We start from the raw sequence: 56,514 nt of genomic DNA on the forward strand, positions 1-56,514 counted from the left end.
GTCCGCCGCATAGATACCAGCAGGACCAGCGCCGACGATAGCGACGCGCAAAGGACGGGAGCTGCTCACAGGAAAGAACGCCTTCCGATCGAGGAGGGAGAGGGGCGGACCGCGCCGGGGTCGGCAGCCGCACTGTTCGACGGTACGTCCTCAACCAGGGTTGAGGTCAAGGTGCACGGTGGAGGCGGCGGGGAGGACCTGGGCCCTCAGGACTCGTAGCCCTCGACGAAGCCCCGGATCTCTCGGCGCAGGGCGTCCTCGCTCAGCGGCTCGCGCGTCGAGGTCCCGATCGAGAACCCGTAGCCCTCGATCGGCCCGTTCTCCCAGTGGAAGTCGTAGCTCCCGGGCTCGTGGGGTCGGTCCTTGACCGTGAACACCTGCCCGTCGACCACCGTGTGCCAGGTCTGTGGTGCCATGTGGGGGATCTGGAGCACCCGGCTCTGCAGCCGCTCGATCCGCGGTCTCAGGAGCGCGTCCATCGCCGCCGGGTCCTCCCAGGTGCCGACGCTCACGAGCAGCCGGTGCGGGCCGAGGTCCCGGTGCCACGCACCGCCCACGGGAACGAGCTCGACGTCGTAGACCACCGGGACGTCCGGGTCGCCGATCGGGTCCGGGACGTAGCCAGGGGGAAGATCGGCCTCCGAGAGGAAGAAGCTCGGTCGCACCATGTCCTCCTCCCACGCCCGTGCCTCGTCCACGACGGCGTCGACCACCATGGCCAGCCGCCCCGAGGCCGGACGGACGACACGGCCCGTGGGCGCTTCGGCCAGCTTCTCCCACCACCCGTGCCACTCGTCCGCGAGCGCCGCGGCCTCGTCGCGCGGCAAGGCCTCGACCGTGACGCGGGGAACGAGGTCCGGGACGTCGTCCGCGACAGGGAGCGCGAGACGGTCACGGACGAACAGCGCGACCGTGAAGCCGATACCGCGCGTCACGCTGATGTTCCGCAGGTCCTGTGTTTCGTGGGTCATCGCTCACCTCGTCGTCGGGCCGGGTTGTCTGCCCGTCCCGGTCCTGCTGCTCCCGCTGTTCCTGCCGGTCTTGCTGGTCCTGCTGTTCTTGCCAGCCCTGCGGGTCCTGCCAGTCCCGCTGTTCCTGCCGGCCCTGCCGGCCCTGCCGGCCCTGCGGCCCTGCGGGTCCTGCCAGTCCCGTCGGACCGCCCATGCTAGGTGGCCACAGCGCGCTCGGCGCGCTCTCCCACCGAGGCGCGGTGGCGTGCGGCATGTCGACGCCGTGCCGGTGGGGAGCAGGTCGGCTGCGGGAACAGGTACAGCTGCGGAGCAGGCTCGGCTGAGCGGGATCCACGTTCGCTGAGCGGGACCGGTTCCTGCTCAGCGAACACTCTCCGACAAGAGTTCCCCGTCCGGCCGCGACTCCCCGTCCGGACGCGCGGGGAGCGTCCTCGCGCAGCGCACGAGCCACGAGCCACGAGACCCGTCCTCGAACGGCTCGCAGATGGCCGCACGGCATCCTCGATGACCTCGCGTCGAGGCGTCGATGAACGCCTCGGGAACGTTCGGGGAACGGAACCGCTGAGGCCACTTTTCGGTCACTTCCCCCTCCTAGGGTGACGGGCGTTCACCCGCTCGTGACTGGAGCCCCACCCCATGACCTCCGTGTCAGCCCCTGCGCGCCTCGCGCCACCGGACCGCCGTCCGTCGGTCCCCGGACGGCGCCGACCTTCCCGCCCGACCCCGCGGGCCGTCCGCACCTGGCTCGCGTTCCTGCTGCTCGCGGGGCCCAACGTGGCCCTGCTGCTCGTGTTCGTCTACCGCCCGCTCCTGCAGAGCTTCTACTACTCGACCCTGCAGTGGAACATGGGCTCCCCGACGGCTCGCTCGGTCGGCCTCGGCAACTACGTCGAGTGGTTCCAGGACCCGACCACGGCCGACGTCATGGTCACGACGGGCGTGTTCACGGTCGCGACCGTGGGCGGCTCGCTCGTCCTGGGCCTGGGCCTCGCCCTCCTGCTGAACCGGCGCCTCAAGGGTCGCGGGTTCGCCCGGACCGTGGCGTTCGCTCCCTACGTCCTGTCGGGCGTCGCGGTCGGCATGCTGTGGCTGTTCATCTTCGACCCGCGCTACGGCCTGCTGTCGGCCGGGCTGCGAGCGATCGGCCTCGAGTCCCCCGACTGGTACACGACCTCGCCGTGGGCGCTGGTCATGATCATCGTCGTCTACCTGTGGAAGAACGTCGGGTACGTCGCTCTCATCTACCTGGCCGGTCTCCAGGCCGTCCCGCTCGAGCTCAAGCAGGCCGCGGCCCTCGACGGCGCGTCCTCTGCCAGGACGTTCCGCTCGATCGTGCTGCCCCTCCTGGCTCCCACGACCTTCTTCCTCACGGTCACGACGCTGCTCAGCTCGCTGCAGTCGTTCGACATCATCCAGGCCATGACGAAGGGCGGGCCGCTCGGCTCGACCACGACCCTCATGTACCAGATCTACGAGGAGGGCTTCGTGACCGGCCGGGCCGGCTACGCGTCGGCCGTCGCGACGATCCTCTTCCTCCTGCTGCTGGTCGTCACGGTCGTCCAGCTGCGCTTCGTCGAGAAGAAGGTGCACTACGCATGAGCGTCCAGAACCCCGTGCGAGAGTCCCCGGCCCCCGCGCCCGCCCAGCACCCGCCCGCAGCCTCGGGCGCGTCCAGCGCGCAGCCCCCCGGGTCCCCCGTCGACGCACCACCGGCCCCCGTCGGTGCCGGCCACCGCCCGGGCGGCGGCCGACCGCCGCAGCGCACGCGCCGTCGTCGGCCCCTGCACCTGGGCGCGTACGCGACCCTTCTGGTCGCGACCGTCGTCATGGCCCTGCCGCTCGTGTGGATGGTGCTCGCGAGCTTCAAGCGCCCCGACGAGCTGTACTCGATCCCGCTCCAGTGGCTCCCGCAGAACCTCGACCTCGCCAACTACGTCCAGACGACGCAGAGCATCCCCGTCGGGCAGCTCTTCCTCAACAGCGTGGGCCTGACGGTCGTGGGCTCGACCCTCAAGCTGCTGCTGGGCCTGTGCTGCGCGTACGCGCTCGTGTTCCTGGACTTCCCGTTCAAGCGCGCGGTGTTCGTCCTGGTCCTGTTCACGCTGCTCATCCCGCAGCAGATCACGATCATCCCCAACTACACGCTCGTCGCCCAGCTCGGGTGGCTCAACACCTACCAGGGCATCCTCGTGCCGGGCCTGGCGAGCGCGTTCGGGACCTTCCTGTTCCGTCAGCACTTCCTGTCGCTGCCCGTCTCGATCCTCGAGGCCGCCGAGCTGGACGGCGCGGGCCACTGGCGCAAGCTGTGGCGCTTCGTCGTGCCGCTGTCCTACCCCACGATCGCGGCCGTCGCGCTCGTGTCCGTGGTCGCGGAGTGGAACGACTACCTGTGGCCGTTCCTCGTGACCGACGACGCCGAGAAGATGACCCTCCCCGTGGGCCTCACGCTCCTGCAGAGCGTCGACGGCATGAACAACTGGGGCGTCCTCATGGCCGCGACCGTGCTCGTGACGCTCCCCGTCCTGGTCGTCTTCCTCTTCCTCCAGCGCCGGCTCGTCGCCGGGCTCACCGCCGGAGCCGTGACCGGCTGATGCGCCGGTCCCCTGTCCCCCCGGCACCTGCCGGGTCGCTGTTCCCCACCCCAAGGAGCATCACCGTGAACCAGCCCCTGCCCGCCCTGTGGACCCCGTCGCGTCGCGACGTGCTGCGCCTCGGCGGCCTCGGAGCCCTCGCCCTCTCCCTCGCCGCGTGCGCGGGACCGACCGTCGGTAGCGGCTCGTCCGCACCGTCCGCCTCGGCGGGCACCGACTGGTCCAAGATCAAGCCCGCCTCGCAGATCACGTGGTGGAGCAACCACCCCGGCGCCTCCAAGGCGATCGAGGAGGAGCTCATCCGCCGCTTCAACGCCAAGCACCCCGACATCGCGGTCAAGCTCGTGACCGCGGGCGCCGGGTACGACGAGGTCGCGCAGCGCTTCCAGGCCGCGTCGTCGTCGAACAACCTGCCCGACCTCGTCATCGCGAGCGACGTCTGGTGGTTCCGCTACTACCTCAACGGCCAGGTCATGCCGCTCGACGACGTGTTCGCGCACCTTGACGTCGACGTCGCCGACTACAACCCGACGCTGTACGGCGACTACGAGTACGAGTCGTCGCACTGGGCCGTGCCCTACGCGCGCTCGACCCCGCTCTTCTACTACAACAAGGCCATGTGGGCCCAGGCCGGCCTGCCCGACCGCGGCCCCGAGACGTGGGCCGAGCTCGCCGAGTGGGCCCCCGCCCTGCGCGGCCAGGTCCCGGCCGACGGCGCCCCGCTGGGCCTCGCGACCGGCACGTCGTGGGCCGCGTGGTGGTTCGAGAACATGCTGTGGGGCCAGGGCGGCCAGTACAGCGACAAGTTCACCGTCGCGCTCGACACCCCGCAGGCACTGGCCGCAGGCGACTTCCTGCACGACCTGTTCCACGGCTCGAAGGTCGCGGGCGTCGGGACCGACGCCGGGGCCGACTTCGCCGCGGGCATCTTCGCGTCGACCATCGGGTCCACGGGCAGCCTCACGGGCCTGCTCGAGGCCGCGCCGTTCGAGCTCGGCACGGCCTACCTGCCCGACGGCCCGAACGGCTCCGGGACGCCCACGGGCGGCACGGGCCTGGCCATCCCGGCCTCCCGCTCACCCGAGCAGCAGCTGGCCGCGGCGATGTTCCTGGCCTTCCTCACCGACCCCGAGAACACCGCATACTTCTCCCAGAACACCGGGTACATGCCGGTGCGCACGTCCGCGGTCGAGGGAGAGACCATGAGCAGCATCTACGCGGCCACGCCGCAGTTCCGCACGGCGGTCGACCAGCTCGCCGAGAAGTCGCGCTCGCAGGACTGGGTCCGGGTGTTCGTGCCCTCGGGCGACCAGATCCTCACGGACGGGATCGAGCAGATCGTGCTCAAGGGCACGCCCGCGGCCGAGGCGTTCGCGTCGATCACGCCGCGCCTCGAGAAGGCGTACCAGGAGAACGTGGAGCCCTACCTGTGACGGGCGCGTTCCAGGTCGTCGCGCACCGGGGGAACTCGTCGGTCGCCCCGCAGAACACGCTCGCGGCGTTCGAGGCCGCGTGGCGTGCGGGAGCCGACAGCATCGAGCTCGACGTGCAGCTCACCGCGGACGGCGAGGTCGTCGTGATCCACGACGACACGCTCGACGCCACGACCGACGGGAGCGGGCGCGTCGACGGGCTCCCTCTCGCGGACGTCCGGGCGGTCGACGCGGGGTCGTGGTTCGCCCCGGCGTACGCGGGGCAGCGGGTCCCGACCTTCGCGGAGGTCGTGGACCTCCTCGTGACGCACCCGGGCATCGACCTCCTCCTGGAGGTCAAGGGCGACTGGGGGCCCGACGACGTCCGCAAGGTCACCGAGCCCCTCCTGCGCGCCGGGCTCGCCGACCGCGTGATCGGGCAGAGCTTCTGGCCCTCGACCGTCGCCTCTCTGCAGAAGGTCGCCCCGGACCTGCGCCGGGGACTGCTGGTCGAGCGGTCCTCCGACGACCTGCTCGCGACGTGCGCCGAGCTGGGCGTCATGACCTGCAACCCCGCAGGCACGGTGCTGCTCGCGCAGCCCGGGCTCGTCGCCGCGCTGCACGACGCCGGGCTCGAGGTCATGGTCTGGACCCTGAACGAGCCCGAGCAGTGGGCGCTGGCCCTCGAGATCGGCGTCGACGCGGTCATCACCGACCGCCCCGACCGGCTGCGCGGGTGGCTCGCGGGGCGCTGACGAGCTCCCGCTCCGACGCGCTGCGCCGGGGCCCCGCCGAGAAGTGAGCAGATGCCCCTGGATCAGCTGATCTGGGGGCATCTGCTCACTTCTCGGCGGACTCGTTCTGGCTCGGGGTCAAACCGTCAGCTCCGAGCGTCGACCATCCGAGCCCCCGACACGACTCCCGAGAGCCCTCGCCGGTCGCGGGTGAACAGGACCGAGACGACCGCCACGAAGGCGACGAGACCTCCCAGGGGCGCTGCGACGTCGGGCACGAGGCCCCCACCCGGGACCTCCGCCAGGATCAGGCACGCTCCCCACAGCCCGCCCGACGTGAAGCCGCGCACCGCACGGCGGAGCGTCGTCCCGCGGCCCAGCCCGTCGGGCCCGACGGACCCCGCCGCGGCGTCGGCCGTCCAGCGCGGCTCGAGCCACAGGGCGCGCTGCCCCCACGACGCCCCGCTACCGAGGAACGGCGGCACGAACAGGACCAGCACCACGGGCACCACGGTGCCGAGCGCGACGTCGACGCCGTCCGAGCCGAGCGGGATGTCCTGGCCCGTGGCGACCAGGACCACCCGGTAGGACAGCACCAGCACCGTCCCGACGACCGAGACCAGCAACGCGTCGAGCACCATGCCCAACCACCGCCGCCACACCGTGACCGGGCGCGGGACACCGCGCTGCGCCGCGAGGTCCGTCGCGCGCGGCATCCACCGCAGGACCACCGGTGCGATCAGCGCACCGATCAACCCGCCGAGCGTGTTGGTCAGCAGGTCGTCGACGTCGGCCAGGCGGTACGAGCACGGGATGAGGCCATAGATCCCCGTGCCCTGCGTCGTCTCGATGAACAGCGAGGCCGCGAACGCCGACAGCACCGTGAGCGGCAGCCGCCACCCGAAGAACCGGCGCACCAGCACACCCCACGGGATGAACAGCACCACGTTGAACACCGTCTGCAGCACGGCCGGGCTGCGCAACCGCGCTGCCGTGCTCATGCCAGCGGTGTCCCGGCGGATGTCCTCGACGAACTGGAACGGGTTCAGCTGAGGACCCGAGAACCCGTGCTGCGCGCACCACTGCGCCAGGTCGCCCGAGGGCAGCGGCAGGAGCGTGTACGCGACGAGCGCGACACCGTAGACAGCGACCGCGGCCGACCCCAGCAGGCGCAGCCCGCTGAGCCGCCCGTACCGTCGGTACTGCCACACCACGACGGGCAGCAGGATCGTCAGGAAGACGACGAGGCCGCCGATCACGCCCACGTACGCGGGCCAGGTCCACATGCTCACGTCGAGACCCTAGCCAGGCGCGCACGGCGCGGCGCGGTGGACCGGGGTCGTGTGCATCACGCCCGTGGCCGCTCAGGCGTCGCCGTCGTGCCCGCCGTCGCCGTGCGACTCGCCACGGCCCAGGTCGCGACCGTGGTCGCGGGTCCGGTCGCGGTCAGCGTCGCGATCAGGGGCACCGCGGTCGCGATCGACCGCCGCATCGCCCGCATCGCCCGCGCCTCCCTCGTCCCCCTCTCGCCCGCGCCCCTCGTGCGCGTGGTCCTCCTGCGCGCGCTCCTCGTGCTCGTCCCGCTCGTCCTCGACCCTGTTCCGCTCGGCCGTCTCCTCACGCTCGTCGATCACGTCCTGGCCGGGGCCGGCGAACGCCTTGGAGCGCTCGACCCCCTCGGCCGTCCCGCTGAAGAACGCCGACTCGGACGCGCCCCCGGGCTGGTCCTCGGGGCCCACGTCCGCCGTCCCGTCCGGCACCGCCGCGAGCGCCGCCTCGACGGGCGACATGACGCGCGTCTCGACGACGTCCTGCGGCGCGCTGACCCGCCCGACGACCCGGGCCTGGTCGCGCACCGAGACGCGTCGGGTCGCGGGCCGGGTCGAGAGCGGGGGCTGCCCGGGGATGCCAGGACCCACGGGGATCGCGGGAGGAAGACTCCCCTCGTGCTTCGGCTTCTCGCGGGCCGGGATCGTGGGCTCCGCCGCGACAGCCGCGCCGCCGGGCGCGACGTCCGGGTCCTCGCTGATCCGCCCCTCCTCGACCCCCTCGAAGCGCGTGCGGGGCAGCGAGTCGGCGCTCGACCGCTGGAGCCACTCGACGAGCCCCTCGCGCACGAAGCACCGCAGGTCGAACAGGGTCGGGGCGTCGCGCGCGCTCACGAGCGCGCGCACCCGGACGACGCCGTTGATCGCGTCGGTCACCTGAAGGATGCCCACGCGCTGGTCCCACAGGTCGGTGTGCGCGAGGAGCCGCTTGAGCTCGGCGCGCATGGCGCCGAACGGCACCCGGAAGTCGAGGTCGAGCTCGACCGTGCCGAGCAGGTCCGCGGCCCGGCGCGTCCAGTTCTGGAACGGCGTCGTCGTGAAGTAGGTGCACGGCATGATGAGGCGCCGGTCGTCCCACAGGTGCACCACGACGTACGTCATGGTGATCTCCTCGATCCGGCCCCACTCGCCCTCGAGGACCACGACGTCGTCGACCCGGATCCCGTCAGTGAACGCGATCTGCATGCCCGCGAACACGTTCGCGAGCGACGTCTGCGCCGCGAGGCCCGCGACGATCGAGATGACGCCCGCCGACGCCAGGATGCTCGCCCCGGCGGCCCGCGCCGCGGGGAAGGTCAGGAGGACCGCGGCGATCGCGCAGATGACGATGATCGCGACCGTGAGCCGCCGGACCACGATGATCTGGGTGCGGATGCGGCGCGCGTGCCGGTTGTCGACCACGTCGACCCGGAACCGCTTGAGCGCGCTGTCCTCGAGCACGAACGCGAGCGCGCCCACCCACCAGGCTCCCGCCGCGATGAGCAGGACCAGCAGCAGGTGCTCGACCGCCGCCCGCCACTCGACGGTCGGGGGCGTCGTGACCCGCACCGCGATCCACACGGCCACGACCATCAGGACGGCCCGGTCCGGTCGGCGCAGCCTGCGCGAGATGTCACGGGCGAGCTCGCTGCGCCGCCCGATCCGGTTCACGATCGCCGAGATGATGGTGCCCAGCACGAACGCGGCCACGAGCGCTCCCGCGACGGCGGCCAGGGTCAGAGCGACGTCGGTCGCGTTCTCGATCTCCTCGTCCATCCGTCCACGCTAGGCGCGCGGGCTGCGAGGCGCCTGGACAGGCGCTGTGCGCGTACGTGTCCAGGGCGCGCGGACGCGCCTCAGCGCGCCAGCCACGGCGCCAGACGCCGGGTCACCCACGGCAGCACCGCGTACGTCATGATCGGGGTCAGCACGAGCGTCGTGACGAGCACCCTGGGGAGCACGGGCAGCTCGCCGAACTGCGGGACCACCCAGGACATGAGGAGCGTGAAGGCGAGGTTCACGGGGAAGAACCCGAGCCAGATGCTCACCGACTGCTTCCACCGTGCCGGTGCGCGCTCGGTGCTGATCTGCGGCTCCTCGACGCGGGCCGGCGCGTCGAACCACCCCTCGATACCCGTGCGGCGTTCGACGCGCTGCTCCTCGACGAGGCCCTGCCCCTCCTGGAGCCAGGCGACGCGCTCGGGCGAGGAGTCCCAGGCGTCGAGCGTCGACTCGTCGGCGAAGCGGTAGAGCATGTGCCAGTCGTGCGAGTCCTTCGCGGCGCGCACCCAGCCGGACCCGAGGAAGCCCGGGTACGTGTTGGCCATGTTGACGCCGGCCTGGACCCAGCGCGTCGCGTCCGGGACCAGGTCGGGGTGGATGCGGCGGTGGATGGAGACGGTGACGGGTCGGTCCGGGGATCGCCCGGCCGTGCCCGCGGAAGGAGCGGTCATGAGGGCGAGTACACGACGCCCGAGCTTTCCGAGGTGTGAGCTCGGGTCGTCCTGGGACGGCAGGTCCCGACAGGTGGACGCTCGCACCGGACGGGCGCCCCGCAGGAGCGGCGCTCCCCGATCCCCGCTCCTCGGCTACGCCGAGGCGCCGTGCTGGTCGAGCAGGTGCCGCGAGACCGTCTCGATCACGCCGTACGGCACGGGCTCCTTGAGCATGAACTTGAGCGTCCCCTTGGACGCCCGGTACGGGGCGACGAGACGCTCGAAGTCCTCGTCGCCGTCGGGCACCGGGTACAGGCTCACGTGGTGCTTCCAGCCTGCGAAGTACACGATGACGCGCCCCTTCGCCGTCACGGCGGGGATCTGGTAGCTGATCTTCTCGCCCGCGTCGGGCACGACCCGGTGGATCGTGCGACGCATCTCCTGCAGGATCTCCTGGGTCTCGGGCGGGAACGAGCCGATGTAGTCGTCGACGGTCGCGAACGTCGCGGTCATGCCTGCCTCCCCAGGGTGCGCCCCGCCCGGACGCGGGGGCTCACCTCCTACTGTCCCGCGCGAGCGCGCGACCGGCCTGCGGGAGGTCACCACCGACGGGCTGGGGAACGCCCTCGGCGGGTCGTCCGATCCGCTCGGCGAGCACGTGCGACACCGTCAGCGCGCCGGTGCCCGCCGCCGCGACCATACTGGCCAGATGATCTCCTGGGACCTGGCGCTGGCCCTCCGCGAGGCGGGGGTCCGCTGGCACCCTGCCTCGGGGGACCGCTTCCGGCTCCTCGGCGCCGGGCCCGAGGGCGACGTCTTCACCGTGAGCGACATGACGATCGAGCCCCACGAGTTCGACACCGGGGTCGTCCTCGGGTTCAACGGCACCACCGAGTGGGCGCTCGACTCCGTGGCCCTCGAGGACGCCCTGTGGCACCCCCTCGAGTCCCAGCTCCGCGCGCTGCTCGGCGGGACCTTCCGCTGGCTCCAACGCTTCGTCGAGGACGACGACCACCCGGCCTACCTCGTCGAGATCGAGCTCGCGGGGCGCAAGGTCGCCTTCCGCGGGCACGACCCGGCCGACGCCTACGGCGAGGCACTCCTGCACCTCGTGATGGCGTCGTCGGGCCCTGAGAGCGGGCGCGAGGTGGCGACCTGACCGCCGGGACGTCGCGACCCGCGGAGACGGCCGACGACGCGTCGTCGGCCGAAGCCCCGCCGCCCGCAGAAGAGACGGCCACGGCCGCCCCCGCGCCTGCCGCTACCCCTCCCGCCGAGCCGGACCACGCGACGCCCGTGCCACCCCACCGGAGACCGCCCCGGTTCGCCGGCCTGCGTCGGGCCCCCGCGACGTTTCGCCGGGTGCTCCAGGCCCTCGGCAACCAGAGCCCGCCCGAGGAGCAGCCGGACGTCCCCGAGATCTCTCCCGACCTCATCCCGCTGCTGCGCGAGCTCGGACGGGCCATGCTGGACTCGGGCCAGTCGGTCAACGACGCCCAGGACGTCCTGGAGCAGGTCGCCGACCTGCACGGCGCACGCACGGTGCAGACCCTGGTGCTGCCGACGTGCGTCTTCATCCGCGCGCAGACCGCGACGGGCGTCGTCACCGACTTCACCGACGCCGCCGGGAGCGGCCTGAACCTCGACCAGATCGGCGCTCTCTACGGCGTGATCCGCGGGCTGCGGACCCAGACGATGGAGCTCGCCGACGCTCGCGCCGAGCTGCGCGCGATCCGGCGACGGCCTCCCCGTTTCGGCGCCGTGCTCACGATCGTCGGGCACGCGATCCTGACGCTCGGGTTCGGGCTGATCCTCAACCCGACCCTCGACCTGCTGCCCGTCTTCCTGGTGCTGGGGCTCGGCGTCGGGGTCCTGCGGTGGCTCGCCGCGCGCTGGCCCACGCTCAGCACGGCTCTGCCCGTCGTCGCGGCGTTCCTCGTGACGGTCGTCGCGATCCAGGTGGTTCATCCGTGGCTCGGCGACAGCCCCCTGCAGGTCCTCGTGCCGCCGCTCATCAGCTTCCTGCCCGGCTCGGTGCTCACGGTCGCCGCGATCGAGCTGACCAGCAACCAGATCGTCTCGGGAGCGAGCAGGCTCCTGTACGGGATCGCCCAGCTCCTCCTGCTGGTCTTCGGCGTCGTCGCCGGAGCAGCGGTCGCGGGCGACCTGATCGCCGGGCACAGCGGCGACCGCCTGGGCTGGTGGGCCCCGTGGGTGGGGATCGTCATGGTGGGCCTGGGACAGATGCTCTTCTCCTCGACCCCGCGTCGGAGCCTGCCCTGGGTGCTCGTGGTGCTGTTCGCCGCCTATGCAGCCCAGCTCGGTGGGTCCTTCGTCGCCCCGGAGATCTCCGGGTTCTTCGGCGCGCTCGTGATCGTGCCGCTCGCGACGCTCGTCGAGCGGACCAGCACGGGCCCGCCCGCGATCATCACGACCCTCCCCGCGTTCTGGCTCCTCGTCCCCGGTGCGCTGAGCTTCCTGGGGCTGTCCGAGCTCGTGGCGGGCAACACCGGGTCGGTGTCGGACATCGCCAACGCGGTCGTCGCCGTCTTCGCGATCGCGCTGGGCATGCTCGTGGGAACTGCCCTGACTCGCGACGCGAGACGCGTCGGTCGTACCTTCTTCACCGAATAGGCCCAGACCAGGCACGCCATCACCCGCGGATCCTTGCTCATCGACGCCAGGCCGCTCACAAACGTAGTTGAAGATGGAACGAGTTGGCAGGCACCGAGGACCGTCCTCGCATCCCGTCTGCCGACGCACTGCGGCTCCCACGTCATCCGGACGCGCCGCGACCCAGGCCGCTGAGGCCCCAGCACGATCCCCGTCCCCGCGACGGCACGGTACGGCGTCGAGCCCACGCTCGACAGCCGCAGTGCACACGCGGTCCGGCCTCGGCCCGACGAACGGAACACCGGAACATCGTGACAACTGCATCGCTCAGCTCTGCCGCGCCCGTCGGGCGCCTCTCGACCCGTAGCACCGACCACCGCACCACGAACCTCCTCGGCGTCGCCGACCTCCCGGTCGTCGGCGTGGGAGGTGACCGCTGATGGGTCGGCACTCCCAGCGGCACTTCGCCGCCTCCCTGCCCGGTCGCTCGCTCAGGCGGCGCTCGCCCTTCGCCGTGGCCGCTGCCCTCGCGGCGGTCGCCATCAGCACGACCGCAGGCGCTGCCAGCCTGGTCACCTCGCCGGGCACCGCCCCCGAGGCTGCCTCGACCGCAAGCGTCTCCGCCCCGGCCGTCGCGAGCGTCGCGGGCGCGAGCGCAACGACCCCGGAGGAGCAGACCGCGCTCGACGCCGCGAGCACCGAGCTCGTCCGTGCCGAGTTCCTCGCCGGCGAGGGCGCATCGCGCCTCACGCCCGACCAGCTCACGCAGATCACCGCGACCCGCGACCAGCTCCGCCAGCTCGTGAGCGCCGCGACCACCACCGACGCCGCCCAGACGTCGGGGGCACCGACAGACAGCACCACGGACGCGGCCACGAGCACCACGCTCGACGCGGCCGGTGCTGACGACACCCTCGACGGTCGCGACACGTTCCGCGCGAGCCGTGCGGGATCCGAGGGCCGCGAGGCGCTCACGACCGACGGCCCTGCGGACGCAGCCACCGACGAGACCCAGTCAGAGGCCGCTCTCGCAGACGCGGCAGCTGCCGGCGAGACGGCAGCCGCGCCGGTCGGCGACGAGACCGCGGCACCGGCTGAGACGCCCGCCGAAGCACCTGCCCCCGAAGCACCTGCCGCGGAGACGCCGACGACCGCGGAGGTCGTTCCCTCGGTCGCCGAGATCGACGCTGCCACGACTGCTCTGCGCGGGCTGCTCGACGCGACCGCGGTCGCCGTGGCGGTCGAGCCGGCTCCCCCGACGGCCGAGGAGATCGCGGCCCAGCAGGCCGCCGAGCGCGCGGCCCTCGAGCAGCAGCAGGCTGCCGAGCGCGCGGCCATGGCGCAGCAGCTCGCCGCCTGGGCCGCCAGCACCGCCGGGTACGCCAACGGCACCATCCCGGCGAGCCTCCTGTGCGCCCCGAGCTTCGCTCCCGGTGAGCTCGTGCGCTGCGACGCCGCGTACCAGCTCGAGCAGCTCAACGCGGCCTACGTGGCGGCGTTCGGCACGAACATCACCGTGACGTCGTCGTACCGCTCGTATGCCTCGCAGGTCGCCGTGAAGGCCCAGAAGGGCTTCCTGGCGGCGGCCCCCGGGACGTCGAACCACGGCATGGCTCAGGCGCTCGACCTGGGTGGCGGCATCAGCAGCTTCGGCAGCGCGCAGTACAACTGGATGCGTGCGAACGCCCCGGCCTACGGCTGGGAGAACCCCGAGTGGGCTCGCCAGGGCGGCTCCAAGCCCGAGCCCTGGCACTGGGAGTACGGCGTCACGTACTGACCCGTGCGTCGTGCCGGGAACGGCCTGCGCCGACCCACGCACAGCAGCTCATGACACCGCCGAGGGCGGGGCACCGGAACCCGGTGCCCCGCCCTCGGCGGTGCTGTCTCCCCTGGTCGGGCGGCACACGCCAGCGCATGCCGCCCCGCGCACGCCGGCATCGTGGCCCGGCGTACGCCGGCATCCGAGCCACCCCCCGGCTCACGTCCAGGTGATCCCGATGAGCAGCATGGTCACGAGGAACCCGGTCACGAGATTGAGCCACAGGAAGCGTCGCCAGCCCGCGTTGGCCCGCTCGCAGTCCTCGTCACGCACCGACCAGAACGACGCGACGTTCACGAGGTACGGCAGCGGGAGCAGGGCGGCGAGCCACCCGGGCCACGGGAGGAACGCCAGCAGCAGCGCGGCCACCAGGTAGGCGGCCGAGGCGACCACCACGGTCCGGTGCGCCCCGATCACGGTCGCGACCGATCCGATCCCGCCGGCCCGGTCCGCCTGCACGTCCTGCACCGCGCCGAACGCGTGCGACGCGGCTCCCCACAGCACGAACGCCGCCAGCACGGGCCACACGGACCGCGCGCCCAGGTCCGCACCGACCAGCACGAGCGCGTAGAGCAGCGGCCCCACGAAGTGCATGGCGGAGGTGAACGAGTCGAGGAAGGGCCGCTCCTTGAAGCGCAGCACAGGTGCGGAGTAGGCCACGACGAGGAAGACCACGACGGCGAGCGTCAGGTTCGCGCCCGCGTCGCCCTGGAGCAGCATCCACGCGAGGAACGGGACGTTCGTCACGACGCACGCCCACAGGATCCGTCGGTGCGTGCGTCGCGCGGTCGTGGGGTCGGCAAGCGCCCCCTCGATGCCGCCCTTGCGCGGGTTCCGCAGGTCCGACGCGTAGTCGAACACGTCGTTGACGCCGTACATGAGCAGGTTGTACGGGACCAGGAAGTACAGCGTCCCGACGACGAGCGCGGCGTCGATCCGTCCTCCCGTGGCCACGAGGTACCCCGCGGCGAAGGGGTACGCCGTGTTGATCCAGGAGAACGGCCGCGAGGCCGCCGCGATCTCGCGCAGGGCGACCAGCGCTCCCGGCGACGCCCCGGGCTCCATGGCGACCCGCGTCACGACTGGCTTCCCGCGTGCCGCCGACGGCGACCGTCCCCCACCCAGGTCCACACCGCGGGCAGGAGGAGCACCGCGGCGATCGGGTAGGCGAAGTCCTCGAGCGGCGCACCGGCCAGGTAGACGCCCAGGATCTTGTCCGGCGCGTACACGTAGAGCCCCACCGCGATCATGATCGTGTCGAACACGAGTGTCAGGACCACCATCACCGCGGCCGTCCACAGGAGCGGACCGGCCCGGTGCCGTCGCAGCGCCTGCCAGGTCACCGCGACGACGAGCAGGACCACCACGAGGTTGAGGACGATGTTGGTCATGCGCCGGCCCCTGTCGTCGGTCCGTCCGCGGCCTTGCCTGCCTGGGGCGTCCCTGCCGGCTCTGCCGGCCCGGCCGTGCCAGCCGTGCCGGCCGTCCCGGCCGCCGCACGAGCTGCCTCTCGACGGCCCCTCCCCCGCAGCCGCAGGTCCAGGAACCGCCAGACCAGCAGCGTGTTGTAGCAGAGCAGCGTCAGGAAGACCGCCTCCTCGACGGGTAGCTCGGGCGCGAGCTGGAGCCCCGTCATGTGGGGCGAGTCGCCGCGCGCGAAGATCCCCAGGGCGAGGCCGGCGACGTCCCACGCGAGGAAGAACAGCACGCCGACCAGGAGCGTGATCGCAGTCCTGGCGGGGTCGGCCCAGAACGCGAGGCGGAACCGGCGGTCGAGCACCGCGAGACCGCCGAGCGAGACCGCGAGCGCACCGAGGTAGACGAACCCGGTCACGAGACACCGCCCCGCAGCCGGTCGGGACGCCGGCTCGCCGCGAGGAAGCCCCGTCGCAGAGGCGTCGGCAGCGGCCGGGACGAGGTCTCGCCGAGGAGCCGCTTGGCGACGAGCTCGGCGCTGATGAGGCACATGGGCAGCCCGACGCCGGGCGCCGTCCCGGCACCCGCGAAGTACAGGTTGGAGACCGCGCGCGAGCGGCCGGGCGGCCGGAACATCGCGCTCTGCGCGAGCGTGTGCTCCATGCCCAGGGCGGTACCGCGCCAGGAGGAGAACTCGGTCGCGAAGTGCGCGGGCCCCAGCACCCTGCGCGTCACGACCCGGCCGCGCAGGTCGTCGATCCCGGCCCAGGCGCCGACCTGGTCGAGGTACCCGTCGGCGAGGTCCTCGAGCGCCGCCTGCGACGCCGCGTCCCCGCCGAGGGCCGGGTCGGCGGGGAACGGCACCAGGACGAAGAGGTTCTCGTGGCCGGGTGGCGCCGCGGGGTGGTCGAGGCTCGCGTCGTCGGTCGCCGAGGTCCGCGAGACGTAGAGCGAGGCCGGGGTGGGCACGCGCAACGTGTCCACGTCGCTCGAGGCCCCCTTCCCCAGGACGTCCTCGAAGTTGCCGTGCCAGTCCTCGGTGAAGAACAGCGAGTGGTGCGCGAGCTCGGGCAGCTCGCCGCGCACGCCCGCGAGCACGAGCAGCGCCGAGATGCCCGGCCCGCGGTCCTCCCAGGACGCGGCGGGCAGGTCGGCGTAGGCGCTCGGCAGCAGCGCGGTCTGCGTGTGGTGCAGGTCCGCGCCCGACACCACGACGTCCGCCGGGACGACCTCGCCGTCCCGCAGCCGCACCCCGGTCGCGACGCCTCGCGCGCGCCGCCGGGAGCGGACGGTCCTCGCCCGGGGCGAGGCTCCGCCGTCGGGCCCGGGGACGGCCGGAGCGACCTCGATCCCGACGACGTCGCTCCCCGTGCGGATCGTCACGCCCTCCGAGCGGGCCAGCTTCTCCATGGCCTCGACGATCGTGTACATGCCGCCACGCGGGAACCGGACGCCCTCGACGAGGTCGAGATGGCTCATGAGCGAGTACAGCGCGGGTACGCGGTACGGCGACGAGCCGAGGAAGACCGCGTGGTAGCCCAGGAGCTGGCGCAGGCGCGGGTCCTCCACGCGTCGCTCGACTCGGTCGGCGAGCGAGCGTCCCAGGAGGGCCGCGAGGCGCGGGAGGCGCCGAAGCGCCGAGCCGTCGATCGCGCGGTCGGGCCGCTCGAAGGTCGTGTAGAGGAAGTGGTCGAGCGCCAGCCGATAGGCCTCGCTCGACTCCGCGGCGTACGCGCGCACGCGTTCTCCGTCGCCCGGCGAGAGCGCGTCGAAGCGTGCCCAGTTGGCGTCCGCGTCGCGCGTGACGTCGAGGACGGTCCGGGCGCGGGTGGCGTCAGCCTGCTCGGAGGACGGGGACCCTTCGAAGAAGACCCGGTACGACGGGTCGAGCGGGACCAGGTCCAGGTGGTCCTCGACGCGCTCGCCCAGGAGCGCGAACCAGTGCTCGAACACCTCGGGCATGAAGTACCAGGAGGGACCCGTGTCGAACCGGAACCCGTCGAGCTCGAGCGTCCCGGCGCGCCCGCCCACGTGGTCGTGCCGCTCGAGCAGCGTCACGCGGGCGCCGCCGCGCGCGAGGAGCGTGGCCGTGGCCAGGCCGCCGATCCCCCCGCCCACGACCACGACGTGCGGCATCTCGGGCGGTGCGTGGGTCACGGGGCTCCTCGGGTCGTCGAACGTGCGGTCTGAACGGTGGGTCGGACGTCGCGTCGCAGGGACTCGCGCGCGACCGCGCGGGACGCGACCACGAGCTTGACCGGGTCGGGGACACGGACCCGGGCACGCAGCAGGTCCTCGGGGCGCGTCGACGCGAGGCGGCCGAGCAGGGTGTCGTAGAGCGCGAGGGTCGCCGCGACGGCCATCCGGGCGCGGCGCGGCAGCGACGGGAGCGCGGCGCGGGCGGCGTCGAGGTCGCTCTCGATCTCCGCGAGGATCGCGTCGACGTCCTCCTGCGTGAGGTCCGCGGGCGTGATCCCGGGGAAGTAGCTGCGGCCCAGGTCCTCGTGGTCCGCACGCAGGTCGCGCAGGAAGTTGATCTTCTGGAACGCGGCGCCCAGGCCGCGCGCGCCGTGCACGACGGCGTCGCTCGCCCGCACGACCGGCTCGCCCGGGCGTCGCCCGGCGTTGAGGAAGACCGCGAGGCACATGAGCCCGACGACCTCGGCCGAGCCGTAGACGTACTGCTCGTAGCTGGCCTTGTCGTGGACCTGGACCGTGAGGTCCATGCGCATCGAGGCGAAGAACGGGTCGATCTCGGGGTGCCCGATCCCCGTGCGTCGTGCCGTGCGCGCGAACGAGTGGACCACGAGGTTGGTCGAGTACCCGCTCACGAGGGCGCGCGCGGTCTCCTCCTCGAGCCCCGTGAGGAGCTCGTCGGCGCCCTCACCGCGACGCGTGTCGACGACCTCGTCGGCCACACGCACGAGGCCGTAGACCGCGTCGATGTCGCGGCGTGCGGCGCTCCCGAGCAGCCGGGACCCCAGCCCGAACGACGTCGAGTACCCCGTGAGGACCGCCCGGCTCGCGCGGGCGGCGGTGCGGTCGTACAGCATCTGCGACACGTTGGCCTCCCCGACGATCGTGACGGCCTTCCCGCTCCCTCGCACCTCAGGCCGCCCTGTCGGCGAACGAGTCGGCCAGGTCGAGCAGGTACGACCCCAGGGGGGCGGGCAGCTCTGCGGCCGCGGCGCGGGCCTCGTCCAGGTGGCGCGTCACGGTCGCCCGCACGGCCTCGGGGGCAGCAGTGCGCCGCATGACCGCCCGCACGACGGCGGCTCCCGCCTCGGTGAGGTCGGCCCGCCCCACGTGCTGGTCGAGCAGGGCGACGTCCGCCGGTTCGGCCCCCCGGTAGGCGCAGGCCAGGAGCAACGTGCGCTTGCCCTCGCGCAGGTCGGAGACGGTCGACTTCCCGGTGACCCGAGGGTCGCCGAAGACCCCGAGCAGGTCGTCGACCAGCTGGAACGCGACGCCCAGGGCCCGCCCGTAGGTCTCGAGGAGGGCGCAGGTCGCAGCGTCCGCGCCCGCGAGGATCGCCCCGCTCCTCAGCGGGACGACGCACGTGTAGGTCGCGGTCTTGAGCTCGGCGACGAGCTCGGGGTCCACGTCGCTCGGAGCGAGCAGCGGGCCCGAGACGTCCAGGACCTCGCCCGCGACGGCGACCTGCACCGCGCGCACGAGCTGACCTGCGACCGCGAGCTTCTCGCCCGGACCTGCCGTGGATCCCAGGACGAGCTCGAAAGCGCCGGCGATCGCCAGGTCACCTCCGAGCAGCGCCGCTGCCTGGACGTGGACGTCGGCGCGGGAGTCGTCGATCCCTGCCTCGGCGAACCGAGAACGCGTCGCTCCCGCGAGGTTCGAGCGCCCGCGCCGGGTCTCGTCGTGGTCGAGCAGGTCGTCGTGCACGAGCATCGCGGTGTGCAGCAGCTCCTGGGCAGCGGCGACGGGAGCCACCTCCCCGAGGTCTCGTCCGCCGAGCCCGAGGTAGGCCGCGAGCGTGAGCCGAGGGCGCACGAGCTTTCCGCCTACCTGGTCTGCGAGGTCCGTCCAGAGATCGGCGACCGGTCGGCCTCCGGCCGAGGCGCGTGCCGCGCCCCGCGTGAGGTGCTCGTTCAGTGCTGCCTGCGTCGCGGCGATCGCCTCGTCGAGCCGGGCGGCGAACCCTTCGTGGGTCGCCGGCCCGTGATCGCGGGCGGACTCTCGCGGTGCCGCGACGGCGGCCCTGGGCCCGTGCGGGGACGTCCCGGACGCCGACCGCTCGGCGACGTCGTCGATGGTCGTGCTGTTTCCGGACATGACCTACCCCTCGATTCCTCAGCGTACTGAGTATTTTGCTCAGCATACTGAGGATTCGAGTCCGTGTCAGCGCCGTACGCCGAAGGGCCCCCTCGCGTGGTGCGAGAGGGCCCCTCCGGGGAGTGCGCGAGGTGGCTCAGACGTCGATGCGGCGCGGCCCTGCCTGCCAGGCCTCCCAGGCCGACGCGATGATCGGCTCGAGCCCCTGGGTGCCGGTCCAGCCGAGCACCTTGTTGATGCGCTCGGGCGACGCGACGAGCTGGGGCGGGTCGCCCGCGCGGCGCGGGAGGATCTCCGGGGACACGTCCAGGCCCGAGACCTTGCCGATCTCGTCGATGACCTCGCGGACCGAGGACCCCGTGCCGGTGCCGACGTTGAAGACGTCGTACGCGCGCTCGTCCTCGTCCAGGTAGCCCAGCGCCGCGAGGTGCGCCTCGGCGAGGTCCAGGACGTGGATGTAGTCGCGGATGCACGTGCCGTCCGGCGTCGGGTAGTCGTCGCCGAAGATCTTGGGCTGCTCGCCCCGCTCGAGGCGGTCGAGGACCATGGGGACGAGGTTGAGGACCGCGGGGTCGCCCAGGTCCGGCCAGCCGGCGCCCGCGACGTTGAAGTAGCGCAGCGCGACGAACCGCAGACCCCACGAGCGGCTCGCGGCCCGGCCGAGCCACTCCCCGATGAGCTTGGTCTCGCCGTAAGGGTTGATGGGCTCGGCGTGCAGCTTCTCCTCGACCATCGAGACCGACGGCATGCCGTAGGTCGCCGCGGAGGAGGAGAACACCAGGCGGTCCACGCCGGCGGCCTCCATCGCGGTCACGAGGTTCGTGAAGCCACCGACGTTCTGCTGGTAGTACCAGGCGGGCTTCTCGACGGACTCACCGACCTGCTTGCGGGCCGCGAAGTGCACCACGGCGGTGACCTCGTGCTCGGTCAGCGTCCGGGTCAGGACCTCGACGGCCTCCGGGCTGGACACGTCCAGGCGCACGAGCAGCGCCCCTCCGATGCGGCCCTCCTGCCCCGTGCTCAGGTCGTCGACGACGACGACCTTCTCCCCCCGCTGCTGCAGCAGGCGCACCACGTGCGCACCGATGTATCCCGCTCCGCCGGTCACCAGAATCGTCATGGGGGCAGCCTAGTTGCTCGGCCTCGCCCCCCGGAGCGTGCAGCCTCCGGCGAGACGCACAGGGCTCACAGGTGGACCGACGACTCGGTCTCCTGCATCTCGGGGGGCTCGATCTGGAACGTGCAGTGGTCGACGTCGAAGTGCCCGCCCAGGCACTCCTTGAGCCTTCGCAGCACCACGGTCCCCTCCCCCCGCTCGAGCATCTCGGCCTCGACCACCACGTGGGCCGACATGACGGGCACGCCCGACGTGATGGTCCAGGCGTGCAGGTCGTGGACGCCGACGACCCCGGGGATGCCCTCCATGTGCGTCCGGACCTTCTCGAGGTCGACCCCTGCGGGCGTCGACTCGAGGAGCACCGCGGCGACCTCGCGCAGGAGCGTCAGCGCGCGGGGCAGGATCATGATGCCGATCGCGACCGAGGCCAGGCCGTCGGCCCATGCGAAGCCGAGGGCGACGAACACCCCGGCGACGATCACCGCGATCGAGCCCAGGAGGTCGCCGAGCACCTCGAGGTAGGCCCCCCGGACGTTGAGGCTCTCGCCCTGGCCCGCAGACAGGAGGCGGAGCCCGACCACGTTCGCGACGAGCCCGACGACCGCCACCCCGATCATGAGGCCGGCCTCGACGTGCGGGTCGGGGGCGCGGACCCGCGAGACCCCCTCGACGATCGCGAGCACCGCGACGACCCCGAGGATCAGCGCGTTGGTCATGGCCGCGAGGATCTCCGCACGCTGCCACCCGAAGGTCCGGGTCGCCGAGGCCGGACGCGTCGCGAGCCAGCTCGCGAACAGGGCGATCCCGATCCCGGTCGCGTCGGTCAGCATGTGCCCCGCATCGGCAAGGAGCGCGAGCGAGCCCGAGACCAGTGCACCGACGACCTCGAGGACCATCACGCCGAGCGTGATGCCCAGGACGATCACGAGCCGACGGCGGTGCGCGCCCGTGGCGGTCGCCGCGCCGTGCGAGTGGGAGTGGGAGTGGCCGCTCATCGCGAGCCGCCTCCCGTCGCCTCGACGACGCGCTCGGCGTCGGTCAGGATGTGCGCGACCTCGGGCCGCGCGAGCCGGTACCAGGAGGACCGTCCCTCGCGGCGCACGTCGACCAGGCCCGCGTCGCGGAGCGTCGCGAGGTGGACCGACACGGTCGACTGCGCGAGCCCGAGCTCGCTCGTCAGGTCGACGACGCGGTGCTCGGAGCGCGCCAGGAGGTGCACCATCGAGAGGCGGTGAGGCTCGGCGAGCGCGTGCAGGAGGCGCGCGACGGCCGCGTGGTCGTGCCCGGGGGCCGACGGCGGGGCCGGCTCGACCGCCACGGCGACCGGCGCACCGTCCACGTCGACCTGCTCCACCCCCGCAGCGGTCGCTGCGGCGCTCCTCGATCGGAGGTGCGTCCGCGGGGTCGTCTCACGTCTCATCGCCATGCGTCGATATTATCGTCAATCGACGATGAACAAAACCCCCGCGCGCCGCCCGTGGACGGACCGGCCCCTCAGGCCCAGCCCAGCTCGTGCAGCCGTTCGTCGTCGATGCCGAAGTGGTGGGCGATCTCGTGCACGACCGTGACGACGACCTCCTCGACCACCTCTTCGCGGGTCTCGCAGATCGCGAGCGTGGGGCGGCGGTAGATCGTGATCCGGTCCGGGAGCGCACCCGCAGCCCACATGAGGTCCCGCTCGGTGAGGGGCACACCCTCGTAGAGCCCCAGGAGCTCGGGGTCGTCGTCGGGGGCGTCGTCCTCGACGAGCACCACGACGTTGTCCATCTGCTCGGCCAGCTCCTCCGGGATCTCGTCGAGCGCATCGCGCACCGCGTCCTCGAAGTCCTCGCGCGTCATCTCCACCACGAGCACCATCCTCCCCTGTCGCCGGGAGGAGGGGTCGCCCGACCGGTGCAGCAGCGCCGGCCGGGGAGGCCGCAGCCCCGGGATCGTGCCGTTTTGCACCGCGCCCCCAGTTCCCCGTATGCTGACGGAGGTCTCTCGGCGACTCGTGCCCCGTAGGCGGTACGGGTTGTCCAGGAAACTAGGCCCCCATCGTTTAGCGGCCTAGGACGCCGCCCTTTCACGGCGGTAGCACGGGTTCGAATCCCGTTGGGGGTACTCGGAAAGATCCGATTAACGGATCGGCCCGGAAGTGAGATAGGATTCTCGAGGTTCGAACGGCAAAGGCCGGGAGAAACTCACGCAAGGCCCTGTAGCGCAGTTGGTTAGCGCGCCGCCCTGTCACGGCGGAGGTCGCGGGTTCAAGTCCCGTCAGGGTCGCTCGACAGCGACTGCCCGGTCATCACGACCGGGCTTTCGTGTCAAGGCTCTGTAGCTCAGTTGGTAGAGCGTTCGACTGAAAATCGAAAGGTCACCGGATCGACGCCGGTCGGAGCCACTTCCACGAAAGCCCCATCTCGTTCACTCGAGGTGGGGCTTCGTCGTTCCCGTACACGCGACGCTCCGCCGGTCGACCGCCGACCCGCACCGCGCCGCTCGACCACCACCCACGACGCCGTCTCGACACCGGCCACCCGTGCGTCCCTGGCGCATCGCACACCAGACTCCCGCTCGCACCCTCGGCGCGCGGAATTGCCCTGGACGCCGTTGACCGGTTGAGTGGGACATGAAGAACGACTCTTCGAGCCGCAGGCATCCCCTGCGTGCACAGGCGCTCCATCCGGACGTGCCAGGAAGGTGACCACCATGAGCGACTGGGACGACGGGCAGACGCCTCCCCCGAACCCGAAGCCCTCGATCGGCAAGCTCGTCGAGCAGATGTCGGAGCAGGCCACGCGCCTGGTCCGCACGGAGATCGCGCTCGCCAAGAAGGAGCTGACGACCAAGGCCGCCCGATCAGGCATCGGGATCGGGATGTTCGTCGTCGCCGGCGTCCTGTCCCTGTACGCGCTCGGCTTCCTCCTGCACTCGGCCATGGTCGGCCTCGCGCACGCCGTCCCGCTGTGGCTCGCCGCCCTGATCGTCGGCGTCGCCCTGCTCCTCGTCGCCGGCCTCCTGGCGCTCGTGGGCAAGAAGCAGCTGACCAAGGGCATGCCGCCGACCCCCGAGGCGACCATTGCCAACCTCAAGGAAGACGTCGCCACCGTCAAGGAAGGACTGCGCCCGTGAGCACCGAACCGACCCAGGCCGAGCTGGAAGCCGAGATCGTACGGACCCGGGCCGAGCTCGCGAGCACGATCGACGAGCTGACCACGCGGCTCGACCCGCGCACCCAGGCGGCGAACGTGGCGCACCAGACCAAGCAGGCTGCCGCCGACACCGGGAGCTTCTTCACCGGTGGCGGGCTGCCCGAGCACGACCCGACGCGCGCGCGCAACGTGAAGATCCTCGTCACCGGGACCGTCGCGACCATCGCCCTGGTCGTCGCCGCGATCCTCCGCAAGAGGTCCTGACCGGCCCTGAACACGACCGAGCCCGGCGCCACCGGCGCCGGGCTGTCGGCTGGTCGAAGTGGAAGAGGCTGCGGACGCGACGGGGAGCACCGGGAAACTGGTCCCGGAGCTCCTCAACGGACCGACAGCGTGGGCTGGGCGCAGGAGTGTCCACCGCGCCGTCGGTCAGCCCTTGTCGACGCCCTCGGCGTTCTCGCTCGCGGCACCCAGGAGTGCGCGGACCTCGGACTCGCGGTAGCGACGATGCCCCCCGAGGGTCCGGATCGACGACAGCTTGCCGGCCTTGGCCCAGCGAGTGACGGTCTTGGGATCGACGCGGAACAGGCTCGCGACCTCGGCCGGTGTGAGCAGAACTTCGGACTCTCCATGGACGGACATCACTGCACCTCCTCCTAGCGACTGGCTGGTCCGACGGTGACGTCGGAACGCGACGACAGCACTGCGCTAGCCCCTCTATTGTCGCAGCATGACGATTTTGGGCGACTTGGCAGACAGGGTGAATTAGACGGGGTATGGCCGGTACAGGTGATTCGGCCTCGCGGGGAGCCCTCTCGGCGGAGGCTCCGTGCGGAGCCGGACAGCCTCCGCACCACCCCCGGCGCGGCCCGCTCGCCCGGGCCCACGAGACCCACGAGGCGCTCCCCCGGTCACGTCGTTGTGTGGAGACAGTGTGACAAGGCACCCGTTCGGACCATCCGAGTGGCTGGAATGTATCCCGAGCATGTACCGTTGGACTCTGAACAGACGAAACAACACCCCGGGGCCGCACGTCTGAGTACGTTGCCGCCCCGCTTCTACGTTGAGGGGGTCGGAGCCATGGGCCGCGGCCGTCAGAAGGCTAAGCAGACCAAGGTCGCTCGTGCGCTGAAGTACTACAGCCCCGAGACGAACTACCAAGCTCTCGAACAAGAGCTCACCGGTCATAGCCACACGGATCTCGCGACAGATCCTCGCTACGGAGCGAGGTCTTCCGAGGACAACAACGGAGACTACGACCAGCCGTTCGCCGGCTGGTCCGACGACCGCTGACACGATCTCGTCCCCCTGCGACCAGCAGGCCCCAGGGGACCGCAGGTCCGTATGATCGCGAGTTCGTCAGTCGACCGACCGACCCGCGAGGCGTTCCCCGTACGACGAAGGCGCGTCCTTCTCCCCCAGGCTCCAGGGCCCGAGGAAGAAGGACGCGCCTTCGTCGTCACCGCACTCAGTTGCGGTAGTCGCCCGTCAGACGCACCGCGCCGGCGTGCACGCCCTTGGTGCCCACGACGAGGTCCTCACCGAGCGAGGAGACCGTGGTCGACTCGTCGAGAGCGCTGACCGTCCCCAGGACCCAGGCGGGCAGACCCAGCTCCGCGCACCGCGCGAGCGCCGCGTCGGCGCCGTCCGCACCCACGATCGCGACCATGCCGACGCCCAGGTTGAGCGTGTTCTCGAGGTCGCGACGAGGCACGTTGCCCAGGTCCCGCACCACGGTGAAGACCGGAGGGACGTCCCACGAGCCGCGGTCCACGGTGCCGACCAGACCGGCCGGGAGGACGCGGGCGAGGTTCGCCGCGAGCCCACCACCCGTGACGTGCGTGAACGCGTGGACCTGCGCGGCGTCGTCGTGCGCCAGGGCGAGGCAGTCGCTCGCGTAGACGCGCGTGGGCTCAAGGAGCTCCTCGCCGAGGGTGCGGCCGAACTCCTCGACCTCGCGGTCCAGCTCCCAGCCCGCGTGCTTGACGACCGCGCGCACGAGCGAGTAGCCGTTCGAGTGCAGACCCGACGAGCCCAGCGCGATCAGGACGTCACCCTCACGGACACGCTCGGGGCCGAGCAGACGGTCCGCCTCGACGACCCCGGTCGCGGCACCCGCGACGTCGTACTCGTCCTCGCCCAGGAGGCCCGGGTGCTCGGCCGTCTCACCGCCGACGAGGGCCGTACCGGCGACCTCGCACGCGGCCGCGATGCCGCGGACGATGCCCGCGATGCGCTCCGGGACCACCTTGCCGCATGCGATGTAGTCCGTCATGAAGAGCGGCTTGGCACCCACCACGACGATGTCGTCGACGACCATGCCGACCAGGTCGAAGCCGATCGTGTCGTGGATGTCCAGGGCCTGCGCGATCGCGACCTTGGTGCCCACGCCGTCGGTCGACGTCGCGAGCAGCGGCTTGGTGTAGGTCGCGACCTCGCTGAAGTCGTAGAGCCCGGCAAAGCCGCCCACTCCTCCGAGGACCTGGGGGCCGTGCGTGCGGCGCACGGCGTCCTTCATCAGCTCGACGGCCTTGTCGCCCGCCTCGGTGTCGACACCGGCTGCGGCGTACGTGAGACCTTCAGACACGAATGAACTCCTGGTGGTTGCGGCGCGCCCGGCGTCCGGGCGGTGCGTCGTACGGGGTCAGGGGTGGTCGAGGGCGGTCCCGCCGCCCACTCCCACGGAGAGCGAGCGCAGCCCGTCCTCGGGGGCACCGAGCGGGAGCTCGGCCTGCTCGAGGAGGTGCTTGCCCAGCTGGTCGTCCGGCGGCAGCTCGATGGGGTACTTCCCGGTGAAGCAGGCGGTGCACAGCTGCGACGCCGACTGCTCGGTCGCCGCGATCATGCCTTCCTCCGAGATGTAGCCGAGAGTGTCCGCGCCCAACGAGGCGCCGACCTCGTCCGGGGACAGACCGTTCGCGATGAGCTCGGCACGGGACGCGAAGTCGATCCCGTAGAAGCAGGGCCACTTGACGGGCGGGGAGCTGATCCGGACGTGGACCTCGGCCGCTCCGGCCTCGCGGAGCATGCGGATCAGTGCGCGCTGCGTGTTGCCGCGGACGATCGAGTCGTCCACGACGACGAGGCGCTTGCCCCGGATCACGTCCCGCAGAGGGTTCAGCTTGAGCCGGATCCCGAGCTGGCGCAGCGTGTCCGAGGGCTGGATGAAGGTGCGTCCGACATAGGCGTTCTTGGTCAGCCCCTGCCCGAACGGGATGCCCGACTCCTGCGCGTACCCGACCGCCGCGGGGGTCCCGGACTCCGGGACCGGAATCACGAGGTCCGCCTCGATGCCGTGCTCACGGGCGAGCTGGCGTCCCATCTCGACACGGGCCGCGTGGACCGAACGACCGTTGATCGAGGTGTCCGGGCGCGCGAGGTAGACGTACTCGAAGACGCAGCCGGCACGCTCGACCGGCGCGAAGCGCTGCGAGCGCAGGCCGTCGCCGTCGATCGCGATGAGCTCGCCGGGCTCGACCTCACGGACGAACGAGGCGCCCACGATGTCGAGGGCCGGGGTCTCGCTCGCGACGACCCAGCCGCGCTCGAGGCGCCCCAGCACGAGGGGGCGCACACCCTGCGGGTCGCGCGCCGCGTAGAGCGTCTTCTCGTCCATGAAGACGAGACTGAAGGCGCCGCGGAGACGAGGGAGGACCTCCATCGCGGTGTCCTCGAGAGAGTGGTCGTCGTCGCCCGCGAAGAGCGCGGTGATGAGCGCCGTGTCGGTCGTGTTGCCACGGGCCAGCTCGCCCCGGCGCTGCGCGCCGTAGCGCTCGGCGACGAGGTTCACGAGCTCTGCCGAGTTGGTCAGGTTGCCGTTGTGGCCCAGGGCCACCGTCCCGGCGGACGTCGCGCCGAGCGTCGGCTGCGCGTTCTCCCAGGTCACCCCACCCGTGGTGGAGTACCGGCAGTGCCCGACGGCGATGTGCCCGGTCAGGGCGTTCAGCGCACGCTCGTCGAAGACCTGGGAGACGAGTCCCATGTCCTTGTAGACGAGGATCTGCTCACCATTGCTGGTCGCGATCCCGGCTGATTCCTGACCGCGGTGCTGCAACGAGTACAGACCGAAGTAGGCAAGCTTGGCGACCTCTTCGCCGGGCGCCCAGACACCGAAGACGCCGCAAGCGTCCTGGGGGCCTTTCTCGCCGGGCATGAGGTCGTGGTTAAGAAGTCCATCTCCGCGGGGGGCCACGGCTCCAGTCTCCCATACGGTCGCCGTTCGCCAGAAGCCGCGATCAGGGGATGGACCTCTCGCCCCGACGCGGGCCCGCCCCTGTACGTGCCCCACCGCGGTCGCTACCCTCACGCAGTGACCGACTCCTCCGAAGACTCCCCGGGCCGCACGATCTCGGTGCTGGGTCGCCCGGTCCCGACGAGCACGCTCCGGCTCGCCGAGCCCGCACCGAGCGGCCCGCAGGTCCTCGCCGACGGCCTGCTGACGATCTCCAGGACCGTCCTGACCTCGGCCGGTCTCGGCTTCCTGGTCCTCCTCGGCGCCTGGCTCACGGTCGAGGAGGGATTCCCGGACGTGTGGCGCGACCTGCACCTCGACCCCGTCAGCAGGGCCTCGATCGCCTACGTGTGCGCGGTCCTCGGCGCGGGCGGCATCCTGTACGCACTGTCGAGCGCCTCGTCGCGCACGCTCCTCGGGCGCAGGCTCGACTCGCTCGCGGGCACGGCTCCCGAGCGCGTGCCGGTGCGCAACGTACGGGCTCGAGCCCTCGTCGACGGCATCACTCCCACGGCGCCCCTCGTGGGTCTGTGCGTCGCCCTCCTGATCGCCGTCGGGGTCGCCGCCCTCCTGGTGGCCCCCATCATGATCTTCGAGAGCGACATGGTGGCGGTCGGGCTGGCGGTGCTCGCCGGTGCACTCCTCCTCGCCGGGCTCGTCGGGTCGGCGCTCTCCGCGCTGAGGAGCCGGGGACGACGGGCGTGGACGCTCCTGACAGACCGGCCCCGACAGGCCTGGAACGACGGGGTCGTGCGGAACGCCGAGCGCACCGAGAAGCGCCTCCGCCCCTCCGACGAGCGGACGATCGACCTCGGCAGGGTGCACCGCCTGACGGCCAGGGCGCAGAGGCCGCTGACCGTCGTCGGCGGCGTCCTGCTCGGTGCGGGACCGGTCGTGGGGTTCATGGCGGTCTTCCTCCGACAACCGGGACGGAACGCGGACACCCTGTACTACGACGAGAAGGGTGAGGCGGCGATCGACGTGATCATCACGTCGGGGGCCGTGCTCGCGCTGGCGGGATCGGCGGTCCTCCTGCTCGCCCTCGTGGCGACCACCGTGGTCAGGGCCCTCGAGCGCCGCGCGCTGCGCAGGCACGCGCTGGCCGACGACGCAGGCTCGTGGCGGCCCGACGACGCGTTCCTCCGGCAGGCTCTCGACGGGCCACCTCTGCTCTGGGCGGGAGGCGTCCTGCTCCTCGGGCTCGCGACCGTCGTCGTCCCGGCCGTCCTGGCGCTGCTCCAGGTCACGGGCGATCCCGCGCACCCTCTGACGACCTACCGCAGCACGATCGAGGCCACGGCCGCGGTGTCTGTCACCGTCGCGCTCCTCGGGGCCGTCGCGGTCACCGTCGGCATGCCGGTGGGGGTCCGGTTCCGTCAGCTGCTCCGCGAGGCGTGGCACCCGGGGGACGATCCCGCGCCGGCGGCGGTCACCGGCTCCTGACGCGGGCGGTCTTCCCGCCGGCACGGCTCTCCGGCGGCACGCGCTTCCGGCCGGCCGATGTCACCGCTCGACGGCGAAGGGCATGCGGGCCGGCGCGCGGACTCGACGAGCCGCACACCGCGCGATGCCGAAGGCGTCAGCGGCGCAGGCTGCGCTTGTCGGCCCAGATCGCCAGGGCGCCCGCGATGAGCGTCGTGAGCGTCGTCGCACCGAGGACGATCACGCTGAGATAGACGCCCGGCTTGAGGACGCCGCTCGCAGCGGGAGACACGAGCCAGGAGATGCCGACGGCCAGGCCCAGCACGATCCCTGCCAGCGCACCGGTCAGGAAGAACGCCTTGTAGCGCGGAGCGCGGCGGACCGTGGTCGGGTCGACGACCGACTCGATCTCGACCTCGTCACCACGAAGGCCCTGGTTCGCGTCGTCGCTCGGTGCGCCGACCGTCGTCGGGTCGGTGCCGCCGGCGGTGCTGGTGCTGCCGGTCGAGCCGGCCTCCGGCGTCGAAGCGGCGTCGAGGCCGGTCGGGGTCTCGTTCACGTCGGGGTCGGGGGTGCTCGTGCTCACGCGCCGACAGTACCCCGTCCCACTGGGAATCCCCTGTGCCCTCCACCCGACCGGTGGCAGGCACGCGCTCGCCGTGCGCGGTCTCCCTGGCGCGGCCCGCGCGGGTGCGCCCCCGCACCCGGGGGCGGGACGCCGTCGGGCCTGCTGCCCTGGCGACCAGGAGAGCAGGCCCGACGACGTTCAGACGATCACACGCGCTGCGTCAGCCGCACGTGACCGCCGGGTAGGCCAGGTCGTAGGTCTCGTAGAAGCCCTGACCGTCCTGCCACTTGTACGCCGCGACGCGCACCGTGCCCGCGGGCACCGACGTCGCACGGCTGTTGAACGACTGCGCCGCGATCTTGCCCGGCTGCAGCTTGGTGAACTTCTTCTCGCCGAACGCGGTCGTGTAGCGCACGTCGATCGGGAGCGACTCGCCGTTCGTGCCCTTGACCGAGAGGTGCACGCGACCCGCCACGCACTGGGTCGTGGCCGTCAGGCCGTCCATGACGACGTCGGGCAGGTCTGCACCCTCGACCGTCAGGGCCAGCCGCGTGACCGTCCCGCTCGGGGCGGCGACGACGTACACGCCGTACTCGCCCCCCGCGGTCTCTGCCGGGACAGGCACCTCGAGGCTCGCAGCCCCGTTCGTGACCGTGCCCGTGGCCACGGGCGTGCCCGGGTTGGCCGCGTCGAACGCCGTGCCCGCAGGCACGAGGTACGCCGAGACGCCCGTGTTGAGCGGGCTGCCGAGCGACGTGAGGTTCAGGCGCGAGACCTGGGCCGTCACGGACTCGCCCGCGGTGACCGTCCCCAGACCGTCCGCGACCACGCTGCGACGAGCGAAGTCGGGGCTGAGGTTCGGGTGGGTCTGCAGGTAGGAGATCCACGCGTCGCGGTCGATCAGACCCGAGTCGCGCGCGTCCGTGCCCTGCGCGAAGACCCGGAAGTTGTCACCACCCGTGGCGAGGAACGAGAACGTCGCGACCCGGTACGTCTTGGCCGGGTCGAGCGGCTCGCCGTTGACCAGGACCGAGGTGACGTTGTCGCCGGGGGTGGCGTTCACGTCGGTCGTCTTGACCGTGTACTTGACGTTGTCCGACAGGCCCAGCGCCAGGAACGGGCGCGACGGGCGCGTGCCGTCGGGGTTGGTCTGCCACTGCTGCTCGAGCATCGTCTCGACCTGCGCGCCCGTGAGGGACACGGTCCACAGGTTGTTGACGAACGGCAGGACCGCGTTGGCCTCGGCGTAGGTGATCACGCCGTCGTCGCCGTAGAACAGCTCGTTGCGCAGGCCGCCCGCGTTGACGACACCGAAGTCGGCGCCGCCTCGGGCCGGGTCGGCCAGCGTGTCGAGCAGCGAGGTCGCCACGAGGTTGCCCAGGGTCGACTCCGAGGCACGGTCGTCACGACCCGTGGAGGGCAGCGGGCCCGAGCCCTTGTACTTGCCGTCGACGTACGAGCCGCCCAGGAAGGCGGTCGTGATGTCCGCGGTGACCGAGCCGACCGGCTGAGCGCCGATGACCTCGGCCTGCGCGAGCGCCGCGTCGACGATCGTCTTGACCTCGGCCACGCGCGGGTACGCCGCGACGAGCTCCGGAGCAGGCGTCGTGGTGCGCTTGACGTTCGCGACCGAGTAGTCGGTGACCTCGTCCGTCGCGGTGTCGAACGTCAGGCTCACGTGCCCGATGTTCTCGCCGTAGCTGCCCGTCTGCAGGACGGGACGGGTCTTGTCGGTGCCGGGGATCGGCGCCTCCCACGCGTACTGCTTGTGGGTGTGGCCCGTGAAGATCGCCGCGACACGGGCGTCCGTGTCGTTGACGATCTGCTCGAACGCGCCCTGGTGGGCGAGCTCCTGCTCGAGCGAGGAGCCGTCCGGCGTGCCGGCGCTCGCACCCTCGTGGTAGAGCGCGACCAGCAGGTCGGCCTCACCGTTCGCCGGGTCGCCGTCACGCAGCTGCGCGGCCACGCGGTTCACGGCCTCGACGGGGTCGCCGAACGAGAGGTCCGCGATCCCGGACGGGGTCACGAGCGTCGGGGTCTCCTCGGTGACGGCGCCGATGACGCCGACCTTGACGCCGTCGACGTCGATCACCGCATACTCCGGCAGGACCGGGTTGGTGGTGTCCTTGGCGTAGACGTTCGCGCCCAGGTAGGACCAGTCGGCCGCGTCGGTCACGCGCCCCGCCAGGTCGCTGAAGCCCTTGTCGAACTCGTGGTTGCCCACCGCGGAGGCGGACAGGTCCAGGGCGTTGAGCACGTCGATGGTCGGCTGGTCGTCCTGCAGCGCCGACGCGAAGAGCGACGCGCCGATGTTGTCGCCGACCGAGAGGAACGCGGTGCCCGCCGGGTTGGCGGCGCGCAGCTGCTCGACGGTCCCGGCGAAGTTGACCGTGTTCGCGTCGATACGACCGTGGAAGTCGTTGATCGCGAGCAGGTCGAGCTCCTTGACCCCGCCCGGCTCCTCGCCGCCCAGCTCGAGGCCGACGACGATCGGGTCGTGGTCGGACGAGCGGAACGCCGTGGTGTCGTACAGGTTCGAGACGTTGTAGTTGTAGCGGCTGTACTCGTTCGCGATGGGCTCGACCGAGTTGATGTTCCAGATGTCGGTGTCCGTCACGGCAGCGGCGGCACCGGGCGAGGCGAGCACGTGGTCGAGCGAGCCGACGAGGCCGTCGAACAGGTACGTCTCCTTGCCCGTGGTGGGGCCGAGGTCCACGTAGCCCGCGTCCGTCAGGACCTTGATCGGGTCCTCCTGGGCGTAGGCGTTGAAGTCGCCCGCGAGCAGCACCTTGTCGGTGCCGGCGGCCGTGGAGACCTGGTCGGCGAACGTGACGAGCGCCGTGGCCTGCTTGACGCGCGAGGCGTTCGAGGCGCCCTGCCCGTCGCCCTGGTCGGCGTCGGCACCCGAGCCCGAGCCCTTGGACTTGAAGTGGTTGGCGATGACGACGAAGTCCGAGGAGGCCTCTCCCCCGGCGACCCGGAAGGTCTGGGCGAGCGGCTCACGCGCGTTGTCGAAGGCCGCGACGTCGTGGATGACCGAGGCCCCCACGGGCTCGACGGCCGCCGGACGGTAGATGAAGGCCGTGCGGATGACGTCCTCCGAGGCGGGCAGCGTGGCCGGGGAGGGCACGAACGCCCAGGTCCCCGCGCCGGCCGCGGCGTTGAGCTTCGAGGTGAGCGTCGAGAGCGCCGAGTCGCGGTCCTTGCCGAACGCCTTCGAGTTCTCGATCTCCTCGAGCGAGACCACGTCCGCGTCGAGCGCGTTGATCGCCGCGACGATCTTGGTCTCCTGACGCTGCAGGTTGGTCGCGTTCGCCGCGCCGCGGGCGTCGCAGCCCGTTCGCACCGTGACGGGGTTGCCCTCGCGGTCCGTGTAGAACTGGCACCCGCTGAGCTGGTCGCCCGTCGTGGTGAAGTAGTTCAGGACGTTGAACGTCGCCACGGTCGCGTCGCCGCCCACGTCCTCCGGGGAGTCCGTGCGCGTGTTCGCGAACGTCGCGGGCTGCACCGCGGCGGCGTTGGCCGGGGTCAGCTCCGTGACGGGCTGGAAGTTCCAGCCGTCGAACCGGTAGTCGAGGACCACGGGCGACGTGAACGTCGCGAGGGCTCCGACGCGCACGGGTGCGCCACCGGTCAGGTACGGCAGGGGCTTGGCCTTGTTGGCCGCGTTGTTGAAGTTGGTCGTCGCGCCGTCGTCGAGGTTGACCCGGCGGGCGTTCGCGTCGGCGACCGCGGCTGCGGCCTCCGCGCTGCCCGGGCGGCCGACCGACGTGGGCTGACGGAGCGGCTCGGTGCCGCTGGCCAGGACGACCGAACCGTAGTAGTTCGTGTCGTAGTTGTCGGCGACGGTGTAGTCACCGGCGGGCTGGACGAGCATGCCCTCGAGCTTCTCGCGGTCCGCGTCGGTCGCGGGGTACGCGACGTTCGCGGGCTTCACGACCTCGGCGGGGTCCGTCAGGACCGTCCAGCCGCCCGCGGCAGGCGTGACCTGCGTCAGGCCGAAGTACTCCGAGACGACGCCCGTGACCTCGACGTGCTGACCGACCTGCAGCGCCGTCGCCGCAGCCTTCGAGTACACGAAGAGGCCGTCCGACGCGGTGTGCGTCGCGAGGTCCAGGTCGCCGCCCGAGCCGGCCGTCTGGATGTAGAGGCCGTCGAAACCGCCCGAGGGGTAGGTCGCGGTCACGACGCCGCGCGTCGTGACGGTCTGTCCCACGAGGGGGCTCGCGGCGCCCGTGCCCTGGATCTCGGCGATGGTCCTGGCCGTGCCGGGCTCAGGGTCCGGGCCGGGGCCGGAGCCGCCACCGCTGTTCTGCGGGGTGACGGTGCTGCTGACCGCGAAGTCCACGGAGTTGTCGTCCGTGTCTGCGCCGGCCGCACGGTTGAGCGAGCTGGGCACGTTGTTCGCGGTGCCCGCAGGAGCGGCCGCGGTCTCGAACGTGTTGGACGAGCCGTAGCCCAGGAGGTCGACGACCTGCGGGTTGCCCACGAGCGAGCCCGGCGTCAGCGTGATCGCCGAGGGTGACTTGACCAGCGCGAGCGTGCCGTTCTGACCCTGCGGAGCGATGGTGCCCGTCGCGTCCGGCGTGGGGAGAGCGGCGCCGTTGGCGCCGTTCGAGGCGCCCTGGACCAGGTAGTAGCCACCGGCCTTGATCTTGCCCGACAGCGGGACGACGCCGTTCGAGGCCCCCGTGCCCGTCGCGGACCGGTACTGGACGGACCAGCCCGTGAGGTCGATGTCCGCGGCCGTCGGGTTGTAGAGCTCGACGAACTTGTTGAGGTACGGGGCGTTCGCGCTGCCACCGTTGAGGTATGCCTCGTTGATGACGACGGACGACCCGTCGACCGCAGCAGAGGCAGCCCCCGCGGCTACCGTGCTGAACGCCGCCGTGGCGACGAGCGACGCGGACAGGGTGGCCGCGACCACACCTCTCCTGCGTCGGGACTGATCATGACTACCGATCACGCTGACTCCTTCGTGTCGTGGCCGGGTTCCCGGCGCGCCCACCTCGGCGCGGGTGGCGCAGGTGCGGGCTCTGGAATCCAACAGCAGGCTGATGAACGCGCGGTGTCCGGCCGGTCACTTCCGGTCGAACGCCCGCTTCCCCCTACGAACGGCACTGTCCTGCCGGGGTGCGCGACGTCGTCGTGCGTAGACCGGTCGACGGGCGCCGTCGCCCGTTCGCCTGGCACGCTATCTCACGATGCAGACACTGGGAACTTCGGAGGTGCGGGTCGCGGGGCGAAGTTCACCCGCCGGTCGGGAGGTGTCCGCGTGCCCGACGGCGGCGCGCAGGTCCGAGCGCTCGGCTCGCCCTAGCGGTCGCGGCGGCGGGCGGCCTGCAACGGCAGCAGTGCCGAGATGTCCGAGCGTTCGCCCGACGCGCTGATCCGTCCGTCGGTGACGGCGTCGGCCCAGGCCACGGTGCCCGTGACCAGGCCGAGCCAGGTCTCGGGGTCCGTCTCGACCACGTTGGGCGGGGTCCCGCGCGTGTGCCGCGGTCCCTCGACGGCCTGGACCGCCCCGTACGGAGGGACCCGGACCTCGACCGCGTGCCCCGGCGAGACCTCGGCGAGCTCCTCGAGCGTGAAGCGGACGGCGGTCGTGACCTCAGGACGGCCTGCGGCACCGTCCTGCCAGGCGGCCAGGGCGGTACGGCCGACGGCCGGGTCGGTGCGGCGACGAGGAGGCATGGGTCCATCCTCCCCTCTCCCCTGCCGAGTGCATGATTCCGCTGCGACTCGCCGGGCATTTCGCGGCGGAATCATGCACTCGACCGGACGGGGGCCTCAGACCAGGTCGAACCCGACCCGTCGCAGCTCGATCGACGCCTCGCGCAGGCGCACCCTGACCGGGTCGCCGAGCGGCAGGCCGACGCCCTGGACGCTCGCCCGGACCGCGGGCTCGGCGATCACGACCTGGCCACGGACCAGGTCGTGGCCGGTCTGCGCCGGGGCGGCCGCTCCAGCAGAGGCGTCGCCGGCCGCGGAGGCCGCCGACCCGTTCTCGGCCGCCGCCTTCGCAGCCCGTTCGGCATCCTTGGTCGCACGGCGTCGGCGCTCGTCGTCGTTCTCGACGTCGACCACCACCGCGTCGAACTCCTCGCCCACGCGGCCCGCGAGCAGCGCGGCCTCGACGACGTCGACGCTCGACCGCTCGTACGATCCGGCCCTCTGCCCCGTGCGGGCCATGGTCCGCGGCAGCCCCGGAAGCGCCTCGCGTACCCAGGTCGGGACCTGCGCCCCCGCGCTGAGGGCCAGGCAGATCTCGGTGCCGTAGCGGTCGACCAGGCGGCGCAGCGGTGCGGTCACGTGCGCGTACTCGGCCGCGATGGCGGCGTGCGCGGCGTCGTCGGGCACCTCCTGAGGCTGCCCCGCCCCACCGAACGGCGCGTACGAGGCCCCCCGGAACAGCGACGTCGCCTCGTTGAGGAACGCGGCGTGCCGCGAGGTCCCCGAGTCCAGCGTCGGCAGCAGGTCGCCGTACGAGACGTCCTGCGGCCAGTCGATCCCCAGCGCCCGGGCCGTGCGCCGCAGGCGTGCCAGGTCGCGCGGGTCCGCCGCGGGCAGGGTGCGGAAGATCCCCACGCCACCTGCACGCATGAGCTGTGCCGCCGCGATCCCGGTCAGCAGGGAGATCTGAGCGTTCCACCCCTCGACCGGCAGCGTCGAGCGGAACGCGAGCCCGAACGTCCCGTCCGGGTGCACCACGACGTCCTGCTCGGGCACGTTGAGCGACACCCCGCCCCGCTCGCGCTCGCGTGCCTCGCGCAGCAGCCCGATCTCGCGGAGCAGGTCGAGCATCTCCCCCGCGTCGCCGGCGTCGAGCCGGGCCTGGGCCTCCTCGTAGGTGAGTCGCGCGGTGCTGCGCACGAGGGCACGCTCGACCCGCGCGGAGACGATCTCCCCGCGCTCGTCGAGCTCGACGTGCCAGACGGCGGCGGGCCGGTCCGCGTCCGGCAGGAGGCTCGCGGCCGACTCCGACAGCACCTCCGGGTGCAGCGGGGTCCGCTCGTCGGGGCCGTAGAGCGTCATGCCCCGCTCGTTCACCTCGGCGTCCAACGCACCGCCCGGGGTCACGAACACCCCGAGGTCGGCGATCGCGTACCGCACGTGAAATCCCCCGGGAGACCGCTCGAGGTGGACGGCCTGGTCGAGGTCCATGGACCCGGGCGGGTCGATCGTCACGAAGCCGACGGCACGCAGGTCCGCACGCCCCGACGAGACGTCGGTCGCGGCCGCGGCCGCTGCGTCGTCGAGCACGTCCTGCGGGAAGCCCGCGGGGATCTCCATCTCGGCACGCAGCGACGCGAGCGCCGCGAGGACCGGGTCGGCCGCGGGCCGGACGGGGGCGGTGGTGGGCGCGATGCGCAGGTTCCTGGTGGGCACGTCCCGACTCTAGGCCGTCGCTCCGGCGTCGGACGGTGGCGCGACGGTGACGCGACGGTGACGCGACGGGATCGCCGACCAGCAGAGCCGGGTGAGCCGCCGGTGGGGCCGCGTGCCGGCGAGGCCGCCGCACTGGCGACGAGGAACGGCCCCGGGCATCTGCCCGGGGCCGTTCGCCGAAGCGGTCGCGCACCGCACCGGCATCCCCCGAGGTTGCCGATGCCGACGCGAGCTCTCTGCGCACCTCCTCGCGAAGCCGCCCGTGGTTCTCCGGGTTGGGCGCCGCCCCCAGGAGGAGCTTCGTGTAGTCGTGCTGCGGGTTGAGGATGACCTCGTCCGACGGCCCACGTTCCACGATCTTCCCGCGGAACATCACGATGATCTCGTCGCTGAAGTGACGAGCGGTCGCGAGGTCGTGCGTGATGTACAGGACGCCCAGGCTCTCCTCGCGCTGCAGCCGGGCCAGAAGGTTCAGCACGGACAACCGGATCGAGACGTCCAGCATCGAGACCGGCTCGTCCGCCACCAGGAAGCGGGCTCCCGGGGCGAGCGCACGGGCGATCGCGACACGCTGTCGCTGCCCACCGGAGAGCTCGTGCGGCCGTCTCGCCGCCACGATCGGTGCGGGCGTGAGGTTCACCCGCTCGAGGAGCTGGTGGACCTGTGCGTCGATCTCCGTGCGCCCCTTCGCCTTGCCGTGCAGCCGGAGGGGACGCTCGATGTGGTGCGCGATCGTGTGGAACGGGTTCAGCGAGGCGAACGGGTCCTGGAAGACCATCTGCACGTTGCGGCGGTACTCCGCCAGCGCGCGCCCGCGGGTCGCGCTCTTCCTGCCGTCGATGAGGATCTCGCCCGACGTCGGCGTCTCGAGCTTGGAGATCATCCGGGCGACGGTCGACTTGCCCGAGCCGGACTCTCCGACCAGGGCGATGGTCCGGCCGGGCTCGAGCGTGAACGAGACGTCGTCCACGGCACGGAACTTCTTGCCCGCCCCGCTGCCGCGCACGCGGAAGTCCTTGATGAGGTTCTTGACCTCGAGCGTGCTCACAGTGCGTTCCCTTCCGTGCTCTCACCGCTGCGCACGAACGAGCCACGGTCCCCGGTGAGACTGGGGAAGGAGGCGAGAAGCTTGCGCGTGTACTCGTGCTGCGGCTTCGCGAAGATGTTCGCCGAGGTGTTGAGCTCGACGATCTCGCCGTGCCGCATCACCGCGATCCGGTCGCTGATCTCGAGCAGCAGCGGCAGGTCGTGCGTGATGAAGACGACCGCGAAGTTGAACTGCTCGCGCAGGCGCATGATCTCTCGGAGGATCCCCCGCTGCACGACGACGTCGAGAGCGGTCGTCGGCTCGTCCATGATCATGACCTGCGGGTTGAGCGCGAGCGCCATGGCGATCATGACGCGCTGGCGCATGCCGCCCGAGAGCTCGTGGGCGAAGCTGTCGAGACGGTTCGGGTCCACACCGACGAGCTGCAGCAGCTCCCGGCTGCGCTCGAGCTTCTCGGCGTTCGACATGCCGGGACGGTGCGTGGTGAAGACGTCGAACAGCTGGGACCGCACGCTGATGACCGGGTTCAAGGAGTTCATGGCTCCCTGGAAGACCATCGAGATCTTGTCCCACCGGAACGCCCGCAGCGCGTCCCCCTCGAGCGCGGCGACGTCGATGTCCGTCCCGTCCTGGTCGTGGAAGACGATCTCTCCTGCGGTACGCAGGGCGGGTGGCTTCAGGAGCTGGTTGATCCCGTAGGCCAGGGTCGTCTTGCCGCATCCCGACTCTCCGGCGAGGCCGAGGATCTCGCCACGGTGCAGGGTCAGGGACACGTCCTTGACAGCCTTGACCGGGGGCGTGACCTCGTACTCGATCGAGACGTTGCGCGCTGTGAGGACCGGCGCGAGGCCGGCGATCGACTCCGCGTGGTCGGGCGTCGTCAGCGGCCCGGTCGTGAGCGCCGTCATGCGTTCACCCTCTCCTTCTCCTTGGCGTTGCCGCCGGTGTCGTCGCCGTCGACGGGGGCGTCGGCCTCGGGGTCCGGGCGCGTGTCCTCGTCCCGTACCTGGGCCTTGCGCGCCTTGCGGACGCTCTTGACCGCCGCCGGCGCCGTGCGCAGCTTCGGGTTGATGATCTCGTCGATGCTGAAGTTGATGAGCGAGAGACCACAGCCGAACAACGCGATCATGAGGCCCGGCGGCACGAACCACCACCACGCGCCGATCGTGAAGGCGTTGTGCTGGCTGGCCTGGTTGAGCATGGTTCCCCAGGTGATCGCCCCTGACGGGCCGAGCCCGAGATAGGACAGGCCGGCCTCGGCGAGGATCGCGAGCACGACGGCGAAGAGGAACTGTGCGGCGAGCAGCGGCAGGAGGTTCGGCAGGATCTCGACCGTGATGATGCGCATCGGCTTCTCGCCCGCGACGCGGGACGCCGCCACGTAGTCGCGGCTCCGCAGCGACTTGGCCTGCGAACGAAGCACGATCGCCGAGCCCGCCCAGCTCGTCAGGCCGAGGACGACCGCGATGATCCACATGCTGCGGCTCTCCATGTAGCTCGCGATCACGATGACCAGCGGGAGCCCCGGGATGACGAGCATGACGTTGGTGACGAGCGAGAGGCCCTCGTCCGTCCAGCCGCCGACGTAGCCGGCGACGATCCCGAAGAACAGCGACAGGACGACGGCGATGGCCCCCGCGACGAGGCCTACGGTCAACGACCCGGCCGCGCCTTCTGCGAGCTGCGCGAAGAGGTCCGCACCGAGGTTGTTGGTGCCCAGGAGGTGTGCCGCGCTCGGCGGCTCGAACACCGGGTTGTCGTAGTTCCAGGGATCCTGCGTGACGAACGGCGCGATGATCGCGAACAGGCCGATACCGATCGTGAGCACCAGACCGACGATCAGCTTGCCCGACCTGCGAGGCAGCATCTCGCGGAACCCGCGCCGGGGCGGGGCGACGACCGGTGCGTCGGCCGTCAGTCCTGCCGTCGAGACGTCCCTCGGGGTCGGGACGTCGGGCACGAGCCCCTCGGTACGGTCCCTCGGAGCGATCCCGTCGGCCACCGTCTCGGCGACCGGGGACGAGCTGGTGGCGGGAGTCACGAACTCCTGCGTGCGGATGTCGTCGTCAGCCATTGTGTCGAGCCCTCGGGTCGATGAAGCCGTACAGAAGGTCCATGAGGAAGTTCGCCGCGAGCACCGTGACGGTGATGACGAGGAACACCCCCTGCATGAGCGCGAAGTCCTTGTCCTGGACCGCGTTGATCATCAGCTTCCCGACACCGGGGTAGGTGAAGACCTGCTCCATGACGATCGACCCGGCGACCACGAAGCCGAGCGAGACGCTGAACCCGGCGAGCGACGGCAGGGCCGCGTTGCGCGTGGCGTAGGTCGTGAGGATCCGGAAGGGTCGCAGCCCCTTGGCCTCGGCCGTGGTGATGTAGTCCTCGGACAGGGTCGAGACCATCATGTTGCGCATCCCGAGGAGCCAGCCGCCCACCGAGGACAGGACGATCGTCAGCGCGGGCAGGAACCCGTGGTAGACGGCGCTCGAGAAGAACTCCCAGGTGGGCACAGGGCCGTCCGGGAACATGAACGTGTCGTAGCCGCCGATGATCGGGAACCAGGCCAGGTTCACGGAGAACACCGCGATGAGGATCAGTGCGAGCCAGAAGTACGGCACGGACTGCAGGAGGGTGGATGCCGGGATGACCCCGTCCACCCAGGTTCCCCGCCGCCAGCCGACCCACGCGCCCAGGGAGATCCCGATGACGAAGGACAGGACGGTCGCCAGGCCGACGAGCACGATGGTCCAGGGCAGAGCCTGACCGATCAGCTCGGACACCGGGGCGGGGAACTTGGTGATGGAGGTACCGAGGTCGCCGTGCAGGAGGTTGTTCCAGTACCGCAGGTACTGGTCCCACAAGGACGACTGGTCGTCGGAGCCGAAGAGGAGCTGGATGCTCTTCTCCATCGCGGGGGTGAGCTCTCCCTTGCGGGCCATCTTTGCCCGGAAGATGTCCTCCGCGTTCCCCGGCATCAGCCGAGGGATGAAGAAGTTGAGGGATATGGCGGCCCACAGGGTGATCACGTAGAACGTGAGCCGCCGAGCGTAGTACTTCACCGTTCTGTACGTCCCATCATCATCGAAGCTCCTCCTCGGCCCGACATCACTCGGCGGGCTTGATGGTGCTCAGCACCACGCCGGCAGACACCGAACCCCACGACGGCGGGAAGGCGTAAAGGTTGTCCTCCGTGGGCCACCCGGTGAAGTCCTTCTGGTCGAAGAAGGTCTGCGTCGCGTTGATGACCAGCGGGATGTACGGGAGGTCACGCGTGATCTCGGTCTGGATCGTGGCGTAGGCGTCCTTCTTCGCCGCCTCGTCGTTCGTCGCGGCTGCGGCGTTGACGGCTGCGTCGACCGTGGGGTTCGAGTACCGGGAGAAGTTCCACTCGCCGGACTCGAGCTGAGTCCCGACGGGCTGCGTGTACTCGCCGCTGAACCAGTCGCGGTAGATCTGGAACGGGTCGGCGACCGAGGTGCCGACGACGCCTCCCATGATCAGCTCGAAGCTGCCGGTCTGGCGCGAGTCCGAGAACTCGTCCCACGTGACGGTGCTGGCCGTGACCCCGATGCCCGCGGCCTTGGCCTGCGCGGCGATGAGCTCGGCAGCGGCGTTGTAGTCGCTCCAGCCCTCGACGGACGTGAGGGTCAGCTCGACCTTCTTGCCGTCCTTCTCGTAGATGCCGTCTCCGCCCTTGGTGTAGCCGGCGGCCTCGAGGATCTTGCCGGCCTCGGCAGCGTTCGCCTCCTGCGGGCTGACCTTCTCGACGTCAGGGGAGATCCACTTGTCGTCGCGACCGAGCAGGGCGAACGTCGGGGAGATCTCGCCGGCGAGGCCGACGAAGGCCTTCTCGTTGATGACGCCGCGGTCGATCGCGACGTTGAGCGCCTGGCGGACCGCGACGTCTGTCTGTGCGCCGGCGCACCCTGCCTCGACGTTGGCGCAGGTGTACAGGACCGTCGGGTCCTGCGGCGTGTTGATGTAGCCGAGACGGCCGTCGGCGGTCAGCCCGTCGGGGTCTGCCACGAACATGCCGGCCCAGTCGACCTTGCCGGTCTTCAGGAGGCTCTCGGCCGAGGTGTTCGCGTCGATCCCGAGGTACTGGACCTTCTCGACGGCCGGTGCCCCGCCCCAGTAGTCGGCGTTGGCGGCCATCGTGTAGGACGCGTCGGACGTGCTCGCGACCGTGTAGGGACCGGTGCCCACCGGCGCCTCGTTGGCGAACGTCACGGGGTCGGGGACGTCCTTCCAGACGTGCTGGGGAACCATCCAGGAAGCGCCGAGGAGGGCGAACTCGTTGGTGAACTGCGGGCCCGTGAAGGTGAGCTTGACGGTCGTGGGGTCGACGACCTCGGCGGACGCGAGGTACTCCGGCTTGGAGGTCTCGTTCGAGAAGGACCAGACGACGTCCTCGGCAGTGAACGGCTTGCCGTCGTTCCACGTGACGCCCTCGCGGATCTTCACCGTCAGCTCGGTGCCGTCCTCGTTGAACTCGAAGGACTCCCCGAGCATCGGGGTAGGAGCCTCTGCGCTGGCCTTGTTGTAGTAGAAGAGGGTCTCGTACACGCCACCGAGCGCAGCGTGGAGGACGGTCGGTGCGTACGGGTTGAAGTTCGCAACGATCGGCGTCTGGCTGCCTGCCCACACCGTGAGCACACCGTCGCCCTTGCTCGCTGTGCCCTGGTCGCCGTCGTCACCCGACGAGCCGCAGCCCGTGGCGAGCAGCGTGAGGCCGGAGGCGAGCGCCACCGCGGTGAGAAGGCGCTTGCGCCCCTTGCTTCGGATCATCATCGGTCCTTTCGAGTCGTCGACGCCTCATCACGTCGATCAGCCCCGCTCGGCGGGTATGTGCAGGAACACTAACGAATCAATCGGGCCCCACGGAGCAATACAACAGGAAAGTTACCTAAATGAAACACGTGAAGGGTCGAACGCGGCAGGATCCGCAGGAATCCGGGGATCTCGCGCGTCGCCGACCGCGCTCGGTGGGCCGGGGGACGCGACCAGGACCCCGGACGCGCCCGCCGCGACGGTCAAGAGCCTCCCATCGAGGGTGACGGACGCCCTGCCCGGCGCACACCGCAGGGCCACACTGCCCCGCACCCGACCGGTCGGTCAGGTACGAGGCAGCGCGGATCTCAGGGCGTCAGGATCCGACGCCCCCTGTTCAGGAGCCCAGCGCCACGTCGAGCGCAGCGCGGGCCTCACGTGCCGCTCCCAGGTCGGTGACCTCGTAGCCGGACCCGCCCCCGCCGCCGGGGCCGCCGTCGTCGGGCCGGATGCCCTTGGCCGAGAGGTGGACCGCGTCCACGCCCGCCGCCACGAGGTCCCCCATGTCCTGGGCCCGCACTCCCCCACCCGCCTGGATCTGCACGCGCCCTGCGGAGTGCCGAGCCATGGCACCCAGCCGGTCGACCCCGTCGATGCTGCGAGCCGCACCACCCGACGTGAGCACGCGCGTGACCCCCAGTCCCGCGAGGAGGTCGAGGGCCGCGGTGACGTCCTCGACGACGTCGATCGCCCGGTGGAAGGTCACCTCGCGCCCGTCGGCGGCCGCGACCAGGGCGCGGACCGCGGCCTCGTCGACGAGCCCGTCGGACGTGAGCGCCCCGATCACGACGCCGGCGGCGCCTGCTGCGACGGCCGCGCGGACGTCGCGCACCTGCACGTCGAGCTCGGCCGTGCTGAAGACGAACCCTCCCGGGCGCGGCCGGACCAGCGGGTGGACCTCGACCGGCACTCCCCCGCCCGCGGCCTCTGCGGCCACCGCGACGGCCGCCTCGAGCAGCCCGACGCTCGGCGTCAGCCCACCCGTCGCCCCCAGCGCCGAGCACAGCTCGACCCGGCTGGCGCCGACCTCGGTGGCGATCCGTACGCCGTCGGTGTCCTGGACGGCGATCTCGAGCGCGACCTCGCGTGCCATGTGCTGGTGCTCCTTGCCTCGGGGGCCGGCGCGCGACGGCGCACCGGCGGGTCAGCGGCCAGCGTAGACCCGCGCAGGACCGCGGCCCGACGGCGTCCCGTACGTGACGTCGTCGAGTCGCCCGCCCGCGAGCGCGGCCCGCGAGCCCACCTCACGCCCCGCCGGGGACGACGAGAGCGGCGCGCCCCGCGCGTGCTCGAGGCACACGGGGACGCACCGCTCCTGGTCGTGCGGGGCAGTGCCCGGGCCGCTCAGCGGCCCGTCAGGACGACCGTCAGATGACGCCCTGGGCGATCATCGCGTCGGCCACCTTGGTGAAGCCTGCGATGTTCGCACCGAGCACGTAGTTGCCCGGCTCGCCGTACTCGTCGGCCGTCTCCTCGCAGCGCGAGTGGATGCCCTCCATGATGTGCGCGAGGCGCTCCTCGGTGTACTCGAACGTCCACGCGTCGCGCGAAGCGTTCTGCTGCATCTCGAGGGCCGAGGTCGCGACGCCACCCGCGTTCGCGGCCTTGCCGGGCGCGAAGAGCACCCCGGCCTCCTGGAGCAGGGCCACGGCCCCCGGCGTGGTGGGCATGTTGGCGCCCTCCGCGACCGCGAGGACACCGTTGGCGACGAGCTGCTTGGCGTCCTGCTCGGTCAGCTCGTTCTGCGTGGCGCAGGGCAGGGCGACGGTCGCGGGGACGTCCCAGATGCTGCCGCCCGTGACGAGGCGCGCACCGGGGCGACGCTCGACGTAGTCGGCCACGCGTCCGCGCTCGACCTCCTTGATCTGGCGGAGGAGCTCGACGTCCACGCCTGCCTCGTCGACCACGTAACCCGACGAGTCGGAGAACGACACGACGTTCGCGCCGAGCTGCTGGGCCTTCTGGATCGCGTAGGTCGCGACGTTCCCGGAGCCCGAGACGACGACGCGCTGGCCGTCGAAGCTCTGACCCTTGGTGCGCAGCATGTGGTCGGCGAAGAAGACCGTGCCGTAGCCCGTGGCCTCGGTCCGCACGAGCGACCCGCCCCAGCTGATGCCCTTGCCCGTGAGGACGCCGGACTCGTAGCGGTTCGTGATGCGCTTGTACTGGCCGAACAGGTAGCCGATCTCGCGGCCACCCACGCCGATGTCGCCGGCCGGGACGTCGGTGTACTCACCGATGTGGCGGTAGAGCTCGGTCATGAACGACTGGCAGAAGCGCATGACCTCGCCGTCGGACCTGCCGCGCGGGTCGAAGTCCGACCCGCCCTTGCCGCCGCCGATGGGCATGCCGGTGAGCGAGTTCTTGAAGATCTGCTCGAACCCGAGGAACTTGACGATGCCCAGGTAGACCGACGGGTGGAACCGCAGACCACCCTTGTACGGGCCGAGAGCCGAGTTGAACTCGACGCGGAACCCGCGGTTGATCTGCACGCGGTTCTTGTCGTCGACCCACGGCACGCGGAAGATGATCTGGCGCTCGGGCTCGCAGATGCGCTCGAGCACGGCGGCGTCGACGTACTGGGGGTTCTTCTGGAGCACCGGGCCGAGCGAGTCGAAGACCTCGCGCACCGCCTGGTGGAACTCGGCCTCACCAGGGTTGCGGGCGAGGACCTCGTCGTAGACGGAGTGCAGACGACTATCCATGAAGTGCTCCTCGGCAGGGCTGGTTCTTAACTGCACCAGGTTACGTACGTGTAAACACCGCCGTACTCCCGTCCCACTCTGAAAGACAGCAGGCTCACGACCTGGGACATCGCCGTTGCCCGGGGCCACTTCCCGTGGCGCGCCCCGGACCCGGCTCACCCCGGCAGGGACCGGGCCACGGCCGGTGTGCGACGGCATCCCGCCCGGCCCCCGACCGCACCCCACCCTGGCCCCGTCGCGAAACAACCGTCCACGCCGTGAGAAATCTCGACCGGATCGGTACAGATTCGCGCCGACCGGGCTATACCCCTACCCAACGGTCACGAGCACCAGCGCCAAGCCCCGGCTCGCTGGTCAGCAACCCCTCCCACGACGGGGTGCTCCGGGAGATGACCTGGTCGCGCCGGCACCGGCGCGGCAAGCGTGCAGCACGACGACAGCGAGGACACCATGACGCAGCACCAGGCACCGCCCACCGACCCAGCCGACAGCGCCCTCGGCTACCGACCCGGCCCTGCCGACGGCTCACCCCTTCCGCCCCGGCCCGCCGTGGTCACCCTGGTCGGCAACCCGCGCCCGGGGTCACGGACCCTGGGCGCGGCACAGGCCGTCGCGGCCCGGGTCGCCGACCACCTGGGCCTCGCGGCACGTCCGGCAGAGGCGGGTTCGACCGACCCCGCGAGCTCCCCGATCTCCCCGACCACCGCGACGATCGACCTCGCCGAGATCGCGGCCGAGATCCTGACCCCCGTGCACCCGCGCGCCGACGCCGCGCGCGAGGTCGTCGCGGGCGCGACCGTCCTGGTCGTCGCGACGCCCGTCTACAAGGGCTCGTACACCGGGCTGCTCAAGGCGTTCCTCGACCTCTACGGTCCGGACGGCCTGGCCGGGGTCGTCGCGGTGCCGGTCGTGGTGTCGGGCAACCCGGCGCACGCCCTGGCCGGCGAGGTGCACCTGCGCCCGCTCCTCGTCGAGCTCGGCGCGACGGTCCCCACGCGCACGCTCGCCCTGCTGGACTCCCAGCTGGGCGAGGCCGAGCTCGCGAGCACCGTCGACGCCTGGCTCGACCGTGCGGGAGGCCCGTTGCTCCGGGCGGCGAGCGCCGCCGTCGGGCAGGACGTCCCCACCCACCAGACCGCCCCCGAGCTCGCCGAGGTGACCCGATGACCGCCGAACCCACCACCCGCTCCGACGTCGCGGGCCTCGCCGGGCTCGAGGCCCTGCTCCACGAGCAGGACGAGCCCCAGCTCAGCCCCGACGCCTACAAGGCCGTGTTCCGGCAGCACCCCGCGGGCGTCGCGGTCGTCGCGCTGCACCACGAGGGGCGGCCCGTGGGCTTCACCGCGACGTCGGTCATCTCGGTCTCGGCCGCGCCGCCGCTGCTCGCGTTCTCGCTCGCGTCGACGTCGTCGTCGTGGCCCGCGATCTCCGCGGCCCGCACGGTCACGGTCAACTTCCTCAGCGCCGACCAGGACGACGTGTCGGCGCGCTTCGCGACGAGCGGGATCGACCGCTTCGCAGCCGGCGGGTGGTCACCGCTCGACTCCGGGGAGCCCGTGATCGACGGCGCGCTGTCCTGGGTGCGCGGGCGCATCATCCAGCGCACGCCCGTGGGCGACAGCTACCTGGTCTCGCTGCGGGCGCTCGCGTCGGGGACGCGCAGCGACGCGACGCCGCTGGTTTACCACGACCGGTCCTACCACCGGATCGGGGACCACTCGGCCCTCTGAGGCCACGGCAAGGGCGAGGGGCCCGACGGCGGTGCGCACCGCCGTCGGGCCCCTCGTCCTTGTCGTGGGTCGGCTACCAGGTCCAGCCGCGCGCGCTGAGCTCGAGCTCCTCGCGCAGCCGCTCGTCCTCGTCGCTGCGCAGGCCCGCGGCGAGCGGGTCCGCGTCGACCTCGAGACCGCTGAGCCGGCACGCCTCGCGCAGCAGCGCGTCGTACGCGCCCTGCGCGGCGAGGTAGTGGTGCGCCCGGGCGTAGACGCCCGGGTCGTCCTGGACGTCGCGCAGCTCGTGCGCGAGCTGGCCCAGGCGGATCTGGAGGCCCAGCGCCACGAGGGGATCAGGTGCCCGACGGCGCCGCTCGCGCCAGGTGGTCCGGTGCGGCCGGAGGGGAGGGAGGACGTCCACGGGGGGTCGGTCGTGGCGCACCGTGAGCCACGCGATGACGGCGACCGTCGCCGCGCCCACCACGCCGGAGATCACGAGAAGCCACATCGTCGGAGCCTTCTTCCGTGCCCCTGCGCGCAGCGCACGTGCCCGCAGGACAGTTCCAGCCTAGGACGTGTGGGAGCGCTCCGCCAGGGTCGGGGACGGCCACGTGGCCCTGCGCGGGAGACGGGAGGCGCCCGCCGAGACCGGGGTCCGGGCGGGCACCTCTTGCGTCTCGTAGGGCATCGCCTGGCGACGCCCCGTGCTAGCCCGCCGTGAACCCCTTGGCCCGGCGGGCGTCGGCCGGGCCCCACAGGTCGGTCTTGACCTCGGCCCTGACGAGCGGCACGACCTCCTCCGCGAACCGGCGCAGCACGTCGTCCTGCCGCGCCGGCTCCAGGAGGTGGTTGATCGAGACCGACTGCAGGTCGTGCCCGTAGCTCTGGTGGTAGTCGAGGATCTTCTCGGCGACGCGCTCGGGCGAGCCCACGAGGGCCGGCCCGCGCTCGACCGCCTCCTCGATGGTCCGGAAGCTCGTAACCTTGCCGACCGCGGCCGGGTCGTGCTTGCGCAGGTCTGCGCGCGCGACGGCTCCCTCGTAGATGGGGCGGAACTCCTCGATCGCCTGCTCGGTCGTGTCCGCGAGGAACAGCCCGCCCGAGCCGGAGCCGACGAACCCGTACGCCGGGTCGTGGCCCGCGGCCGCGTACTGCTCGCGGTAGTGGTCGATCAGCACCTGGTAGTTCTCGCGGGGCTGGAACGCGTTGGCGCTCACGATCGGGTCGCCCCACCTCGCGGCGAGCTCGACCGCGAAGCGCGAGGTCGCCGACCCGTGCCAGATCCGGAACGCGCCGTCGTACGGGCGGGGCAGGGTCGTGGCGCCCTGCAGGTCGGGGCGGTGGCGGCCCTCCCAGTCGACCTCCTCACCGCTCAGGAGCAGGCGGAGCAGCTCGTAGTTCTCCTCGAGGTACTCGTACTGCCGGTCGATGTCGAGGCCCAGCAGCGGGTACTGGAGCGCCTCGTTGCCCTTGCCGATGACCATCTCGAACCGGCCCCGGCTGAGCTGGTCGATCGTCGCGTAGTCCTCCGCGACGCGGATGGGGTCCAGCAGGGACAGCACCGTCACGCCCGTGCTCAGCAGGATGCGCGACGTGCGCGCGGCGATCGCCCCGAGGATCACGGTGGGCGACGACGACAGCACGTCCCCCGCGTGCCGCTCGCCGACCGCGAACGCGTCGAGGCCGAGCTCCTCGGCCAGGACCGCGGTCTCGACGACGCGTTCGAGTCGTTCGGCCGCGGGAACGGCCTCGCCCGTGACGGGGTGGGGCGGGTTGAAGACGATGTCGAGGACCTGGAAACGCACGGATGCTCCTTGGTGGGGGTGGGGTGGGGTGTGCCGCGATAGACGGCGGGCGTCGAGGTAGAGGGCGGGCGTCGAGGTAGAGGGCTCGGGCCCTCTACCTCGACGCGAGCCCTCTACCTCGCGGGGAAGGAGGCTCAGGCCGCCTGTGCCGACGCCGCCTCGGCGTCCCGCTTGGCGACCTCCTCGCGCACGATCGGGATGACGTAGCGGCCGAAGTCGGTCGCGTCGTCGAGCAGGTCGTAGCCGCGCGCCGAGATGATGCGGACGCCCAGGTCGTAGTAGGCGAGCAGCGCCTGCGCGACGGTCTCGGGCGTCCCGACGAGAGCGTTCGAGTTGCCGGCGCCCCCGGTGGCCTTGGCCGTCGCGGTCCACAGGGCCGTGTCGAACCGGTCGCCCTGGGCCGCGATCTCCAGGAGGCGCTGCGAGCCCGCGTTCTCGGGCTTGTCGATCGGGTGGCGACGGCTCAGCACGCCGCCCGCCGCGGCCTTGCGCTCCTCGATCCGGTCGAGCACGCGGTGGGCCTTCTCCCAGGCCAGCTCCTCGGTCGCGCCGAGGATCGGACGGAACGCGGCGTGGATCCGCGGGGGCGTGGAGCGCCCGGCAGCCGCGGCCTCGGTGCGGACGCGCTGGATCTGCTCGGCCGTGCGGTCGAGCGGCTCGCCCCACACCGCGTAGATGTCGGCCTCGGCCGCACCGACCTTGAACGCCGCGTCCGAGGACCCGCCGAACGAGATGGTCGGCGTGCGCCCCTCGAAGGGCTTGGTGTCGAGGACGAAGTCGTCGAGGTCGTAGAAGCTCCCGTGGTGGTCGAACGGCTCGGCGCTCGACCAGGCCTTCTTGACGATCTGGATGTACTCCTGGGTGCGGGCGTAGCGCTCGTCCTTGGTCAGGGTGTCTCCCTCGCGCCGCTGCTCGTGGTCGTTGCCGCCCGTGATGAAGTGGACGGACAGGCGACCCTCGGAGAGCTGGTCGAGGGTCGCGAAGGACTTGGCCGCGAACGTCGGGTAGGAGACGTTGGGGCGGTGCGCGAGCAGCAGCTCGACCGTGTCGAGGCGGGCCGCGGTCCAGGCCGCGAGCGCCGACGGCTCGGGTCCGCTCGACCCGTAGGCGAACAGGACACGGGTCCAGCCGTTGTCCTCGTGGGCGCGCACGATGCGCTCGAGGTACTGCTTGTCGAACGGTGCGGTCGTGCGGGACGTGGTCTCGGAGGCGTCGCTCGTGGTGGCGATGCCGAGGAACTCGACGGGCATGGTCTTCTCCGGTTCAGGTGGGGTGGGGTCTTCGGCGGGTACGGGTGGTGGTGCTCGTGCGAGTGGCGGTCGGCCGAGGTAGAACCTGCTGCGCGAGGTAGAACGCGTCGAGCACTACCTCGCGCAGCACGCACTACCTCGGCGGGACGGTGGGTGGATGCGGGCCGGGGCCCTCGACGGGCGGGAGGTCCAGGCCGTACGCGTGCAGCCGCCCGCCGCCCTCTCCCTCGATCACGCGGGTCTCGCGCTCGGGCAGCCGCCTGAACCCGAGCGCCTCGTAGAGCCGGTGCGCCCGGGTCATCTGCGGACCCGAGTTCATGACGACCCGCTGCGCCCCCTGGGCACGAGCCACGTCGAGGACGTGCCGCGTGAGCGTCGTCCCGATCCCCCGTCCCCGAGCGGCGGGGGCGACGCCGAGGAGGCGGAAGTCCAGCTCGCCGTCGAGCGCCAGGGGTGAGATGTGCCGACCAGGCGGCGGGGTCGCGACGGTCCCGAGCAGCGCTCCGGTCTCGTCGTCGACCGCGACCCACACGTCGTGCTCGGCCGCGCGGCTCGCGACGTCTCGCAGCACGTCCCGGTACGACTCCGAGATCGTGTACTCGAACCCGTACGCCGCTTCGAGCAGGTCGGCGACGGCCTCGTGCTCGACGGGCGTCACGAGCCGGACGGTCACCCCGGCGCCGTCCCCGGGCGACCCTGCTCCTCCGTGACGGCTCCCGTCCGGGCGAGCGGCGCCGTCGGGCCCCCTGCCCCCGTGACCGTCGCGGCGCGCCGACTCGACGAGGCGGGCGACGCCGTCGGCCACCTCGCGCACCCGCCGGGCCCGGCGCGAGGACTCGCGGGGGTCGGCCAGGCCGGCGGGCGGGTTCCCGACGCCCGCGCGCGACGTGGTGGGCGCGCTCATGCGCGCTGCCGGACGGGCTCGTGCGGGCCCGACGACGCCGGCTCGCCCGCCGCGTCCTGCGCACCCGCGCCCGGCTCGGCCGGGAGGCCCGCGTCGCGCCAGGCGGGGAAGCCGCCCTCGACGTGCGAGACGTTCGTGTAGCCGCGAGCAGCGAGGGCCTCGGCGACGGGGCCCGAACCGCGCTCGGAGCCGCAGACCACGACGATCGGGGTGTCGAGCGAGACCGCGGGCGCCGCGACCGAGCCGAAGATCGCGTCGAGGTCCTCGCGGTCCGTGACCGTGGCACCCGGGATGGCGCCCGCGCTCGCACGGCCTCCCGCGCTGCGGACGTCGACGAGGAAGGCTCCGGCGGCGACGCGGTCGCCCGCGTCGGTGGCCGGGGTGAGCAGGGGCTGGTGCTGGGACATGTCGTCTCCTGGGTCGGGTGGTGCAGGTGGTGCTGCTGCCGAGGTAGAGGCCTCCCGTCGAGGTAGAGGTCTGGAGCCCTCTACCTCGACGGGTTCCCTCTACCTCGCGAGGGCTGGTTCGCGGTCGGCCGCGACCTCGGGCCCGGCCGCGTCCGCCGCCGACAGGCCCCAGCGGGCCGCGAGCAGCTCGAACGACCGGGCCCGGTCGGCGGGGTCGTGCGCGACGGTCGTCACGACGATCTCGTCGGCCACGGTCACGCGCGCGAGGGTCTCGAGGCGTTCGACGACCGTGTCGGGCGACCCGACGAACCTCGTGTCGACGCGGTCCTGGACGGCCGCACGGTCGGCGTCGGACAGGTCGTCCCACGCGGGCGTCGTGCCGGGCGCGGGGTAGGCGATCGCGCCGTCGGCCCCGCGGCGGATCGACAGGACCCAGGCCGTGAAGGGGTCCGCGATCCGGCGGGCCTCGGCGTCGGTGTCCGCGACCAGGACGTCGGCCGAGACCACGACGTACGGCCTGTCGAGCACGCCCGGCCGGAACGCCGCACGGTAGGCCGCGATCGTGTCGAGCGTCGCGGACGGGCCCACGTGGTAGTTCGCGGCGAGCGGCAGGCCCAGCTCGCCCGCGACGCGCGCGCTCACGCCGCCGCTCGACGCGAGCACGAACAGGTCGAACGCCGCGCCCTCGACGGGCGGGCTCGTGTACGCGGTGCCCGCGCTGTTGGTGAAGGTCCCCGCACGCAGGCCCAGGACCAGCTCGAGCTCGTCGCGGAACTCGGCGGGCGTCCGGCTCGCACCGACGACCTCCTTCTGCGCGAGCAGACGCTGGCGCAGCGCGGTGTCGGTGAAGGCGACGCCGGGTGCGGCGGGGATCAGGAGACCGTCGACCACGCGCGTCCCGGCGGGCTGCGCGGGGGCGGACGGGGTGGGCTCGCCCGCCGTTTTCGCCTGCGTGCCCGACGACGGAGCCTCGGCTCCCGTGCTCGCCTCGCTCTTCGCGGGGGGCGGGGTGAAGGCCCGGCCCAGTCCCAGGTCGACCCGACCCGGGTGCAGGGCCGCGATGGTCCCGAACTGCTCGGCCGCGAGGAGCGGGCTCGTGGTGCTCAGCAGCACGGCGCCCGACCCCACGCGGATGCGCGTCGTGCGCTCGGCGACGAGGGCCGCGAGGACCGCGGGGGACGCCGAGGCGACGCCCGGGGACAGGTGGTGCTCGGCGAACCAGATGCGGCGGTAGCCCAGCTCGTCGGCGCGGACCGCGGTGTCGAGGGTGTCGCGCAGGGCCTGGGCTCCGGTCGAGCCCTCGCTCACGACCGCGAGGTCGAGGATCGACAGCGGGACCCGAGTCGGGTGCGGGGTCTGCGGGGTGGTCGGCTGGTCGGAGACGGTCATCGGGGTTCCTCGGTGGTCGTGGGGGTGTCCTGGTCGAGCGGGGGGTCGGGCGGGCGGTCCGCCGGTCAGCGCGAGGGCAACCCGCGCGCTGCGAGCGCCGAGTGCAGGTGCGCGTGGCCGCGCTCGGGTCCGGGGACCGCGAGCCGGTCGACCACGCGGCGGCGCCAGCTCTGCGCGAGCCCCTCCTCGCGGTAGAAGGGCGCGATGAGGTCCTCGTACGCGTCGACGTACGGCGCCTGGGCGGCCAGGTCGTAGGTCTCGTGGTGCAGCACCGCGGCCTGAGGAAGCCGTGGCTTGACCCGTTCGCCGCCTGCAGGGTCGGGATGCCCGACGACGAGGCCGACGACCGCGACCGTGCCCTCGGGCAGGCCCAGCTCGGCCGCGACCTGCTCGGGGTGGTGGCGCAGCGCGCCGATGTAGACGGTCCCGAGCCCCAGCGACTCGGCGGCCACGACCGCGTTCTGCGCGGCGAGCGCCGCGTCGACGAACGCGACGACCGTCGAGTCGAGGTAGTCGGCACCCGCCAGGTGCGTGCCGTCGGCCGCCCCGATCGCCCGGGCGCGGGCCAGGTCCGCGACCCACACGAGCAGCAGCGGAGCCTGGCGGACGTGCGCCTGCCCTCCGGCGAGCGCCGCGAGCCGGTCCTTGCGGGCCGGGTCGGTCACCGCGACGACGCTCCAGAACTGCATGTTGGACGAGGTCGGCGCGGACTGCGCGGCGGCGACCAGGGTCGGCAGGACCGTGTCGTCGAGCGGGTCGGTGAGGTAGGCCCGGACCGTGCGGTGCCGCAGGATGCCGGCGATCGCGTCGGTGAGCGGGGCGACGTCGTCGGGCTGGTGGGCGCCGTAGCGCTCGGTCAGGGGCGAGACCGTGGTGAGGGTCGACATGCTGGCCTTTCGGTCGTGCGGGCGGGGGACGCGGGTGCGGGTGCGGGTGCGGGGGCCGGGCAGGAGGATGCAGACCGGACGCGTCAGCCCGCCGGCACCCCCGCGAACCGGGCCAGGGAGAACAAACGGTCCGCGGCGGCCGGCCGGGCGGTCGGTTCCTCGCGGGCCAGCTCCGCCAGGACCCGGCCGATCGACGGCGCGAACTTGAAGCCGTGGCCCGAGAACCCCGCGGCGATCACGACACGGCCCACGCGGTCGAGCACGAAGTCGTGGTCCGGTGTCGTGGTGTACGTGCAGGAGATCGGCACGAGCCGGTCGGCGTCGGCCCCTGGGACCCACGTCCGCACGTAGTCCTGGAGCTGTGCGAGCTGCCCGGGCTCGGGACGGTAGGTCCGCCGGTCGGGATCGGTGCGCGGCCCGACCCCGTGGAAGCCGACCTTGATCCCCTCTCCCGGGGTCGCGAGCCCGTAGACCCCGCTGGGCCACGGGTGCGGCTCGGCAGGGGCGTGCGTGAAGCTGGGCCAGGCGTCCTCCGCCGGTGCTCCCGGGGCGAGCGCGAAGTGCGCGGGCTGCTCCTGGGTGACGACGAGGGGCGGGACGGACGCGACGCCGTCGGGCTCGGAGAACGCCGCCCCCAGCAGGCCCGCGCTCCACGCCCCCACCGCGACCACGACCGTGTCCGCGACCAGGTCGTACCGGTCCGTGACGACCCGGACCGAGCCCGCACCCGGGTGGACGTGACGCACGTGCACGCCGTGGCGGACGTCGGCGCCGTGCGAGCGCGCCGCGGACTGGAAGGCCGCGACCGCGCGGTCGGCGTGGACGCGCCCCGCCGTCGCGGTCTCGTGGAGCACGTCGCCCTCGAAGCGCAGGCCGGGCCAGCGCTCGGCAGCCTCCTCGGGGCGCAGCCACTCGTGCGGGACGCCCCGCGCGACGAACGCGTCACCGATCTCGGTGCGGCGCGGGAAGCCGTGGCTCACGCCGCCCGTCAGGGTGAGGACCGCGTCGGCGGGGAGCCCTGCGTCGCGCTCGAGCTCGCGCCACAGGCCGAACGCCTCCTGCGCGAGATCGAGGTACGCGGGCTGGGTGTACGTGGTCCGGTAGATGCGCGACGCCCCGTGCGAGGCACCGTGCGCGTGGCCTGGCTCGAAGCGCTCGAGCAGGACGACGTCGTGCCCCGCGCGCGCGAGCTGCCACGCCGCGGCCGAGCCCATGACGCCTCCACCGACGACGACGTGCGACACGTGCTCGGTCATCTGGCTGCCTCTCGATCAGTAGGTCTGGTGCCGCCGGCCCGCGGGTCCCAGGAGGATTCCGCGGGCCGGTCGGCCGTCCGGGTCAGGGCTTGGGCAGCCCGGGAGGGTTGGTCTCGGAGGCGGGGATCGCCTCGTCCTCGAGACCCCAGTGCTCGAGGAGCTCGGTGTAGCTGCCGTCCTCGATCGCGTGGTTGATCGCCGCGGTCACGGCCGGGGCGAGCTCGCTGCCCTTGAGCGTCGCGACGGCGATCTGCGCGGTCGCGGGCCAGCCGCCGTTGAGCGTGCCGACCACCTTGTACTGGTCGGGCGCGGTCGCGGCACTGTAGGCGAGGCTCGCGTTGGGGCCGACGTAGAGGTCGAGCCTGCCCGACGCGACCGCGAGCAGCGCGTCCTTGTAGTCCTCGTAGTACTCGGGCTCTCCACCCTTGATGGGCTCGAGTCCCGCGTCGATGTTCTCCTGGTTCCAGGCGAGGAGGATCTTCTCCTGGTTGGTCCCCGAACCCACGCCCACGGTGAGGCCCGCGATGTCCTTGGCCTCCTTGATCGCAGGCACCTTGTCGTTGGACGCACCCGCGAGCCAGCCGAGCTGGTCGTTGCGGTAGGACGAGAAGTCGTAGAGCTCCTTGCGCTCCTCGGTCACCGTGACGTTCGAGATCACGGCGTCGACGTCCCCGGACTGCAGCGCGAGCGGCCAGTCGGCCCACGCCTTGACCTCGAGCTCGAGCTCGAGGCCGAGCGCGTCCGCGACGAGGACCGCGATGTTGGGCTCGTTGCCGATGGGCGTCTTGTCGTCGTCCGCGAGGAAGCCGAGCGGAGGCAGTCCGCCCGCGGTCGTCGAGACCTTGAGGACCCCCGCGGCCTTGACG

Annotated in this window: 51 protein-coding genes, 3 tRNA genes, 1 pseudogene and 1 riboswitch (1 of these 56 only partly in view); of the genes and pseudogenes, 17 read left to right on the forward strand and 38 right to left on the reverse strand. The window is 72.0% G+C overall.

The features are described from left to right. Positions 1-206 precede the first annotated feature (206 nt). On the reverse strand, positions 207-971 hold the full coding sequence (locus ASE27_RS15245; RefSeq protein WP_056652347.1) for a hypothetical protein: 765 nt from the start codon (positions 969-971) through the stop codon (positions 207-209). A gap of 636 nt (positions 972-1,607) precedes the next feature. Here ASE27_RS15245 and ASE27_RS15250 point away from each other — a divergent pair. From ASE27_RS15250 to ASE27_RS15265, 4 genes are all read left to right on the forward strand, one after another. Then, complete coding sequence (locus ASE27_RS15250; RefSeq protein ID WP_056652351.1) at positions 1,608-2,570, forward strand: carbohydrate ABC transporter permease; 963 nt, start codon at positions 1,608-1,610, stop codon at positions 2,568-2,570. Further along, a complete protein-coding gene (locus ASE27_RS15255) occupies positions 2,567-3,562 on the forward strand; it encodes a carbohydrate ABC transporter permease (protein ID WP_082608990.1) in 996 nt (331 codons plus the stop codon). Before ASE27_RS15250 ends, ASE27_RS15255 begins: the two co-directional genes overlap by 4 nt. Positions 3,563-3,627: 65 nt before the next feature. Continuing rightward, positions 3,628-4,995 carry an ABC transporter substrate-binding protein gene (locus ASE27_RS15260; protein ID WP_235535455.1) on the forward strand — a complete coding sequence of 456 codons (1,368 nt, stop codon included), beginning with the start codon at positions 3,628-3,630 and terminating at the stop codon, positions 4,993-4,995. Beyond that, positions 4,992-5,729 (forward strand): glycerophosphodiester phosphodiesterase family protein, encoded by a 738-nt coding sequence (locus ASE27_RS15265; protein WP_056652354.1) that lies wholly within the window; start codon positions 4,992-4,994, stop codon positions 5,727-5,729. Before ASE27_RS15260 ends, ASE27_RS15265 begins: the two co-directional genes overlap by 4 nt. Positions 5,730-5,854: 125 nt before the next feature. Here the strand turns inward: ASE27_RS15265 and ASE27_RS15270 are convergent, their stop codons facing one another. The 4 genes from ASE27_RS15270 to ASE27_RS15285 all read right to left on the reverse strand — a co-directional run bounded on the left by ASE27_RS15270 (position 5,855) and on the right by ASE27_RS15285 (position 9,963). After that, positions 5,855-6,994, reverse strand: a complete 1,140-nt coding sequence (locus ASE27_RS15270; protein WP_082608992.1) for a VanZ family protein — start codon at positions 6,992-6,994, stop codon at positions 5,855-5,857. A gap of 78 nt (positions 6,995-7,072) precedes the next feature. Next, on the reverse strand, positions 7,073-8,791 hold the full coding sequence (locus tag ASE27_RS15275; RefSeq protein ID WP_056652359.1) for a mechanosensitive ion channel family protein: 1,719 nt from the start codon (positions 8,789-8,791) through the stop codon (positions 7,073-7,075). Positions 8,792-8,871: 80 nt separating this feature from the next. Next, on the reverse strand, positions 8,872-9,468 hold the full coding sequence (locus ASE27_RS15280; RefSeq protein ID WP_056652362.1) for an antibiotic biosynthesis monooxygenase: 597 nt from the start codon (positions 9,466-9,468) through the stop codon (positions 8,872-8,874). A 135-nt stretch (positions 9,469-9,603) separates the two neighbouring features. Next, positions 9,604-9,963: an iron chaperone gene (locus ASE27_RS15285; RefSeq protein ID WP_056652365.1), complete on the reverse strand. Its 360-nt coding sequence runs from the start codon at positions 9,961-9,963 to the stop codon at positions 9,604-9,606. A gap of 196 nt (positions 9,964-10,159) precedes the next feature. Between ASE27_RS15285 and ASE27_RS15290 the strand changes: the two genes are divergently transcribed. The 4 genes from ASE27_RS15290 to ASE27_RS20950 all read left to right on the forward strand — a co-directional run bounded on the left by ASE27_RS15290 (position 10,160) and on the right by ASE27_RS20950 (position 13,840). Further along, the gene (locus ASE27_RS15290; protein WP_056652368.1) at positions 10,160-10,609 is read left to right on the forward strand and encodes a hypothetical protein; all 450 of its coding nucleotides are present in this window, start codon (positions 10,160-10,162) and stop codon (positions 10,607-10,609) included. A 203-nt stretch (positions 10,610-10,812) separates the two neighbouring features. Further along, positions 10,813-12,084: a threonine/serine exporter ThrE family protein gene (locus ASE27_RS15295; RefSeq protein ID WP_056652371.1), complete on the forward strand. Its 1,272-nt coding sequence runs from the start codon at positions 10,813-10,815 to the stop codon at positions 12,082-12,084. Positions 12,085-12,374: 290 nt separating this feature from the next. Then, positions 12,375-12,503 (forward strand): hypothetical protein, encoded by a 129-nt coding sequence (locus ASE27_RS21085; protein WP_255354352.1) that lies wholly within the window; start codon positions 12,375-12,377, stop codon positions 12,501-12,503. Beyond that, complete coding sequence (locus tag ASE27_RS20950; RefSeq protein WP_056652374.1) at positions 12,503-13,840, forward strand: M15 family metallopeptidase; 1,338 nt, start codon at positions 12,503-12,505, stop codon at positions 13,838-13,840. Before ASE27_RS21085 ends, ASE27_RS20950 begins: the two co-directional genes overlap by 1 nt. A gap of 201 nt (positions 13,841-14,041) precedes the next feature. Here ASE27_RS20950 and ASE27_RS15305 read toward each other — a convergent pair whose 3' ends face one another. The 10 genes from ASE27_RS15305 to ASE27_RS15350 form a co-directional block, all read right to left on the reverse strand. Next, positions 14,042-14,947, reverse strand: a complete 906-nt coding sequence (locus ASE27_RS15305) for a prenyltransferase (RefSeq protein WP_056652377.1) — start codon at positions 14,945-14,947, stop codon at positions 14,042-14,044. Between the two features lie 11 nt (positions 14,948-14,958). Next, on the reverse strand, positions 14,959-15,273 hold the full coding sequence (locus ASE27_RS15310; protein ID WP_056652380.1) for a lycopene cyclase domain-containing protein: 315 nt from the start codon (positions 15,271-15,273) through the stop codon (positions 14,959-14,961). Next, positions 15,270-15,716, reverse strand: a complete 447-nt coding sequence (locus tag ASE27_RS15315) for a lycopene cyclase domain-containing protein (protein WP_082608993.1) — start codon at positions 15,714-15,716, stop codon at positions 15,270-15,272. Before ASE27_RS15315 ends, ASE27_RS15310 begins: the two co-directional genes overlap by 4 nt. Beyond that, positions 15,713-17,434, reverse strand: a complete 1,722-nt coding sequence (gene crtI / locus ASE27_RS15320; RefSeq protein WP_056653414.1) for a phytoene desaturase family protein — start codon at positions 17,432-17,434, stop codon at positions 15,713-15,715. Before crtI ends, ASE27_RS15315 begins: the two co-directional genes overlap by 4 nt. 17 nt (positions 17,435-17,451) lie before the next feature. After that, complete coding sequence (locus ASE27_RS15325) at positions 17,452-18,351, reverse strand: squalene/phytoene synthase family protein (protein WP_056653417.1); 900 nt, start codon at positions 18,349-18,351, stop codon at positions 17,452-17,454. Positions 18,352-18,406: 55 nt separating this feature from the next. Continuing rightward, a complete protein-coding gene (locus tag ASE27_RS15330; protein ID WP_056652382.1) occupies positions 18,407-19,591 on the reverse strand; it encodes a polyprenyl synthetase family protein in 1,185 nt (394 codons plus the stop codon). 136 nt (positions 19,592-19,727) lie between these two features. Continuing rightward, complete coding sequence (gene galE, locus ASE27_RS15335) at positions 19,728-20,711, reverse strand: UDP-glucose 4-epimerase GalE (protein WP_056652384.1); 984 nt, start codon at positions 20,709-20,711, stop codon at positions 19,728-19,730. A gap of 65 nt (positions 20,712-20,776) precedes the next feature. Next, positions 20,777-21,703 (reverse strand): cation diffusion facilitator family transporter, encoded by a 927-nt coding sequence (locus ASE27_RS15340; protein ID WP_056652387.1) that lies wholly within the window; start codon positions 21,701-21,703, stop codon positions 20,777-20,779. After that, positions 21,700-22,134: a metalloregulator ArsR/SmtB family transcription factor gene (locus tag ASE27_RS15345; protein ID WP_235534511.1), complete on the reverse strand. Its 435-nt coding sequence runs from the start codon at positions 22,132-22,134 to the stop codon at positions 21,700-21,702. Before ASE27_RS15345 ends, ASE27_RS15340 begins: the two co-directional genes overlap by 4 nt. 68 nt (positions 22,135-22,202) lie before the next feature. Then, positions 22,203-22,565, reverse strand: a complete 363-nt coding sequence (locus tag ASE27_RS15350) for a metallopeptidase family protein (protein ID WP_056652389.1) — start codon at positions 22,563-22,565, stop codon at positions 22,203-22,205. Between the two features lie 173 nt (positions 22,566-22,738). On the opposite strand from ASE27_RS15350, the gene ASE27_RS15355 reads away from it, so the two are divergent. The 5 genes from ASE27_RS15355 (at position 22,739) to ASE27_RS15375 (ending at position 24,106) form a co-directional block, all read left to right on the forward strand. Next, positions 22,739-22,811, forward strand: a tRNA-Glu gene (locus tag ASE27_RS15355). 88 nt (positions 22,812-22,899) lie between these two features. After that, positions 22,900-22,973: transfer RNA gene (locus tag ASE27_RS15360), tRNA-Asp, on the forward strand. Positions 22,974-23,018: 45 nt separating this feature from the next. Further along, positions 23,019-23,091: transfer RNA gene (locus ASE27_RS15365), tRNA-Phe, on the forward strand. Between the two features lie 308 nt (positions 23,092-23,399). Then, on the forward strand, positions 23,400-23,822 hold the full coding sequence (locus tag ASE27_RS15370) for a phage holin family protein (protein WP_056652393.1): 423 nt from the start codon (positions 23,400-23,402) through the stop codon (positions 23,820-23,822). Further along, entirely contained in the window at positions 23,819-24,106 is a 288-nt protein-coding gene (locus ASE27_RS15375) for a DUF3618 domain-containing protein (RefSeq protein ID WP_056652396.1), read from the forward strand. Before ASE27_RS15370 ends, ASE27_RS15375 begins: the two co-directional genes overlap by 4 nt. Positions 24,107-24,271: 165 nt before the next feature. Here the strand turns inward: ASE27_RS15375 and ASE27_RS15380 are convergent, their stop codons facing one another. Then, positions 24,272-24,484: a BldC family transcriptional regulator gene (locus tag ASE27_RS15380; RefSeq protein ID WP_030151000.1), complete on the reverse strand. Its 213-nt coding sequence runs from the start codon at positions 24,482-24,484 to the stop codon at positions 24,272-24,274. A 351-nt stretch (positions 24,485-24,835) separates the two neighbouring features. Between ASE27_RS15380 and ASE27_RS15385 the strand changes: the two genes are divergently transcribed. Then, positions 24,836-25,135, forward strand: a complete 300-nt coding sequence (locus tag ASE27_RS15385; RefSeq protein WP_369800640.1) for a DUF3073 domain-containing protein — start codon at positions 24,836-24,838, stop codon at positions 25,133-25,135. Between the two features lie 175 nt (positions 25,136-25,310). Here ASE27_RS15385 and purM read toward each other — a convergent pair whose 3' ends face one another. Then, positions 25,311-26,429: a phosphoribosylformylglycinamidine cyclo-ligase gene (purM, locus tag ASE27_RS15390; RefSeq protein WP_056652401.1), complete on the reverse strand. Its 1,119-nt coding sequence runs from the start codon at positions 26,427-26,429 to the stop codon at positions 25,311-25,313. Between the two features lie 57 nt (positions 26,430-26,486). After that, positions 26,487-28,034 (reverse strand): amidophosphoribosyltransferase, encoded by a 1,548-nt coding sequence (gene purF / locus ASE27_RS15395; RefSeq protein ID WP_056652405.1) that lies wholly within the window; start codon positions 28,032-28,034, stop codon positions 26,487-26,489. Positions 28,035-28,151: 117 nt separating this feature from the next. Here purF and ASE27_RS15400 point away from each other — a divergent pair, with 117 nt between their 5' ends. Next, positions 28,152-29,516 (forward strand): hypothetical protein, encoded by a 1,365-nt coding sequence (locus ASE27_RS15400; RefSeq protein ID WP_056652408.1) that lies wholly within the window; start codon positions 28,152-28,154, stop codon positions 29,514-29,516. 136 nt (positions 29,517-29,652) lie between these two features. Here ASE27_RS15400 and ASE27_RS15405 read toward each other — a convergent pair whose 3' ends face one another. The 11 genes and pseudogenes from ASE27_RS15405 to gdhA form a co-directional block, all read right to left on the reverse strand. Then, a complete protein-coding gene (locus ASE27_RS15405) occupies positions 29,653-30,081 on the reverse strand; it encodes a hypothetical protein (RefSeq protein WP_056652412.1) in 429 nt (142 codons plus the stop codon). Between the two features lie 202 nt (positions 30,082-30,283). Continuing rightward, positions 30,284-34,990 (reverse strand): ExeM/NucH family extracellular endonuclease, encoded by a 4,707-nt coding sequence (locus ASE27_RS15410; protein ID WP_056652416.1) that lies wholly within the window; start codon positions 34,988-34,990, stop codon positions 30,284-30,286. 389 nt (positions 34,991-35,379) lie between these two features. Then, positions 35,380-35,757 (reverse strand): sterol carrier family protein, encoded by a 378-nt coding sequence (locus ASE27_RS15415; RefSeq protein WP_056652419.1) that lies wholly within the window; start codon positions 35,755-35,757, stop codon positions 35,380-35,382. 96 nt (positions 35,758-35,853) lie between these two features. Next, the gene (locus tag ASE27_RS15420) at positions 35,854-37,452 is read right to left on the reverse strand and encodes an RNB domain-containing ribonuclease (protein WP_056652422.1); all 1,599 of its coding nucleotides are present in this window, start codon (positions 37,450-37,452) and stop codon (positions 35,854-35,856) included. Between the two features lie 226 nt (positions 37,453-37,678). Next, positions 37,679-38,500: pseudogene (locus ASE27_RS19915) on the reverse strand (ABC transporter ATP-binding protein); the annotation flags it as partial. After that, on the reverse strand, positions 38,497-39,408 hold the full coding sequence (locus tag ASE27_RS15430; protein WP_082608994.1) for an ABC transporter ATP-binding protein: 912 nt from the start codon (positions 39,406-39,408) through the stop codon (positions 38,497-38,499). The gene ASE27_RS15430 and the pseudogene ASE27_RS19915, both read right to left, overlap by 4 nt. Then, positions 39,405-40,574 (reverse strand): ABC transporter permease, encoded by a 1,170-nt coding sequence (locus tag ASE27_RS15435; protein WP_157257661.1) that lies wholly within the window; start codon positions 40,572-40,574, stop codon positions 39,405-39,407. The genes ASE27_RS15430 and ASE27_RS15435 overlap by 4 nt, the downstream gene beginning before the upstream one ends. Continuing rightward, positions 40,567-41,562, reverse strand: a complete 996-nt coding sequence (locus ASE27_RS15440; RefSeq protein ID WP_056652425.1) for an ABC transporter permease — start codon at positions 41,560-41,562, stop codon at positions 40,567-40,569. Before ASE27_RS15440 ends, ASE27_RS15435 begins: the two co-directional genes overlap by 8 nt. Positions 41,563-41,608: 46 nt before the next feature. Further along, positions 41,609-43,291, reverse strand: a complete 1,683-nt coding sequence (locus ASE27_RS15445; protein ID WP_056653424.1) for an ABC transporter substrate-binding protein — start codon at positions 43,289-43,291, stop codon at positions 41,609-41,611. A 379-nt stretch (positions 43,292-43,670) separates the two neighbouring features. After that, complete coding sequence (locus ASE27_RS15450) at positions 43,671-44,426, reverse strand: copper homeostasis protein CutC (RefSeq protein WP_056652428.1); 756 nt, start codon at positions 44,424-44,426, stop codon at positions 43,671-43,673. A gap of 274 nt (positions 44,427-44,700) precedes the next feature. Further along, entirely contained in the window at positions 44,701-46,038 is a 1,338-nt protein-coding gene (gene gdhA, locus ASE27_RS15455) for an NADP-specific glutamate dehydrogenase (protein WP_056652431.1), read from the reverse strand. 318 nt (positions 46,039-46,356) lie between these two features. Then, positions 46,357-46,468: riboswitch (SAM riboswitch) on the forward strand. A gap of 20 nt (positions 46,469-46,488) precedes the next feature. Between gdhA and ASE27_RS15460 the strand changes: the two genes are divergently transcribed. Further along, on the forward strand, positions 46,489-47,205 hold the full coding sequence (locus tag ASE27_RS15460) for an NADPH-dependent FMN reductase (protein WP_082609082.1): 717 nt from the start codon (positions 46,489-46,491) through the stop codon (positions 47,203-47,205). Beyond that, positions 47,202-47,768, forward strand: a complete 567-nt coding sequence (locus ASE27_RS15465; RefSeq protein WP_056652434.1) for a flavin reductase family protein — start codon at positions 47,202-47,204, stop codon at positions 47,766-47,768. Before ASE27_RS15460 ends, ASE27_RS15465 begins: the two co-directional genes overlap by 4 nt. A gap of 73 nt (positions 47,769-47,841) precedes the next feature. Here ASE27_RS15465 and ASE27_RS15470 read toward each other — a convergent pair whose 3' ends face one another. The 9 genes from ASE27_RS15470 to ASE27_RS15510 form a co-directional block, all read right to left on the reverse strand. Beyond that, positions 47,842-48,258, reverse strand: coding sequence for a hypothetical protein (locus ASE27_RS15470; protein WP_235535456.1), 417 nt, complete (start codon positions 48,256-48,258; stop codon positions 47,842-47,844). A 199-nt stretch (positions 48,259-48,457) separates the two neighbouring features. Beyond that, a complete protein-coding gene (locus tag ASE27_RS15475) occupies positions 48,458-49,555 on the reverse strand; it encodes an LLM class flavin-dependent oxidoreductase (protein WP_056652438.1) in 1,098 nt (365 codons plus the stop codon). 134 nt (positions 49,556-49,689) lie between these two features. Then, the gene (locus tag ASE27_RS15480) at positions 49,690-50,805 is read right to left on the reverse strand and encodes an LLM class flavin-dependent oxidoreductase (RefSeq protein WP_056652442.1); all 1,116 of its coding nucleotides are present in this window, start codon (positions 50,803-50,805) and stop codon (positions 49,690-49,692) included. Between the two features lie 133 nt (positions 50,806-50,938). After that, complete coding sequence (locus tag ASE27_RS15485) at positions 50,939-51,709, reverse strand: GNAT family N-acetyltransferase (protein WP_200955963.1); 771 nt, start codon at positions 51,707-51,709, stop codon at positions 50,939-50,941. Continuing rightward, positions 51,706-52,116, reverse strand: a complete 411-nt coding sequence (locus tag ASE27_RS15490) for a rhodanese-like domain-containing protein (RefSeq protein WP_056652445.1) — start codon at positions 52,114-52,116, stop codon at positions 51,706-51,708. The genes ASE27_RS15485 and ASE27_RS15490 overlap by 4 nt, the downstream gene beginning before the upstream one ends. 99 nt (positions 52,117-52,215) lie before the next feature. Then, on the reverse strand, positions 52,216-53,505 hold the full coding sequence (locus tag ASE27_RS15495; protein ID WP_056652448.1) for an LLM class flavin-dependent oxidoreductase: 1,290 nt from the start codon (positions 53,503-53,505) through the stop codon (positions 52,216-52,218). Positions 53,506-53,570: 65 nt separating this feature from the next. Next, complete coding sequence (locus tag ASE27_RS15500) at positions 53,571-54,392, reverse strand: NADPH-dependent oxidoreductase (RefSeq protein ID WP_056652453.1); 822 nt, start codon at positions 54,390-54,392, stop codon at positions 53,571-53,573. An 83-nt stretch (positions 54,393-54,475) separates the two neighbouring features. Further along, positions 54,476-55,648 carry an FAD-dependent oxidoreductase gene (locus ASE27_RS15505; RefSeq protein ID WP_056652455.1) on the reverse strand — a complete coding sequence of 391 codons (1,173 nt, stop codon included), beginning with the start codon at positions 55,646-55,648 and terminating at the stop codon, positions 54,476-54,478. Positions 55,649-55,730: 82 nt separating this feature from the next. Next, positions 55,731-56,514 carry the 3' portion of an ABC transporter substrate-binding protein gene (locus ASE27_RS15510; protein ID WP_056652458.1) on the reverse strand. The gene runs 248 nt beyond the window's last position, so 784 of the gene's 1,032 nt are visible here — the last part of the coding sequence; its start codon lies beyond the right edge, outside the window; it ends in the stop codon at positions 55,731-55,733.

Source organism: Oerskovia sp. Root918, from assembly GCF_001428945.1.
In the GTDB taxonomy this organism is placed as follows: Bacteria; Actinomycetota; Actinomycetes; order Actinomycetales; family Cellulomonadaceae; genus Oerskovia; species Oerskovia enterophila.

Coding starts and splice junctions, on each gene's coding strand:
- ASE27_RS15495 (WP_056652448.1), bottom strand. CDS start 53,505: ATGACCGTCTCCGACCAGCCGACCACCCCGCAGACCCCGCACCCGACT.
- ASE27_RS15310 (WP_056652380.1), bottom strand. CDS start 15,273: ATGACCAACATCGTCCTCAACCTCGTGGTGGTCCTGCTCGTCGTCGCG.
- ASE27_RS15285 (WP_056652365.1), bottom strand. CDS start 9,963: ATGACCGCGACGTTCGCGACCGTCGACGACTACATCGGCTCGTTCCCG.
- ASE27_RS15505 (WP_056652455.1), bottom strand. CDS start 55,648: ATGACCGAGCACGTGTCGCACGTCGTCGTCGGTGGAGGCGTCATGGGC.
- ASE27_RS15280 (WP_056652362.1), bottom strand. CDS start 9,468: ATGACCGCTCCTTCCGCGGGCACGGCCGGGCGATCCCCGGACCGACCC.
- ASE27_RS15270 (WP_082608992.1), bottom strand. CDS start 6,994: ATGTGGACCTGGCCCGCGTACGTGGGCGTGATCGGCGGCCTCGTCGTC.
- ASE27_RS15250 (WP_056652351.1), top strand. CDS start 1,608: ATGACCTCCGTGTCAGCCCCTGCGCGCCTCGCGCCACCGGACCGCCGT.
- ASE27_RS15345 (WP_235534511.1), bottom strand. CDS start 22,134: ATGGCGATGAGACGTGAGACGACCCCGCGGACGCACCTCCGATCGAGG.
- ASE27_RS15255 (WP_082608990.1), top strand. CDS start 2,567: ATGAGCGTCCAGAACCCCGTGCGAGAGTCCCCGGCCCCCGCGCCCGCC.
- gdhA (WP_056652431.1), bottom strand. CDS start 46,038: ATGGATAGTCGTCTGCACTCCGTCTACGACGAGGTCCTCGCCCGCAAC.
- ASE27_RS15330 (WP_056652382.1), bottom strand. CDS start 19,591: ATGTCCGGAAACAGCACGACCATCGACGACGTCGCCGAGCGGTCGGCG.
- ASE27_RS15500 (WP_056652453.1), bottom strand. CDS start 54,392: ATGTCGACCCTCACCACGGTCTCGCCCCTGACCGAGCGCTACGGCGCC.
- crtI (WP_056653414.1), bottom strand. CDS start 17,434: ATGCCGCACGTCGTGGTCGTGGGCGGGGGGATCGGCGGCCTGGCCACG.
- ASE27_RS15415 (WP_056652419.1), bottom strand. CDS start 35,757: ATGCCTCCTCGTCGCCGCACCGACCCGGCCGTCGGCCGTACCGCCCTG.
- ASE27_RS15245 (WP_056652347.1), bottom strand. CDS start 971: ATGACCCACGAAACACAGGACCTGCGGAACATCAGCGTGACGCGCGGT.
- galE (WP_056652384.1), bottom strand. CDS start 20,711: ATGACGATTCTGGTGACCGGCGGAGCGGGATACATCGGTGCGCACGTG.
- ASE27_RS15350 (WP_056652389.1), bottom strand. CDS start 22,565: ATGGTGCTCGTGGTGGAGATGACGCGCGAGGACTTCGAGGACGCGGTG.
- ASE27_RS15480 (WP_056652442.1), bottom strand. CDS start 50,805: ATGCCCGTCGAGTTCCTCGGCATCGCCACCACGAGCGACGCCTCCGAG.
- ASE27_RS15430 (WP_082608994.1), bottom strand. CDS start 39,408: ATGACGGCGCTCACGACCGGGCCGCTGACGACGCCCGACCACGCGGAG.
- ASE27_RS15370 (WP_056652393.1), top strand. CDS start 23,400: ATGAGCGACTGGGACGACGGGCAGACGCCTCCCCCGAACCCGAAGCCC.
- ASE27_RS15275 (WP_056652359.1), bottom strand. CDS start 8,791: ATGGACGAGGAGATCGAGAACGCGACCGACGTCGCTCTGACCCTGGCC.
- ASE27_RS15435 (WP_157257661.1), bottom strand. CDS start 40,574: ATGGCTGACGACGACATCCGCACGCAGGAGTTCGTGACTCCCGCCACC.
- ASE27_RS15380 (WP_030151000.1), bottom strand. CDS start 24,484: ATGTCCGTCCATGGAGAGTCCGAAGTTCTGCTCACACCGGCCGAGGTC.
- ASE27_RS15485 (WP_200955963.1), bottom strand. CDS start 51,709: ATGAGCGCGCCCACCACGTCGCGCGCGGGCGTCGGGAACCCGCCCGCC.
- ASE27_RS15470 (WP_235535456.1), bottom strand. CDS start 48,258: ATGTGGCTTCTCGTGATCTCCGGCGTGGTGGGCGCGGCGACGGTCGCC.
- ASE27_RS15290 (WP_056652368.1), top strand. CDS start 10,160: ATGATCTCCTGGGACCTGGCGCTGGCCCTCCGCGAGGCGGGGGTCCGC.
- ASE27_RS15450 (WP_056652428.1), bottom strand. CDS start 44,426: ATGGCACGCGAGGTCGCGCTCGAGATCGCCGTCCAGGACACCGACGGC.
- ASE27_RS15445 (WP_056653424.1), bottom strand. CDS start 43,291: ATGATCCGAAGCAAGGGGCGCAAGCGCCTTCTCACCGCGGTGGCGCTC.
- ASE27_RS15460 (WP_082609082.1), top strand. CDS start 46,489: ATGACGCAGCACCAGGCACCGCCCACCGACCCAGCCGACAGCGCCCTC.
- ASE27_RS15490 (WP_056652445.1), bottom strand. CDS start 52,116: ATGTCCCAGCACCAGCCCCTGCTCACCCCGGCCACCGACGCGGGCGAC.
- ASE27_RS15325 (WP_056653417.1), bottom strand. CDS start 18,351: ATGCTGTACGACCGCACCGCCGCCCGCGCGAGCCGGGCGGTCCTCACG.
- ASE27_RS15340 (WP_056652387.1), bottom strand. CDS start 21,703: ATGAGCGGCCACTCCCACTCCCACTCGCACGGCGCGGCGACCGCCACG.
- ASE27_RS15465 (WP_056652434.1), top strand. CDS start 47,202: ATGACCGCCGAACCCACCACCCGCTCCGACGTCGCGGGCCTCGCCGGG.
- ASE27_RS20950 (WP_056652374.1), top strand. CDS start 12,503: ATGGGTCGGCACTCCCAGCGGCACTTCGCCGCCTCCCTGCCCGGTCGC.
- ASE27_RS15305 (WP_056652377.1), bottom strand. CDS start 14,947: ATGGAGCCCGGGGCGTCGCCGGGAGCGCTGGTCGCCCTGCGCGAGATC.